The organism is Stieleria maiorica, from assembly GCF_008035925.1.
GTDB classification, from domain to species: Bacteria; Planctomycetota; Planctomycetia; order Pirellulales; family Pirellulaceae; genus Stieleria; species Stieleria maiorica.
The window spans coordinates 9,039,806-9,097,476 of sequence record NZ_CP036264.1 but is presented as its reverse complement, the minus strand read 5'-3'; the positions used below and the strand labels follow the sequence as shown (position 1 = coordinate 9,097,476).

44 protein-coding genes and 1 tRNA gene (2 of these 45 running past the window's edge) are annotated in these 57,671 nt (G+C 58.1%); 16 read left to right on the top strand and 29 right to left on the bottom strand.

Going from position 1 to position 57,671, the window contains the following annotated elements:
* Positions 1 to 170, top strand: partial view of a GTPase gene (locus tag Mal15_RS30860; protein ID WP_147871280.1) — the 3' end only. The gene continues 226 nt to the left of window position 1, outside the view; the window shows 170 of its 396 coding nt (coding positions 227-396); the start codon falls outside the window, past its left edge; the stop codon is at positions 168 to 170.
* A gap of 6 nt (positions 171 to 176) precedes the next feature.
* On the opposite strand, the gene Mal15_RS34810 is transcribed toward Mal15_RS30860, so the two are convergent.
* Positions 177 to 731, bottom strand: a complete 555-nt coding sequence (locus Mal15_RS34810) for an IS5 family transposase (RefSeq protein WP_261344555.1) — start codon at positions 729 to 731, stop codon at positions 177 to 179.
* Entirely contained in the window at positions 641 to 1,018 is a 378-nt protein-coding gene (locus Mal15_RS35205; RefSeq protein WP_147871278.1) for an IS5 family transposase, read from the bottom strand. The genes Mal15_RS34810 and Mal15_RS35205 overlap by 91 nt, the downstream gene beginning before the upstream one ends.
* 86 nt (positions 1,019 to 1,104) lie before the next feature.
* On the opposite strand from Mal15_RS35205, the gene Mal15_RS30845 reads away from it, so the two are divergent.
* Positions 1,105 to 1,803 carry a YcjF family protein gene (locus Mal15_RS30845; protein ID WP_147871277.1) on the top strand — a complete coding sequence of 233 codons (699 nt, stop codon included), beginning with the start codon at positions 1,105 to 1,107 and terminating at the stop codon, positions 1,801 to 1,803.
* A 368-nt stretch (positions 1,804 to 2,171) separates the two neighbouring features.
* On the opposite strand, the gene Mal15_RS30840 is transcribed toward Mal15_RS30845, so the two are convergent.
* The 15 genes from Mal15_RS30840 to Mal15_RS30765 form a co-directional block, all read right to left on the bottom strand.
* Positions 2,172 to 4,361, bottom strand: a complete 2,190-nt coding sequence (locus tag Mal15_RS30840) for a bifunctional DNA primase/polymerase (RefSeq protein ID WP_147871276.1) — start codon at positions 4,359 to 4,361, stop codon at positions 2,172 to 2,174.
* Positions 4,361 to 6,022, bottom strand: coding sequence for a DEAD/DEAH box helicase (locus Mal15_RS30835; RefSeq protein ID WP_167547157.1), 1,662 nt, complete (start codon positions 6,020 to 6,022; stop codon positions 4,361 to 4,363). Before Mal15_RS30835 ends, Mal15_RS30840 begins: the two co-directional genes overlap by 1 nt.
* Positions 6,019 to 6,540, bottom strand: coding sequence for a RusA family crossover junction endodeoxyribonuclease (locus tag Mal15_RS30830; RefSeq protein WP_147871274.1), 522 nt, complete (start codon positions 6,538 to 6,540; stop codon positions 6,019 to 6,021). Before Mal15_RS30830 ends, Mal15_RS30835 begins: the two co-directional genes overlap by 4 nt.
* 104 nt (positions 6,541 to 6,644) lie before the next feature.
* A complete protein-coding gene (locus tag Mal15_RS30825) occupies positions 6,645 to 7,127 on the bottom strand; it encodes a DUF669 domain-containing protein (RefSeq protein ID WP_147871273.1) in 483 nt (160 codons plus the stop codon).
* Positions 7,128 to 7,176: 49 nt separating this feature from the next.
* On the bottom strand, positions 7,177 to 7,935 hold the full coding sequence (locus Mal15_RS30820; protein ID WP_147871272.1) for an ATP-binding protein: 759 nt from the start codon (positions 7,933 to 7,935) through the stop codon (positions 7,177 to 7,179).
* Between the two features lie 359 nt (positions 7,936 to 8,294).
* The gene (locus Mal15_RS30815) at positions 8,295 to 8,909 is read right to left on the bottom strand and encodes a sigma-70 family RNA polymerase sigma factor (RefSeq protein ID WP_167547156.1); all 615 of its coding nucleotides are present in this window, start codon (positions 8,907 to 8,909) and stop codon (positions 8,295 to 8,297) included.
* 178 nt (positions 8,910 to 9,087) lie between these two features.
* Positions 9,088 to 9,414, bottom strand: a complete 327-nt coding sequence (locus Mal15_RS30810) for a hypothetical protein (protein WP_147871270.1) — start codon at positions 9,412 to 9,414, stop codon at positions 9,088 to 9,090.
* 260 nt (positions 9,415 to 9,674) lie between these two features.
* Positions 9,675 to 10,283, bottom strand: a complete 609-nt coding sequence (locus Mal15_RS30805; protein WP_147871269.1) for a hypothetical protein — start codon at positions 10,281 to 10,283, stop codon at positions 9,675 to 9,677.
* Between the two features lie 388 nt (positions 10,284 to 10,671).
* Entirely contained in the window at positions 10,672 to 11,877 is a 1,206-nt protein-coding gene (locus tag Mal15_RS30800) for a hypothetical protein (RefSeq protein ID WP_147871268.1), read from the bottom strand.
* Between the two features lie 645 nt (positions 11,878 to 12,522).
* Complete coding sequence (locus Mal15_RS30790) at positions 12,523 to 12,960, bottom strand: hypothetical protein (protein ID WP_147871266.1); 438 nt, start codon at positions 12,958 to 12,960, stop codon at positions 12,523 to 12,525.
* Positions 12,957 to 14,522, bottom strand: a complete 1,566-nt coding sequence (locus tag Mal15_RS30785; RefSeq protein WP_147871265.1) for a recombinase family protein — start codon at positions 14,520 to 14,522, stop codon at positions 12,957 to 12,959. The genes Mal15_RS30790 and Mal15_RS30785 overlap by 4 nt, the downstream gene beginning before the upstream one ends.
* Positions 14,519 to 15,013, bottom strand: coding sequence for a DUF2924 domain-containing protein (locus tag Mal15_RS30780; protein WP_147871264.1), 495 nt, complete (start codon positions 15,011 to 15,013; stop codon positions 14,519 to 14,521). Before Mal15_RS30780 ends, Mal15_RS30785 begins: the two co-directional genes overlap by 4 nt.
* A gap of 34 nt (positions 15,014 to 15,047) precedes the next feature.
* On the bottom strand, positions 15,048 to 15,347 hold the full coding sequence (locus Mal15_RS30775; RefSeq protein WP_147871263.1) for a hypothetical protein: 300 nt from the start codon (positions 15,345 to 15,347) through the stop codon (positions 15,048 to 15,050).
* Between the two features lie 412 nt (positions 15,348 to 15,759).
* Complete coding sequence (locus tag Mal15_RS30770; RefSeq protein ID WP_147871262.1) at positions 15,760 to 16,323, bottom strand: 3'-5' exonuclease; 564 nt, start codon at positions 16,321 to 16,323, stop codon at positions 15,760 to 15,762.
* Positions 16,324 to 16,347: 24 nt separating this feature from the next.
* Entirely contained in the window at positions 16,348 to 17,157 is an 810-nt protein-coding gene (locus Mal15_RS30765) for a TIGR02452 family protein (protein WP_147871261.1), read from the bottom strand.
* Positions 17,158 to 17,543: 386 nt separating this feature from the next.
* Here Mal15_RS30765 and Mal15_RS30760 point away from each other — a divergent pair, with 386 nt between their 5' ends.
* From Mal15_RS30760 to tuf, 3 genes are all read left to right on the top strand, one after another.
* The gene (locus Mal15_RS30760; protein WP_390623544.1) at positions 17,544 to 18,479 is read left to right on the top strand and encodes a nucleotidyltransferase domain-containing protein; all 936 of its coding nucleotides are present in this window, start codon (positions 17,544 to 17,546) and stop codon (positions 18,477 to 18,479) included.
* Entirely contained in the window at positions 18,476 to 19,240 is a 765-nt protein-coding gene (locus Mal15_RS30755; protein WP_147871260.1) for a nucleotidyltransferase domain-containing protein, read from the top strand. The genes Mal15_RS30760 and Mal15_RS30755 overlap by 4 nt, the downstream gene beginning before the upstream one ends.
* 420 nt (positions 19,241 to 19,660) lie before the next feature.
* On the top strand, positions 19,661 to 20,863 hold the full coding sequence (tuf, locus tag Mal15_RS30750) for an elongation factor Tu (RefSeq protein WP_147871259.1): 1,203 nt from the start codon (positions 19,661 to 19,663) through the stop codon (positions 20,861 to 20,863).
* 91 nt (positions 20,864 to 20,954) lie between these two features.
* On the opposite strand, the gene Mal15_RS30745 is transcribed toward tuf, so the two are convergent.
* From Mal15_RS30745 to Mal15_RS30735, 3 genes are all read right to left on the bottom strand, one after another.
* On the bottom strand, positions 20,955 to 23,225 hold the full coding sequence (locus tag Mal15_RS30745; RefSeq protein ID WP_147871258.1) for a hypothetical protein: 2,271 nt from the start codon (positions 23,223 to 23,225) through the stop codon (positions 20,955 to 20,957).
* Entirely contained in the window at positions 23,215 to 24,099 is an 885-nt protein-coding gene (locus Mal15_RS30740) for a metallophosphoesterase family protein (protein ID WP_147871257.1), read from the bottom strand. The genes Mal15_RS30745 and Mal15_RS30740 overlap by 11 nt, the downstream gene beginning before the upstream one ends.
* 454 nt (positions 24,100 to 24,553) lie before the next feature.
* A tRNA-Asn gene (locus tag Mal15_RS30735) sits at positions 24,554 to 24,626 on the bottom strand.
* A gap of 959 nt (positions 24,627 to 25,585) precedes the next feature.
* On the opposite strand from Mal15_RS30735, the gene Mal15_RS30730 reads away from it, so the two are divergent.
* Together Mal15_RS30730 and Mal15_RS30725 are read left to right on the top strand one after the other, a co-directional pair.
* Positions 25,586 to 26,809, top strand: coding sequence for a lipid-A-disaccharide synthase (locus Mal15_RS30730; RefSeq protein WP_147871256.1), 1,224 nt, complete (start codon positions 25,586 to 25,588; stop codon positions 26,807 to 26,809).
* Positions 26,810 to 27,066: 257 nt separating this feature from the next.
* On the top strand, positions 27,067 to 27,819 hold the full coding sequence (locus Mal15_RS30725) for a hypothetical protein (protein WP_147871255.1): 753 nt from the start codon (positions 27,067 to 27,069) through the stop codon (positions 27,817 to 27,819).
* Between the two features lie 107 nt (positions 27,820 to 27,926).
* Here Mal15_RS30725 and Mal15_RS30720 read toward each other — a convergent pair whose 3' ends face one another.
* The 5 genes from Mal15_RS30720 to Mal15_RS30700 all read right to left on the bottom strand — a co-directional run bounded on the left by Mal15_RS30720 (position 27,927) and on the right by Mal15_RS30700 (position 38,169).
* Positions 27,927 to 31,070, bottom strand: a complete 3,144-nt coding sequence (locus Mal15_RS30720; RefSeq protein WP_147872721.1) for an error-prone DNA polymerase — start codon at positions 31,068 to 31,070, stop codon at positions 27,927 to 27,929.
* 510 nt (positions 31,071 to 31,580) lie between these two features.
* Positions 31,581 to 33,035: a DUF1501 domain-containing protein gene (locus tag Mal15_RS30715; protein ID WP_147871254.1), complete on the bottom strand. Its 1,455-nt coding sequence runs from the start codon at positions 33,033 to 33,035 to the stop codon at positions 31,581 to 31,583.
* 10 nt (positions 33,036 to 33,045) lie between these two features.
* Positions 33,046 to 35,835 (bottom strand): PSD1 and planctomycete cytochrome C domain-containing protein, encoded by a 2,790-nt coding sequence (locus Mal15_RS30710; RefSeq protein ID WP_147871253.1) that lies wholly within the window; start codon positions 35,833 to 35,835, stop codon positions 33,046 to 33,048.
* 393 nt (positions 35,836 to 36,228) lie between these two features.
* Positions 36,229 to 36,846 carry a sigma-70 family RNA polymerase sigma factor gene (locus Mal15_RS30705; protein ID WP_147871252.1) on the bottom strand — a complete coding sequence of 206 codons (618 nt, stop codon included), beginning with the start codon at positions 36,844 to 36,846 and terminating at the stop codon, positions 36,229 to 36,231.
* A 39-nt stretch (positions 36,847 to 36,885) separates the two neighbouring features.
* Positions 36,886 to 38,169: an outer membrane protein assembly factor BamB family protein gene (locus Mal15_RS30700; RefSeq protein WP_147871251.1), complete on the bottom strand. Its 1,284-nt coding sequence runs from the start codon at positions 38,167 to 38,169 to the stop codon at positions 36,886 to 36,888.
* Positions 38,170 to 38,337: 168 nt separating this feature from the next.
* On the opposite strand from Mal15_RS30700, the gene Mal15_RS30695 reads away from it, so the two are divergent.
* The 3 genes from Mal15_RS30695 (at position 38,338) to Mal15_RS30685 (ending at position 41,337) form a co-directional block, all read left to right on the top strand.
* Entirely contained in the window at positions 38,338 to 39,117 is a 780-nt protein-coding gene (locus Mal15_RS30695) for a 3-keto-disaccharide hydrolase (protein WP_167547154.1), read from the top strand.
* A gap of 287 nt (positions 39,118 to 39,404) precedes the next feature.
* On the top strand, positions 39,405 to 40,220 hold the full coding sequence (locus Mal15_RS30690) for an endonuclease/exonuclease/phosphatase family protein (protein ID WP_147871249.1): 816 nt from the start codon (positions 39,405 to 39,407) through the stop codon (positions 40,218 to 40,220).
* 223 nt (positions 40,221 to 40,443) lie between these two features.
* Entirely contained in the window at positions 40,444 to 41,337 is an 894-nt protein-coding gene (locus Mal15_RS30685; protein ID WP_147871248.1) for a metallophosphoesterase family protein, read from the top strand.
* A 513-nt stretch (positions 41,338 to 41,850) separates the two neighbouring features.
* Here Mal15_RS30685 and Mal15_RS30680 read toward each other — a convergent pair.
* A complete protein-coding gene (locus Mal15_RS30680; protein ID WP_147871247.1) occupies positions 41,851 to 44,790 on the bottom strand; it encodes a c-type cytochrome in 2,940 nt (979 codons plus the stop codon).
* 392 nt (positions 44,791 to 45,182) lie between these two features.
* On the opposite strand from Mal15_RS30680, the gene Mal15_RS30675 reads away from it, so the two are divergent.
* Positions 45,183 to 45,965: a GDSL-type esterase/lipase family protein gene (locus Mal15_RS30675; RefSeq protein ID WP_147871246.1), complete on the top strand. Its 783-nt coding sequence runs from the start codon at positions 45,183 to 45,185 to the stop codon at positions 45,963 to 45,965.
* A 28-nt stretch (positions 45,966 to 45,993) separates the two neighbouring features.
* Here Mal15_RS30675 and Mal15_RS30670 read toward each other — a convergent pair whose 3' ends face one another.
* On the bottom strand, positions 45,994 to 46,746 hold the full coding sequence (locus tag Mal15_RS30670; protein ID WP_147871245.1) for an AraC family transcriptional regulator: 753 nt from the start codon (positions 46,744 to 46,746) through the stop codon (positions 45,994 to 45,996).
* A gap of 358 nt (positions 46,747 to 47,104) precedes the next feature.
* On the opposite strand from Mal15_RS30670, the gene Mal15_RS30665 reads away from it, so the two are divergent.
* Both Mal15_RS30665 and Mal15_RS30660 read left to right on the top strand, forming a co-directional pair.
* Positions 47,105 to 50,179, top strand: a complete 3,075-nt coding sequence (locus Mal15_RS30665) for a PSD1 and planctomycete cytochrome C domain-containing protein (protein WP_233903128.1) — start codon at positions 47,105 to 47,107, stop codon at positions 50,177 to 50,179.
* Positions 50,172 to 51,599: a DUF1501 domain-containing protein gene (locus tag Mal15_RS30660; protein WP_147871243.1), complete on the top strand. Its 1,428-nt coding sequence runs from the start codon at positions 50,172 to 50,174 to the stop codon at positions 51,597 to 51,599. Before Mal15_RS30665 ends, Mal15_RS30660 begins: the two co-directional genes overlap by 8 nt.
* A gap of 152 nt (positions 51,600 to 51,751) precedes the next feature.
* Here the strand turns inward: Mal15_RS30660 and Mal15_RS30655 are convergent, their stop codons facing one another.
* A complete protein-coding gene (locus Mal15_RS30655; RefSeq protein ID WP_233903127.1) occupies positions 51,752 to 53,164 on the bottom strand; it encodes a coiled-coil domain-containing protein in 1,413 nt (470 codons plus the stop codon).
* A gap of 18 nt (positions 53,165 to 53,182) precedes the next feature.
* Positions 53,183 to 53,578, bottom strand: a complete 396-nt coding sequence (locus Mal15_RS30650) for a DUF6384 family protein (RefSeq protein WP_147871241.1) — start codon at positions 53,576 to 53,578, stop codon at positions 53,183 to 53,185.
* A gap of 160 nt (positions 53,579 to 53,738) precedes the next feature.
* Between Mal15_RS30650 and Mal15_RS30645 the strand changes: the two genes are divergently transcribed.
* From Mal15_RS30645 to Mal15_RS30635, 3 genes are all read left to right on the top strand, one after another.
* A complete protein-coding gene (locus Mal15_RS30645; protein ID WP_147871240.1) occupies positions 53,739 to 54,956 on the top strand; it encodes a cell surface protein in 1,218 nt (405 codons plus the stop codon).
* Positions 54,957 to 54,960: 4 nt separating this feature from the next.
* Entirely contained in the window at positions 54,961 to 55,227 is a 267-nt protein-coding gene (locus tag Mal15_RS30640; RefSeq protein ID WP_147871239.1) for a hypothetical protein, read from the top strand.
* 295 nt (positions 55,228 to 55,522) lie between these two features.
* Positions 55,523 to 57,671, top strand: partial view of an FtsK/SpoIIIE domain-containing protein gene (locus Mal15_RS30635; RefSeq protein WP_147871238.1) — the 5' portion only. Its footprint extends 1,769 nt past the window's final position; 2,149 of the gene's 3,918 nt are visible here — the first part of the coding sequence; the start codon lies at positions 55,523 to 55,525; its stop codon lies beyond the right edge, outside the window.

The window sequence follows — 57,671 nt, the reverse complement described above, 5'->3', positions numbered from 1 at the left end:
GCGGTTTAGAGTTGGCAGATTTTTCTGAAACTCTAAGTTCACTTCACGAGTTTGTACGGCAGCGCTGCTCGCAGCGAGATCAAAAAGAGCACATTCATGTAGCTTGGGTATGCGTCTCTGAAGATTTGCGCCGGGTTGAAGACGCAGAATCAGATCTAGGCTCTGTTTGAAAACGCCTACTGACATGTAGTTTTCAGGAATCGCTCAATCATCGCCATCTTGATCATACCGCAATAGTTGATGGCTGTTTTCTCGAAACGGGAGAAGACGCGACGGCATTCCTTCAACCAACCGATCGATCGTTCGACAATGTTGCGATTGCGATAGCTCTCGCGATCAAACTCGATTCCGCGTGCGTCCCGGTCTTCATTCGACTTGCAGGGAATGACAGGATGAATGCCAAGCTCCGCAAGATGCTCGTCGATCCACGCCGCCCGATAACCTTTGTCGCCAGCCAAGTTCACAGGCCATGCGATTGGATCGCCTTTGCCGTCACGAAGATTCTCGTCAGCTGCATGGAGAACCGCCTCAAACGCGGTTGCCTCGTGTGCTTGGCCACCAGTGATAACAAAGGCAAGGAGATGGCCCAGCCCGTCGACCAAAAGATGAATCTTCGTCGAAAATCCCCCGCGGGATCGTCCTAACGCATGGTCAGCTGGTTCGTTCGGATCCCCTTTTTTCCACCCCCTCCGGCACAACGATGTGCACGAGTGACGCTTCCGTCGATGCACCAAAGGTCATTGTCGATCACCTCGCCATCGATATGGGCCGTGCGAAGACGGTCGAGAATCGCGTCGAGTGTGCCATCGCCATTCCACTTGTCGAACAACCCGTAGATCGTTCTCCAATGGCCAAACTCTTCAGGCAAATCTCGCCACGGCGAACCCGTGCGGAGAATCCAAAGGATACCATTGAAGGCAACCCGCGCGTCTGTTGGTGGCCGCCCAGTTGCTTTGCGTTCCGGGAACAGGTCCTTAATACATTCCCATTGATCGTTGGATAGACTGTGTCGCGCCATCGATTCCTCCTTGATCGGCGATCAAGGAAACATCGCAGATCAAGGCGAAACAGCCAACACCAGTTTTCAAACAGAGCCTAGTTGAAATGTTGGCGGAATATGTCCCCGTCGTTGGCGTCATCACAAAGTGTAGGGCAGACAATGGCTTTCGCGCAACGGTTCAAGAGTTACTTCCGAAGACCAGTAACGTGGTTCGCGTACGTGCAATGCGTGAAGTGTTTGATGATGGGCACACACTTGAACCAATGGGTCTCGTTGAGTTAGTTCAACATACTCTTGAGGTTTTTCCAGAAGGGCAGCGTCGTGCGTTCGTCGGTGCCCAGAAAGCGGACCTTGAGTTGAAGCGTATACGATCTCGAAAGATCGTGATGGGATTTGCAGCCTCAGCGATGGGCGTGGGTGCATCACCGATTCCACTTGCAGATACTGCAGGGATATCAGCTATCTACATCGCAATGTTTGCGGGAATATCAACAACTTATGGATTGTCATTTTCGGAAGGCTTTCTCGCTACTTTGGTAGGGTCAGTCGTTGGAGCTCCAACTGCTGCACTTACGGCTCCTTTGATTGTCGGCTCGCTGTTGAAGTTCATACCTGGTGTTGGCACAGTAGCAGGCGGCGCGATAACCGGAGCAGTGGCAGGCACACTTGCTACGACGATTGGGATGAGTTACATCGAGGTTCTTCATCGACTACATGTCGCAAACGCTGGAGAGCCACCATCTCCTGAAGAAGTCATCGACGAGGTAAAGCATCATTTTGAGAAGGCAAATCTTGAGGGTTGATCTCCTAAGCATACCGGGCATTTGTGCATTCGGACAAGCAAAACAAACTGTGCCCAATAAGGCGGCTGTTCCCGCGGCCCTGACCAGAGAACCGATTGTCGGGAAGTACCTAATCCGTCAGGGGAGATCCGTCGGGCTGCCCCCTCATGCGTGCGCAGACGAATCGCGGGGGCACAGGGCTGACACACTGACGTATTCATAGAAAGAGAGAGTTTTTCTATCTATTAAGAGACTCTTGTTCGGTTTCAATCCGTCAGAGATCCGTCAGTTGGTCGGCTGACGTTTCTTGACGGATTCGACTGGATTGCTTGCCCAAGTTCACAGCCGCACGCCGAATGCGTCAGAATCGGTTGACGGATACTGACGGATTATTGACGTATTTCCGTTAGCTCGATCAGACGGTATCCCTGAGCCGGTTTCGTTTTGGTTTGGATAGTGACCGGTTCGATTTCTTCTTGTTGCATGAGCGTCAGGATGACTTGGTCGAAGTCATGTGCCTTGAGCGTCATTGACCGCATGATTTCCCGACGTGCCATCGTACGATCGGGACGATCGGCGAGCCGTTTCTTAAGCCGCAGGCATTCTGCGTGGAACGGGTTCTCGGCGACGTGGACCGATGCGAGGTAGAGTTGCCGGCGGGCTTGGTGCAGCGCGAACTCGCTGGCCCAACGAACTGCAGCAAGTGTGATTTTTGGTTCGACGTGGTTCTCGCTGCAGGCGTAGATCAACGCCAGCTTCTTGGCATGCTCGCAGGTGCGGCTCCATGCGGTCCTGGCGACCTCGTCACCAGCGTCGTCCGCTTTGTCGTACTCGACTTCCGTTTGCTCACGAAGTTCGGTGATGGCGGCCTCGGCATCGCCGGTGAACGGTACGCAGCTCGGTTTCGGATGCACACTCATGAAATTGCCGCCGCCGGGCTCGAAGTCGGCCCACCATTTCGCAACGTCAAGAATGGCATCGGGTAGGTTGCGGGCAGATCCGGGTGTCTGACCCTTGCCGCGTTTTCCGACATCGATGATGTTCAGGCGAGCGAAGAATCCGTTGGTCAGCATTCGCTTCGAGAGCGATTCGTAGAAATGCTGCGGCGTCGCGGTACCAAATAATGTCAGGTGCGGTTGATCGACGTGGATGGCGTCCTTCTGATTTGCCTTCACGCGGAGCGGATAGACATCGCCGGCTGATGTGTAGAGCGTGAGCAGAATATTCGGGATGGATTCACGACTATTGTCGCGGTCCAGATTGATCTGGCGCAGCACGCCGTCCATCTCGTCGTTCTGGAACAGCATCTTGCCGGATCGTGCCAAGGCGTCCTGGATGCCTTCCCCGGAAGCAAACTTGTCGCCGATCGACTTGGATTCACCGATCTGAAACAGAACTTGCGAGTTGACCTTTCGAGGAAACTCCTTGCCTGTCCCACTGCCTGCGAGGGCGAGCAGATAGATGTTGGTTCTTAGGTCGCCGGTTGTTGCAACCTTTCGCCCGGCTAGGAAGGACTGCAACGCCATCGCGCCGCAGAACGCCAGGCCGACATTTGGATACGGTGCGTTGGCAAGCGTGAAATCCATGACGCGACGAACGAATCCAGGCACTTCGAACAGTCGCTCGGGAAGATGTCCTGGATCGAGCGTCGTCGTGAGCTTCGATCCAGGCTTCTCATCGAGTGACGCAACCACCATCGGCTTCGTCATAAATGCGCTGAGGTCGACTGGATCAACCGGCGGTTCTATCAATGATTCATCCCGCAGCCATCCGAACGGTCGATCATGCGGTTTGGTTGCCGCTTGATTGACTTTGTGTCGGAGCTCTTTTTCCGACCAGAGCGGATTGCATCGAGGGTTGTATTCGGCGGCGAGGATTGCCAACGCACGATCTGGGGCGATCCCGAAGCCGTGAACGAGTGCCGTCGCCGCGGCGTAGGTTTGCGAGTGACCGCCACTGCCCGAGACTGCCGGCGGCATGGCGGCGAGGTAGGCGATAGCTCGGGTTTCGACATCGGTCGCGTCAGTCGGCGAGACGGGCGGCGCTGTTGGCTTATCCGCGATAACGCTTCCCCCACGTCGCACGATCACGGCATAAGCAAGAGCTTTCACGCAGGCAGCCAGCATTGGAGCGGGAACGTTCGCCGGTTCGTCATCGAGTCGGTCATATTCTTCACCGCTGGGATGGATGCTGGGGCCGACCGCCGTCTGTGCACCAGTTGACCGTAGCTCGACGATCATCGCCCCGGCGCCGTCGGTGTGCTTTTCGGTGCTTGCTCCCACAGCGATGTACCATCGGTGTGATCTTGCCGACGAAGGACGGCCGGTGATCGCTGTGGTCGGCGGTAGGAACTGGTCGGCAAGTTCAATTGCCTCAGGGCAATCCAGGTCGACGTCGACAAGCCAGCCCGAGGGTTCGCCAAGGATGATGCCAATGTTCGAATTCTCGGGAAAGACTCCGGGTTGCAAACGCAGTTTCGTCCAGTCGCGGCGAGCAGGCGATTTCGACCGTGGGCGCAGTGGCACACAGTACCAGCCTCGCTGGCGATAGATGGCGACCTGTTCCCGAACGCTCGACACTAAAACGGTGCCTCCTCAAGAGCAGAGTTCGGGACTTCGGACAAGCGATACTTGATGATGCGATCGTAACGCTCGCCGGCGATCGAGCGGACAGTGATGGCTTCAGTGGCTGCAAGTAGTCCGGCATCGGCCAGTTCGAGAGCCTCGTCTGCGTTCTCCGGACAGGGATCGAGGCATCGTTCTCGCCACCAGGTTTCGGCTTTGCGTCTCGCGAAGCCAGAATGCTCGATACAAATGAACTCACTTTGCCAGTGATCAAGTCCGATCATATAGTCGACGCGCAGGCAGCGAGGTGCATCCTCCTCGGCATCCCGTTTTCGGTGAATGCGATATACCACATCATGGACATCGTATTCAGTGTCGGTGACTTCGCCCGAAAGCACCCCGGCCTCGCTCGCTTGTGCTTCGTGCGATTCGCGTTCAGGCGGTGGAAATGGATGGCCGCATTCCGGACAGTTTGCATAGCCGCACGCGACCAAAGCGTGACACTTCTCGCACTCTTTGGCGGGCGGCAACTGACCCGTTCGCGTCTGCTTTTCCTTTGGCTTGATTTGGTCGATTGGACCGTGGCGTTCTATGTTGCCGCCGAAGTCGAGAACCAGGCAATTCTGTTTGTTGGGGTGCAGCCGAAAGCCTCGCCCCACGCATTGATATAGCAGTCCGGGTGACATGGTCGGACGCAGCATCACCACGCAATCCACACGAGGCGCGTCGAACCCGGTCGTCAGCACGTTGACGTTGCAGAGATATCGCAACGGTTCCCGACCGAATAGAGAGTCACATTCATCACCACGGAAGCGGGCCAGCACTTCATCCCGTTCCGCCGCCGGCGTTTGCCCCGTGACGAATCCACATTCGATCCCGTGATTCGTCCGAAGCGTTTCGACGACTTGCTGACCGTGTGCAACGCTGGTGGCGAAGATCAAAACCGCTCGACGATCGGACGAGAGTTCCACGATTTCGGCGCAGGCAGCCGAGACGAGAGATTGCTCGCCGGCAAGCCGATCGACTTCGTCGGACACGAACTCGCCGGCTCGGACATGTACCCCAGAGAAGTCAGCACTATTGACGCCGGCCTTTGAGATCAACGGACAAAGGAATCCGTCGCGGATCAGTTCTTTGATCCCGATCTCGTAGCAGACATGATTTAGAAAATGGTCTTGCGAACAGATCATGCCCGAGTCGAGGCGAAACGGAGTAGCCGTCAAGCCGATCACACGAACGTGCGGATTGATGACTTTGCAATCCGCGAGAAACTGCCGATACATCCCATCGCCCTTCTTGCTGATCAGATGGGCTTCATCGACAACGATCAGATCGAAGGGATCAAGATCGCAGGCACGTTTGTAGATACTCTGAATGCCGGCAACGAGTATCGGTGTGTTGGTGTCTCGCTTTTTCAGGCCAGCGGAATACAGGCCAACCTTGATCTCGGGGCACAGACAGCGGACCTTGTCGGCGTCCTGCTCGAGTAGCTCTTTCACGTGGGCGAGGATTAAAACACGACCACTCCATCGCGATACCGCGTCGGAAGCAATCTTCGCCAGAACCAGCGATTTGCCCGCGCCGGTCGGCAGTACCGCGACAGGATTATCATTTCGATTTCGCAAGTGATCGTAGACCGCATCCACCGCGGCTTGTTGGTAGCCGCGCAGCTTCATCGGATCACCTTGCCGTTGTGACGCTTGAGCCCGCGGACGACGGGCATACATTCCGGAAGCCCACGGTTGATCATCGTGCAGACATTGCAGATGCGGTTATGGGGACCTTCTGAATCGAAAACGTATCCGCAACGCAGGCACGTCCGCGCATCGATCAATTCCATGTCCGCCGGCAATGCTTGGATGCGAACGGTCGCTTTGCCGTCTTTCGGCAACGGTTCGTGCTTTTCGATTGTCAGCCGCACGATTTGGCTGTCGTCCTCGAACGCACCGGCGAACTGCAGCGAATCAAGCAGTGCTTTCAAGACGTTGTCAACATCACGTCGCCGACGGTCTGGCGGATTGATCGTGATGTCGACGATCAAATCGCCCTCGATCGGCTTGATGCGTTTGGTACGCAGTTGATTGCAAACCTCGGTGCGGTATTGCCGTCCGTGCTTGCTGATAAGCACTCGAGGGCCGACGTGCCGCCAATAGGTGTTGACCGAGGGCGGATAGGGAAGAGTCAGTTGGTGCATTGCTTCGTGGTTTTTCCGCGTCTTCAAAAAGAAAACGCCCAGCCGGCATTCCCTTGCCAGCCGGGCGTCTGATTGCCTTGGAACGATTTCAAGAGAAGCCGCGGCTATCGTTTCCAAGGCGGGGCATCGGCACCGGTAGCATCCGGCGTTGAAGAGGCGACTTGGCTCGCCGCAACCGGCTGAGCAGAGGCGTCGCGCCGCGAATACCCCTTCACTTCGTTCTGCATTTCGCCGGTATCCGATCGGCGTTTGACACGAACGTGAATGAAACAAGGAAGGTTGTGGAGGTCGGTGGAATCATTCGGAGTCAGCACGCCAACGGCGCGACAGATCGAAGACAGTTCTCGCCGAGCAATCTCGACGGCCGTTCCATTGGGATTGTCGAGATTGAGTCGCACCCACAGCAGCCGATTGGCGTATTCGCCTTCGATGATCTGGAAGGTGAGCTGAAGATACGATCCCGTCCCCGATTTGGTCGGCTTCACTTCGCTATCGGTGACGACGGCGACGTACTTGCCTGCGGGGATCGGTTCGAGATCATCGGCGGGTTCGACGGTGTTGGCATCAAAGCCTTGGAGGTTTGCCATGGTTAGGTCCTTGGTTGAGTGGAAGGGAAGATCGAGACTGGGACTTGGTTCAGTTGGCGGTCATGGCAGACATGAACGCGGGCCAGGAAAGGGAGAGTTCCTCGGAGATGCCGTAGCGGTTTTTGGCGACGCAGCTCGGCGAACCATAGGCACGCATCACTCGCTCGCCACCGTCCTTACCGATCGCGTGAGCCACCGTGCGTTTGCGATTGAAACCGGCTTCTTCCGTTTGAGTTCGCATCTTGCGTGTCGCAAACAAGACGGCGTCGCACCATTCCTTGATGAGGGCCGCGGCGTGTTTGTGTAGGCGCGGCGAATAGCGGTCGTAGGGGGGACTTTCCGGATCCTCGAATCGCTCGACCTTGGAGTGGGCGATCAGCACGATCACCATCCCGCGAGAACGAAGTACGTTCAGTAAGTCGAGAACTTCACGCCAAAGCGTCAGCGCGTGGGTGTAGCCTCGTGCGTATCCGCCATCGACCTTCTCGATCGATTCGACGCCATACTGCTGGCAGAGCTTGTCCCAGACGAGTCGTTCGAGCCAATCAAGCGAATCGATCACGACGGTTTCGTAATCGTGCTTTTCGCTGACGAGCGATTTCAACGCTGCGATCACATCGTCGAACCTGGTGGCCAAGGGAAATCGATCGCATTCGATCTCATCCAGCCCGTCTTCGGTTTGAATGAAGATGGGCTTGGGGGCTTGGCTGCCGAAGGTTGATTTGCCGATCCCTTCGACGCCGTAGAGCAAAACACGAGGCGGTTTGGCTTGCCGGCCGGATTGGATGGTTTCGAGTAAGTTGGTCACTGGTTGGAGGACTCCTTGGACAAGTGGGTGAGTGGATGTTTAGAGAGATTAGATGGTTTCGACGTTAAGGTTGCCTGCGCGATCACTGGACACGAGGTAGTGCTTGAAGTCGGCTTGCGTGACGAACCGTTGACTAGGTCCGAGCTGTTTCCGCAGCGAGTCGCATGCTTCAGTGAATTCACGCGAAACCTCATTGAAACGGTTGGCTGACCGAACGTACCGACCGACCGCAATCGAAAGACGGACGCGGCGATCGATGTCGAGTGCCTGTTCCGGCATATAGGCTCCTAGTGAATGTGTGCTGCTTATTGCCGGTCGACACGGACACCGAGCCGCCGCCGGGAATAGACCTACCCGGTTCACGTTCGAGCCGACGAAGTGGCTTGGAAATAATCGGCCAGACCAGCCTCTGCGAAACGCTCCCGAATCTTCTGGAAACGCGCAGAAATCGTCGTTCGTGCGACGCCTATCTGTTCCGCGATCTCGGTAATCGAAAATGATTTGCGTAGTTCGACGATTTGTTGCCAGTCGGTCGGCAATTCATCGATGACCGCCTGGATGTCCAATCGCAACTGCGAGATTTCGGTATCCGAGCGTCGCGATCGACCGGTGTGACGATCATTGGAAGAACCGGAGAGTGTGTGAGTGACGCGGATCGACTCGCCGTCAGCTTCGGACAACGGCGTGCTTAGTAACACGGTGTCTGCGTCACATCGCTTCTCGGCACAGCGATCGCGAACGATGTTCGCCACGTATCGCTCGACCACCGCGGTGATGAACTTGTTTTGGTGACCTTCATTGGGATCGTATGACCGCAGGCTCTGAAGCACTCGCAGGTACATGTTCTGCTGAAGATCGTCGCGGTCGATCTCGGTGTAGCCATACTTGCCGATCAATTGATTGGCTTTGCGTTGGACCAGCCTGCGTGTGAATGTGTCTTCGAACGGATTGAAGTTTGAAATGGATTGAGTCACGGAATATCTCCTTGCCGGAGACAAGCCGAGGCGTGGGCGACCAAACGATGCTGCCAACGAAAAACGGAGGCAATTGCGTCGCACCAATTTGGATTGGTGTCGCCCACAATCGCCTCCGCTTTGCGGCCGGCAGAATGTCAGGTAAGTGTTGTAAGAACGGTTGGAATTGAGGTCTGAGTTAAGCCGCCGGTTCGACGACAATCATGCGAAACGGCAAGCCGTGTTTCACCTCGAGGACATCGATTTCGCCGTCGCCCCGTTGATCGAAGTACTGGAACAGCTCGACAAGCGGACGCTTCAGCGTGAAGTCGGACTTGTCCGATTCTGGTCGTGGACCGTTCTCCGCCAAAAACTTGTGTTCGCGGACGATCTTGGACTCGTCATGCAGTTCTGGTTGGCCGCTGCGAAATCGGATGTGCTCTAGCCGACCAAAATTGATTCGCTGAAGCGTTTCGACCAGAAGTTGGCGTTGGAGCGAAAGGGACGATTTGTGAACGAGTTCCATCGTGGGATCTCCTTAACGGATGGATCCGCGGCGACCAACGACAGGCCAGATGGGTTGGCTCACCCGGATCATGTCCGATGTTGCGTCGATGTTTGAATCAACTGAGCCTGTCGTCCCTTACTGGCGAAATTTCGCAGGCCGCCTGAAATTTCGCTCTGAGTACGATGAACAATCGTTGAGTTGAAAACGAATCGCCGAAGAAAATGAAACTCGATTTTTCTCCGAGTTTTCGAATTCGTATCGGCGAAATTTCACGATCACTAACCGTCTGTATTGATCCCGAAGACGGTGCGGTATCCCTTGATGGATCTGTCGTATTCGATTGGCGTCCCCTCAATGCCCAGCCATGCGATTAGCTTTTTGTTGAGCTCCTGCGTTTGCTTTTTGACATTCTGAGCGGCGCCGCTGTCTCGCCAAGTTAAGACCCCGTGGTTGTCGGCGTAGGTGCGGAGCAATTGCCACTGCTTAACGGGTTTGGCGTTACGACTGTTTGCCATTCCAAGTTGTGTGTAGTGAATGATGCCGGACGAGCCTGGCACGCTAACGCGAATGGTCTCGTAATCGATGAAGCGAATCTGGACTGAGTTCCAGGTTGTTCCAGCCGGAACGTCGAGACCTCTGTTTTGCGGGTTGGGTTCCGGTGGCGGACTGTGTTGTCGGCGGAAGTCCGTTAAACGCTGCAGCGCGGAATCGTTGAGCGCGACGATGCCTCGATCGTCGAGTTCGGTGCATAGCGGCAACGCGAATTCAATCGATTGCATCCGTTGCAGCATCAATTGCGAGTTTGCATCGAGATCCCCACCGCTGCTTCGAAAGATGACGCATGGTTTATTGCTGACAGCTGCGAGATAAGCCAGCGAAGCGTCCAAGCCACTGCTCGCATAGAAGATTGAAAGCTGGACACTTGGCGAGAGTGAATCGATCGCGATCCGAGATAGCCCTTCGGCCGCTCGAACCTCGTGATAGTCCCATTGCCAGTCGGCCGCCCGGCAGATACTGCGAAAGATCAGCGGAATATTGACACGAAAGACGACGGCGTCGCGTCGAGGCAACGTTTGGGTTTCCATCGTCGCTTTGTTCGTTGCGTAGATGGACTGCTGATCGCAGACCTCGACCTCCCACCAAGTCCATCCGCAGGTTGGACTCGGGATATGGCTGCCGAGCTGGTCCGTCGCCAACAAGAGATGCTCGAAGAATGGCAACTCGTCGCCGAGCATTTGACGCCAATGAGCAAGCGTCGTCCCGTTTCGACAACGCCTAGCTGCCCGCCAGAACGGCTCCATCGATCGCATAGGGCTGCCAGTCTTGCTCGGTGATAAAGCCTCGGTCGCGAAGGAATCGTTCAACGATTTCGCTATCGCCATCGCGACTGTAGATTGCCACATTGGGAGGTTTGATCGTCACGACTCGAGATCGCCGACTGGATGCGAACAACAAATTGAACTTCGCTTCTGTCAAACGAATGTCCTCGTAGCCTTGCCTAGCGAGCCATTTCATTCTTTGCTCCAAGACTTCCAATACATCTTGCCGTCGCGAGGTCAGCTCTTCGGGTTTGTGCCCCGGCAGTAACATCTTGACCGAATGACATTCAACACTCGTCAGCTCTTCGATCATCGCGACTGACAGTGAGGCCTCGCCGTATTCCAGAAGCGGACCCAGAGTGAATTTCTCACCTGGAGGAAACATCTCTTCGTTGCCGAATAAATGCTTGCCGATCAAACGCCGATAAATCTCGCGTTGCGGAATTGTTTCTGCATTGATTCGGAGCTCGCCAATCAATTTGTCGAACACAGCAACGTCATGCTTCAGCGGCCGACAAATGAGCGAATCCGGCAATCCCTGTTCGAGCACGTCCAACCGACGCATCGGCGTGCCATGACTCACTAAGACATACAGCGAACCATCGTTCTGGTTGCACTGCGCTGACGCTCCTCGGCCGCAACCGCGTCGATAGAACCATTGGTCGAGGTCTCGGGTCAAGGCACGAGTTCCCATCGCGAGATCGGCCATAAGTTTTGGCGGCGATGACGACTGCGACTGAAACGAAGTGAACGCTCGTCGGGATTGCGCGGAATGGTGGCTGAGCATTCGTTCCGCTCGATCACGATCGCGGAGAAACGCTTCGATGGCCACGTCCCCGGGGAATGGATCGTCTTCGTTTTGAAACGTGTCGATCAGTCCGTCGATTTGATCGAACAACAAATCGACCGTAGCGCGGCCCGTCAAGCCGTTGACGATATGCAGAGCATCCAGAAGGGGCGATGGCGTATCTGCTTCCGGAGAAGCAAACACTTCCGAGAGCTTCTGCACGTAATCCTTGTGGGGAAGAGCGTTCTGGTCTGGATGCAATTGCTTCTCGGAAAGGTAATCACGAAACGGCTCCAGGAATTCCCGAAGCCGTTGTGGTTTGATCGATAGCAAGAATGGCAAGTTGGTAAATCGTTGATAGTTGAGCGTGTGCATCGATTGTCCAAAGCGGATCACGAACAGGTCATAAAGCGTCCATGGGGAAAATGGTCAGTTCCATTCCGAATGGCTGATTGAAAGTGCGACGGGGCTAGGCGATGGCGGATTCCACCACCGTTCCAATTTGGTCTCCGTTCCGCTCGTCCGTGGCCTGCTGTTCGAGCGATCCGTTTGGGCGTCCTACCGATTCACCCAGCCCCGTCGCCGGAGTTGCTAGCATTGCGATAGGGGTGGACACGTTTGGTCACGCGGCGAAAAGAAAAGCGGTGAATTCTTGGATGAAGTTCCGAGTGCAGCGACGAACGCTAGATCCTCAGGCGTTGATCGTTCGGGGAAAAGTTGTCGGAAGCCATCGAAGGCCAAGCGATCCCACGGAGGGGAATCGAGAATGTCGTCCAGCTTCTCAATCAGGTCGTCATCGCCCTCCTCGAACTCACAATGTTCTAACGAGGCCAGGTGCTGCGGCGAAATCCAAAGTTGCTCGGCGAGTTGGGCCAGTTCGAGGTGTTTCTCAAGGCGGCGAATGCGGATTTGGGCACCAAAAGTTTGCGGGGTCATCTGTCACTCCATCCTGGAAGCGGGAAACGATCTTCAGCCGGCAATCGAGATTGCTGGCATTAACGAAAGCAGCGATGCCGGCGATTATTGGGAGTCAGTGGACACGTTTGGTCCCAGTCGAGAGGAAAGTTCCCGCCACATGTCTCGCTGGTGTTTCCAGTTTGCAGTAAGAGCGATCGGTTGCATGTCGCGAACGGAAATTGGATCGCGACCCTTGCGAATTTCCGGGGCGAACAGAATGGCTTCTTGGATGTCTGGAGCGAGCAATCGCAGGTTCATGATCTGCGTCACACGTGCTCGGGAGACGAGGCTGAGCCGCGCGAGCTCGGCGTAGTCCGTAACAACACCGTCGGCGATCAATTCCTCAAACCGAATCGCCAATGCCATCAACTTGGTGACTTTCATCAGACGTCCGACTGGCAGTTCGTCTTCGTCCGGCTTGTCGCCCGTTGCGACTCTTCGCGCTCCGGCTCCACGACGTTCAAAGGTCAGCTCAGCTTCGTAGATGATTGGCGAATTCATTCGGCAGCCCCCGCAAGCAACCGTTGTTCAATCACTCCAATTCCTGAAGGATGAAACGCGATCGAGATCTTTCCGGCCTCGCCGTCGTACTCGATCGATTGGATCAGCATCTGAATCAATTCGGCTTGTTCTCTGGGGACAAGCGATTCCCAGAGATCATCGAAGTGCGCTAACGTCTCGGTTGCCGAATCTGGATCGACCTTGGATCGGGCAAGTTGATCCGATTCAATCCGAATCGCAGTGAGTCGCTTTTCGCCTTCGCGGATTCGGTCCTGTAGATCAGCCAAAATCCCCAGCATCACCGAATCCTCGCCCATCGCTGGCAGCTTGCGGAGAACTTCACCGAGTTGCGTTTGCCAGAGACCGAGATTCTTTAGCAGCAGGTGTTCTTCATTGGCCAACGCGGCAATTTGAGTCCGCGATTCAACTTCGGCTTGTTCCATCACTTTTCGAGCCAGGTCCGAATCGCGGCCGATGCAACGAATCTGGTCGACGACGAAGCGTTCGATCTCGCCGGCCGGCACCGACTTGGTTGGACAATTCGCCCAGCCTCGTTTTTGTGCCATGGCGCAGACGTAGTAGCGATATCGTTTGCCGCTTGGCTTCGTCGAATGCGAAGGAATCATGGTGCAATCGCAGGGTTTGCAGCGAAGCAGTCCGCGTAGCAATGCGCCGAACTTGTTTTTCACCTCGCCGCCGCCGGATCGTCCGTTGCGGTTCATCAAGGCTTGCACCTTCTTCCAGACATCCTCGTCGACGATCGCATCGTGTTCGCCCTCGTGGATCTCGTCCTTGTACCTCAGCTTCCCGAGGTAGGTCACGTTCGTCAGCAGGCGATGCAAACTCGTCTTGCAGAACGGCCGGCCTCCACGCTGAGTGCCCTTCCGCGTTGTCCACTGTTTGGCAACCCAGCAGCGGCGATCCAGTTCTGCGACGACTCCCAGCAATGACTTGCGTTCGAGGTATAGATCGAAGATGGCTCGCACACGCTCGGCCTCCAATGGATCAACCACCAGTTTGGTCGTGCCCTCCGGAACCGTGTAGCCAAGCACTGGCATCCCACCCGACCACTTGCCTCGGCGACGTGCCGCGGCGATCTTGTCCCTCGTTCGCTCCGAGATGATTTCGCGTTCGAACTGGGCAAAGGAGAGAAGGATATTCAGCGTCAGTCGTCCCATGCTGCAGGTCGTGTTGAACTGCTGAGTGACCGAAACGAACGACACCTTCTTTTGCTCGAATTCGTCCATCATGCGAGAGAAGTCGAGCAACGACCGACTGAGACGGTCGACTTTGTAGACGACCACACAGTCGATCTTGCCCTTATCGATATCCGCCATCAACTGCTTGAGCGCCGGCCGGTCCATGTTCCCGCCGGTGAAACCGCCGTCGTCGTATTGAGCCGGCAGTGCGACCCAACCTTCACTTGCTTGACTAGCAATGAAATTCTCGGCCGACGCACGTTGGGCATCGAGCGAGTTGAACTCCTGGTCGAGTCCTTCGTCAGTCGATTTCCGCGTGTAGATCGCGCAGTGGATCGTTTTCTTGGTTTCGGTCTTTTTCACGAGTCCGCCTTTTGAATGTTGAAGAATGCGTAGCCGCTGCAGTGCTGGCCGGTGATCGCTTTCGCCACTGCGGTCAGTGACTTGTAGAATTCGCCGTCGTACTCAAAACCGTCTTGGCGAACTTTGCAGATGTGCAGTTTTCCCTTGTATTTGCGGGTGATGAGGTTTCCGGGTGGCGGAAGACGCTTGTCGATCGACGGTCTGAATTCCTCCGTCAACTTTCGGTCCGGTGGAGGCTTCGGCTTGGGCATCTCCGGCGGAGGCGACATGCGTACGTCAGAATCGCATGCGATCTCCAACGCTCGCTGCCGAGCCCGCTTGGAAATGTCGCCTTCTTTGTTCGATTGCATCCGCCAAGCGATACGCTTAATCAGCCAATCTTTGTTGGACGCATTGGTCGCTTCGCCGAAGACTTCGGCGTACTGTTTGCGAAGGTCGCGGACGGAGCATTTCTCCATCTTCCGAACCTCCCTGGTCACGTTGAGTGCCATTGGTTGGGTCTCCTTCTCGAGAATCTCGGGTGCGTTAACCGTTGTGGACAGTCAGCCCGGAGTCGCGAGAAGACTCAAACCGAGATGCGGAAGAGTCGCCAGATGTTTCCGATGGTTTGGTTCCGTTTGGTTCAGTCGAATTGCTCAACCCGCCGCGACCGTTCAATCGGGCCAGTGCGATCCCGAGAATTTCAACAACGCGGCGTTGATGCTGATCGGCCGTGTTCTGATCGATCGGTTGTTCGGTCTCTTCGCCTGCTCCTTCGAGTTGTTGACGCACTTGATGGACGGAATGTCGGTGGATGGCAGGATCGGGTTCGGTGTCTCGTTGCATCGGTAGTCTCGTTTGCGGAAATCTGAAACGGGTTAACGGTTGGGAACAGTCAGCCCAGAATCCGGAAGAGACTCAAGCCGAGATGCGGCGGAGTCGCCAGAGATTGGCAAAGAAGTGGAACCATCCCGCTCAGTTGCTTTGGACAAACCGGCTCGGCGATTCAGACGCATCAGTCCGATCGCCAGGATTTCGACGACACGTTGTTCACGCTGCTCAGCGGAGAGCTCGCCAGCAGATAGGTCTTCGGTGAGATAAAGCGATGACACAGAATGCTCCTCAAGTGGAAACAATCCGCGCCAAGTGCCTGCGATGCTCGCCCAGCCAAAGCCAACGGAGAAGAAGTTAACAGCCGATGAGACTTACCTACCCGGTTCACGTCTGGGCCGACGAACGAGATTCGTCGAACTTGCGGCTATGGCTTCGTAGCTCTCGCGGCGCCGAGCAATCGGCAAAGAATACCGGCAATGTTCCAGGCGTCGTCGTCTCCCCGGTGGTGGGTGCCTTCCATCGGAAGGTTCAGCATGTCGTACGCTCCGTCGAGACCGACCTCGTGTTTCAGGCCAAGCGATACCGCGAACAGCGATTTGACATTCAGATGCGTGATCCCAAAGGGGTAACCGACGCCTGCCGCCGAACAAACTCGCTCGAACTGGCGACGATCGTAGTCTCCCCAGCTGGCCCACAGTCGGTCTTTCGAATCGAACTCCTGCTTCAATCGTTTGACCGCTTCGCGGAGTGATCCCGCTGCTTCGAACATGTCCGGCGTCAGAGTTGTAAGTTCCGTGCAGAACGGACTGATCGTGGATCGTTCGGGACGGACGAGAAGACTGTGCTTGCTCATTCGCTCGAGTTTGCCAACGTCGACCACGCACAAACCGATCTCGATGATCTCGCTCTCTTCGCCTTCGGGCGGCGGGCCATCCCAACACGTCGACTCAACGTCGACTACCAGAATCTGATCTAGTTTTCTTGCCATCGGTTCTTCTTTGTTGTGTGATTGCTAGACGCCAAAGGTATCGCGGAACGCGTCCAGGTTGGCTTTGCTTTGCCGGCCTTTGCCGGGGATCGCGAAGACGATCTCGTCGATTCCGCCTCCGTCCTTCTCGATCGCCGATTTCGCCGTCCGTGAAGCCATCACTGGATCACCTCCGAAAGCCCCGCATCCCCAGGCACCGAGGAGCAGGCGTTTGAATCCCTGGTCTCGGGTGATGCGTAGTACATTCCGCCAGCGTCGCTCGAACGTTTGCTTGAGCTCTTCGGTAGCGTCTGGGTTGCCTCGCAAGAACGGGCCACTATTCGGCGCGGGGGCGGTGAGCACCGAGGCAAAGAACGGCTCGGCAAGCATGTCGCCGGTACCACGTGTCTTGAAGAAGGGAACCGACGGACTGAAGATCATGTGGTTGGTGTAGAGCAGCGATGACTGGGCACGGTTGGTCTCGTAGTAGTCCATGCACTGGATCAAACACGGATACAAACCGCTGCAGCGACAGAGATCCTCTTCCTGTGCCTTCGCACCATTCAAAAATCCGCCGCCGGGGTTTCGGGCCGATGCGAAGTTCAACAGCGCAACATCGCCTTGTGCGGCCAAGGTCTGGGCTACGATTTGAGTCGTCCCGTCCACCACGCGAATCGTTTGGTTCTCATCGGCTGGGGACGCGGAAAACGCAGTGATTTCATCGGGTCGGTAGAGGCGTGTGCCACGGACGGCGGACTCTTGCTGCTCGGTAAACCTCACGGTCTGACCATCCGCTTGGTATTCGCCCGCCTCGATCAGGTCGAGTGTTTCTTGTGCGAGTTGTTTCAGTGTCATGGTGAATTCCTCCCTGCGGGATTCTCCTTTAAATCATGACAGGACACGTGCCTCGATGTTTCGGTTCGCTCCGGCAGAACCAATCCAGCTAAAATCTGTCTCTATTGTGTCGTTCAGTCAGTTTCCGCTTTTCACGCTCTATAAGGATCCTATCGGTGACCGAAGCTTCCAAGCCGAAGAGTCTGGCGGAGGCAATTGCTGAGGTCGGCACGGAGAAGGGGCGGGAACGACTGACGGCGTATTTGAATTCTCTGCCATTTCCACATTTCCATGCGATTGCTGGAAACCGAGATCTCTTCCTTCGAGTCGAGGCAGACGGATCTGAACGCGTGGGAACATTTGTTGGCAGAAACTTTATCGAAATCGATTTCAACGGAAACACTTCGGTGACGGAAAACTCGCTTATCTACAGTGTCGGCACGCAGGTGGTCGCTCAGAAAGAAGTCATGGCGGCAAACGATCGCATTGCGCACCCGGCGGGCGCTGTCGGTGTGATCGTCCGGTCGCCAGTCGATCGCACCCACGCTTATCGCGTGAAGTTCAGTGACGGTTTCGAGGCTCCGATCCATCACGACCAACTTGTTCGGCTGGCGGAATTCAAATCAAACAGCATCCGTGATAACGACGCGCCGCTGATGAGTTCGGGCTTGTACGATCGCGTGATCTATCGCTGCGTGATCGGATCGCGGGCTTACGGACTGGAAGACGAAGCGTCGGATACCGATCGCCGCGGAATCTACCTACCGGCGGCTGACCTACACTGGTCGTTATTCGGGGTTCCTGAGCAATTGGAAAATGATGAGACACAGGAGGTTTACTGGGAGCTGCAGAAGTTCATTGTGCTCGCGTTGAAGGCGAACCCGAATGTGCTCGAGTGCCTCTATTCCCCAATCGTTGAGTCGGCGACTCCGCTGGGCGAAGAACTGCTCGAGATGCGACCTGCATTCCTCTCAAAGCTCATCTTCCAGACTTTCTCCGGATACGTGGCATCACAGTTCAAAAAGATGCAAACCGACATCCGCAATCAGGGGCGTGTGAAGTGGAAGCACGTGATGCACTTGATTCGGTTGCTGCTGTCTGGAACCCACGTCTTGCGTTCAGGTGAGATGATGGTGGACGTTGGCCAGTATCGAGATCGATTGTTGACGATCAAACGAGGTGAAATGCCGTTCGCCGAAGCAGACTCGTGGCGGAAGGAACTGCAAAGCGATTTTGAGTATGCGTTCCAAACAACGAAGCTACCGGACCGTCCCGACTACGAGCGTGCCAACGCATTCCTGGTCGACGCACGCCGGCGAGCGATGGAGGAGTCATTGCCATGAGCGACGCCAGCACGATCGACCACGCGAAGATGATGCAGCACGTCGAGTCGCATCCATACCCGCTGCTTTTCGCGACCATCAGCGGAGCCCATCTCTATGGTTTCCCTTCACCCGATTCCGACTTCGATCTCCGTGGCGTTCATACGCTGCCACTAGAGACCGTTGTCGGACTCGATGAAGGTGATCAAACCGTGGAGAAAGAGGGCATCTACGACGGTCTGGAAATTGACCTCGTCACCCACGACGCTGAAAAGTTTTTCCGGTTAATGCTGAAGCGGAACGGGTACGTGCTGGAGCAAATCTTCTCGCCGCTGGTGGTGTACAGCACTCCCGAGCACGAGGAACTCAAGTCGATCGCCAAGAACTGCATTACGCGTCATCACGCACATCACTATCTCGGATTTGCCGCGACCCAGTGGAAGCTCTTCGCCAAGGAGTCACCGCCGCGCGTCAAGCCGCTGCTGTACGTGTATCGCGTGCTGCTGACGGGCATCCACCTGATGCGCACCGGCAAAGTCGAAGCCAACCTGATCACACTGAACGAGTCGGCAAAGCTCTCGTACATCGACGAGCTCGTGGACCGCAAGCGTTGCGGACCCGAGAAAGGAACGCTTCAAGCTGCCGATCTGGATTTCCACACCCGAGAGTACGAGCGACTCACCGCGCAACTTGAGGGCGCCTACGAAGCCAGCAAGCTTCCCGAGATGCCGTCGGGCCGCGATGAATTGAACGATCTTCTCGTTCAACTGCGTTTGCGATGAAATCGTAGTGGATGAGGCGACGAATCTCTTACGCTGGGACTCTTCGCCTCGTCCAATACGAAAAAAGGCGAACCAATCCTTCGAAAGGGTGTCTCTGCTTCGGTCCGTCAATTCTGGAAACCCAATGACTACTTTCACCACAACATCAACATCATCAACGACCGACTCGTCATTCGACGGCGAGGCGGGGATGGTGCGTCGTGGTTGAAGTCTAAGTTCAAAACGATTCACAAAGCCCGCCCGGTGATTCACTTGGCGGGCTTTTTTTGTGGATTGTTGGTTCGTGGTTGACGGCGTTTTCCTGTTTCTTCGTTTCCGTTCATCTGGCGCTCACGCAGGGCAAAAAGGTTGCCGAGGCTGCTCACCTCGGCCGCTGGCGATCGGTGCGAAACGTTTCCTTTACCAAGGAGTTTGCGAGCTATGGTTCAGAACGAAATGACGCGAAATGGCAAGGTGTCGGTCAACGTCGGCACGATCGGTCACATCGACCACGGCAAAACGACACTGACTTCTGCCCTGTTGCGAGTTCAATCCGAGAAGGGACTGGCCAAGTACAAGTCGTACGAATCGATCGCGAAAGGCGGCATTGTTCGTGACAAGAACAAGACCGTGACGGTGATCGCTTCGCATGTGAAGTACGAAACCGCTGCCCGAAGCTACGCCCACATCGACTGTCCCGGTCACGCCGATTACATCAAGAACATGATCACTGGTGCGGCTCAAATGGACGGCGCGGTGTTGTTGGTGTCTGCAGCTGATGGTCCGATGCCACAGACTCGCGAGCACTTGTTGCTGGCCCGACAGGTTGGCGTGCCGCACTTGGTCGTGTTCATGAATAAGTGCGACCTGGTCGAAGACGCCGAATTGCTCGAGCTCGTCGAATTGGATTTGCGCGAGTTGCTCAGCGAGTACGGTTACGACGGTGAAAGGACTCCGGTCATTCGCGGTTCGGCCAAACAAGCGCATGACAACCCCACGAATCAAGAGGCAATCGAGTGCATTGAGCGGCTGTTAGATGCACTGGACCGCTGGGTTCCTGATCCTGTTCGTTTGACCGACAAGCCGTTCTTGATGCCGATTGAGAACGTTTATTCGATCGCCGGCCGCGGCACCGTCGTGACTGGGAAGATTGAGCAGGGAATGGTTCGCGCCGGAGACAGTGTCGAGATCCTCGGACTGAGATCCGCGACCACGACGGATGTGATCACTCAAGTGGAATCGTTCGGCGAAGTCTTGGAGGCCGGACGCGCTGGTGACAACGTTGGTGTGTTGCTTCGCAAGACGGCTCACAGTGACATCACCAAAGGTCAAGTTTTGGCGACGGCGGGAACGTTGACTCCGCATCGCGAATTCGAGGCCGAAGTGTACGTGCTGAAAAAGGAGGAAGGAGGCCGGCACACGCCGTTCTTTGATGGCTATGCTCCTCAGTTCTTCTTCCGAACCACGAACGTGACAGGTAGCGCGAACGTGCTGGGCGGAGTCGACATGGCGATGCCCGGCGATGGCGTGCAGTTGAAAGTCACGTTGAAGCAACCGATTGCAGTCGCTGACGGCGACCGCTTCGCCATCCGAGAAGGCGGCCGGACCGTCGGATCGGGCGTGGTGACACGCGTCGTCGGCTAGATCGGCGACAATTGGATAGCATTGCACAACGCTCGCGGCGGAGAGATCCGTCGCGGGCGTTTTTGTCAGCCTTCCCACCATCCTATGCGTCTTAGTAGTTGCGATCTGTATTATTCGAGATCATTCCCACTGAATGGACTTTGTACGGCTTCGACAAAAGCGTTGCTACAGCAACCCATGAGCCTGCGTTTGTGCGCCGCTGTTTCTCCTTCAGGTAGAATCCGACCGTGTGCTTGATCTTCTCTGTTTCACAGTCTGGAAACACAAAATACGTTATTCCGTAACTCGAGTTGTCGAGCCCCATACCGACGGAGCTATGAGTGTTTCGATCGCTGCAGCGCTCAATGCAGGCTGAGATTCCTTTTGAAAATTCATCATGCGCATCTCCCGACATCGATAAGATCCGCATGCTGGCTTCTGAGTAACACGGTTTTGGATCAGCTTCAAGTGACTCGAGTAGTTTTTCAATTGGGACCGGAAAGCTGAGGTGTGGCTTGTCTGTTTCCTTCGTGCGCACGCCTTGCTCGAAATAGTAGTAATTGTCAATTTCGTCCGAATGTGAAACGAGTGTGATGACAGCGCCCTCCTGCTTCACAACATTGTCGAAATACAGACGCTGGTTACTGATGTAGTTTCCAAGAAGATCGATCTCATCGGTCACAATCATTGGGTATTTCTTGAACAGGTGATTCCGTCGACTGATGTAGTGCAGTAGTTCAGTCGGGCACTGAATCAAGTCAGCGAAAACGATTAGGTCTCGTAGACCTACGCTCCAATAGTTTTCAACGCTTGGCATGAGACCTGCTTCGATAGCGATGCCGGTGTTAACTAGCACTGCATCCATATGGTCCAGCGTTACAGCAATGCGATAAATATGCTTCACTGGCGGAAGTTCAATCGAAAGTTCTGATCCGTCCTTTCTTGTGAAAACAACTCGATCGTCGTGCTGTAATATGAAGTTCGCCGCTCTCTCCGCTTGTTCAGTTGCCTTGTCGATCGTCTTCTTCGCGTCGGCCTGGAGTTTCAAATCCGATCCTCGCCGAGTAGGCTCAGAAATGGTGGCGGCCTTAGCTTCGATCAGCAGAAAGTTGTTGTCATGGACCACTAGACCATCGAGTTCCGTCGTGCCATCTTTCGGGTCATCAGAGTTGGGGTATTTGAGCGAATGTTCCGCCAAGGCCGATGGCATCATTCGTTTGAACAATTCAATCGTCTTTGTCTCGAGGTAGGCATCTCGCTTCGTGTGATACCGCTTCCACTGCTTCGGCGAACTTGCGTCGTTTTTGTCCGCGTTCATCAATCCATCGATTCGCGGCAAGAGATAACTGTACGCATCACTGTTCACACGTGTGAATTTGTCGCCAGAGCCAAGATACGGCCTGTTGAGAAACGGTGTGGTTGGTGATGGTTGCGCGAAGTCTGAATTGACTTCCCCAAACTCGACAGTAAAGCATCTAAGAAACGCCTTGATCCGATCTGAGTCGATGTCAGTGTGCTCGTCAATATCTTCGGCCGAAAACGTGCTGATGGCTCCGCAGTTGTACACATTGTTGTGGACGACGAACTGCTCGATCGTTTCTTCCCAAGATTCATCGTTTAGATGGTCAAGAATGGGCGCATCAGCCGAATACATCTCGCCGAATTGCTCACGCGAAATTTGTCCCTGGGCGAATGCCGTTAGCTTGCTTCGGAGTCCATCCAATCCGTCAATGTGAGCCTCCGATCGGACGATCTCAAGTTGAAAGATTGCGTCGTCGATCTCGATCGCATCCGTTAGGCTAAAACCTAACACCTCAAAAACGACGGCATCAACTGTGTTAGCGAGACCCTTCAGGATATCGAAAAGGTGGTGTGGGTATGCGTGCCCACGGACCAAGAGACTGTTTGTCGCCATGGCTGCGCTGATCCAGGCGAGATTCCTGTCGGATGATGCACGGGCGGCTTTGAGTTGATATTTGTGTTGCGTCAGTGCTAACGAGTAATGAGAAAGACCGCGTAGCCCGCCTAATTCGCTCGGATCAAAAAAACGCTTGGGACGCTCGACATAGGATTGTTTGGCGGCTAAGGACGCCACGTATTCCACAGCAGCGGCTTGCCCCGCATGCGTCGATTCAGAATAGTTGTCCGGGTCAACTGCAACTTCCATAGTACGAAAGGCCGCAATCAGCTCAAATGGATCGTATCGACTGATGATCTCCTCTATCGCCTGGGCATTCGAGGCAATGAATGCGTCAACTTCTGATTCGGTCATTTCAAATATCGACGGCGACTCGTCTTGAGTCGTCGCCTCAGTGTCAATGCTGGAGCGATTGGATTTTCGCCTTTTCCGCTTCGGCTGGTGTTGACGTTTCTTATGTTTCATGAATCCGTCCGTCTAAGGACCCTGATGATTGATCCATTGTCAGGATGACGACTCTTGCGTCGACGTTGAGTACCTGAGTCCCGTTTGAGAGTTCTGCGAAAGGTTGGTTCCAGTGCGCGTGCCCACGAACAACGAGCGTTGATTCGGAACGCTCCAATACGTGCCTTATTTTAGGCGACCCCCGGAAACCGAGCTCGGGTAAATCTGGTCCCTCGTGCATGACCACAATCGCCGGCGAGTCGCAGAGCAGCTGTTCAAGTGCTTCGACGAAGTCATCTTCTGTGCGACGCCACGGGCGTCTTGGATTGCCCGGAATGCCGCTCAGCCCTGCGATCGGCAGTTCATCGATGTTGACTGTGTCGTTATCGAGAAAATGAACTGGGCCAGTGAATCGGGGACGAGTTGCTGCGTCGCCGAACAGGTCGTGGTTGCCGGCGACGCCAACGATGCAATCGAACTCGTCGGCAAACGCATTCCAAACGGAAGTTACGTCACCGGATCCGCCACGCTTATCGAGTGCGGGGTCCGTATAGAAGTCGCCGGCCAGAAACACGCCAATCCGCCCGTCGGCGAGGCCGAGATTTGGAATTATCTCATGGGCAAGGATCGTCGGCAGGACTTCACCGAGAAGACGAAGTGGTTTGCCGCCAGCCGATTCGAAAGTCTCGCGTCCTTGCAGATCAGCAGTGGCGACGATCGCTGACATTCCCTCTGGCAGCTCATCCACGAATCCATGGTGGACCGGCAGCGAGTCTCTGTAGAAACCGCCCGGCCCTCGGCCAGCATTCAGGAAGGGAATCTCCCGAACCAGTTCGCGTTGAATTGATGTAATTCTCATACCGCCTAAGACACCGTGACGAACGAAGTGGTTCAACCATGGGGATTCACTATGGAGGTCAGTATCGGCTCTCTCAGAGATCTCTCACTTGCCAAGGTTTATCTCAGAGATGTCCCCACATCGGAGCGATGAACGCGATACCTCGCGCGGTCTCTCTCGAATCTCTTGGCTGTATTTGGGAGAGGTTTGCGAGGGGCACCGGCGAGCAGGTTGGCCCGGTGCATCAAAGAGAGATCTGGCGTTAACCCTATTGGGCTTGTGATACAGAGAGAATGAGATGTTTTGGCGGTCTCGGCGGGGATTCGAGTGCGATCTTGGGTTTCACGCTTGTCTCAGAGATGACAGCTCGCGGACGCGCGAGAGGTAGCCGGCCGGCGAGAAGTCACGTGACACCGCGAAAATCGGGGCCGAAACGAGAAACGCCCGCGGGCCGGATTGGGCCTTGCGGGCGTTAACTGGACGGTACTTAGTTCCGTAGTTTTTCCAAAAGCTCCCCCGGCAGGACTCGAACCTGCGACAAGGCGGTTAACAGCCGCCTGCTCTACCAACTGAGCTACAGGGGATTGGGGGCCGCCGGGCGTTTTCTCCCGGTGGGTCGCGAAGTTTAGTTTCTCGACTTTTCACTGACAAGATCTGTTGCCCCAGACCGCGAAAATCGTTTCCAGGTTCGCTTTTCGACCGGTTTTGACGGTTCTTCCGGCTGAAACACCCCGCCGAAATTGGCACCCCTGCGGCGGTGGATCGGGGTTGTTGCATCGATGTTCGGCACCGACGGGGCTGGGCTTCGACGCCTTCCGGGCCGGGCTGGCACTTGGTGCCTTGGCTCTTCAACGTGATCGGTGCTTCTGCTCGGTGGTTCTGCTCGGTGGGTGGTTGCGACGGGGGCGAGGAGTGGGCGACCGGTTTCGGCCGCTTTTCCAGGCCGCTGGCCCCTTCATCCCCAGCCCTTCTCCCCCGCAAAGCCGGGGGAAGGGAGCCGGGCTGAGTTGGGTGGATGCCGATGTCCGGGGACGAGCCGCTGGGGAACTCGCTGTGGCATGAAATCAGTCAAACATCACGAACCGACGCTCCATGACAGATGGTCGTGCGGTTTTTAACCTCAGAGATACCAGGCGTTTAGGCGTTTCACTCCCCTTGGCAGCAAGCTTGCATTGAGGTGGTCCGTTCAGGTAGGAGGACTGGAGGAACCGAAAAAGCCCACGGATAGCAGCGCGAACCCACGGATGGGATGCGGCCTGGGATCCGTGGCTTCGCGCTGCTATCGGTGGGCTATCAACCTCCATATGGTTCGGGGCCGCTAGAGATATTTGCAAAAACCCCGAACAGTCAGAGACTTCTAAAACGCAAGGCCTCTGCCAGGGTGAGTTTCGTCTTTGCTTGGTATGTTTTCCCCTCGCTTCGCTCGAACCGAATGGCGACCGCCCGGAAGGGCCGTCGTACAGGGAAACGGAAGGCCGTCGTACCGGGAGAGGTGGGGCGAGTTCTGTTGACTTGGTGGGGCGATTTGGACTATTTGGGGTGAATGAATAAGACACTCTTCTTTTCGGTCGGTGAGCCCAGTGGCGATCAGCATGCGGCTCGGTTGATTCGTGCTCTCAAGGACCGACTGCCGGAATTGACGATCCGCGGGTTCGGCGGCCAGGAAATGCGGCGGGCCGGCTGCGACGTCGACTTGGATTTGACCGAGCATGCCGTCGTCGGGATTCTGGAAGTGCTGCCGAAACTGCGGGAGTTCTTCGGTTTCGCGGACCAGGCCGAGGCGATTTTCGCTGCCGGCGGAGTCGATGCGGTCGTGCTGGTCGATTTTCCGGGGTTTAACTGGCACATCGCCAAGCGGGCCAAGAAGTACGGCATCCCGGTGATCTATTTCTGCCCGCCGCAACTGTGGGCTTGGGCCGGCTGGCGGATCAAGAAAATGAAGGCGACGGTGGACCACGTCCTGGCCGTGCTGCCGATCGAGGAGCAGTATTTCAGCGGCCACGGGATCCCCACCACCTTCGTCGGCCACCCGTTTTTTGACGCCGTCAGCGAGTCTTCGCTGGACCAAGCGCTGATGCAATCTTTGCAGGCGGCCGCGCCAACGCCGCAAACGGTGGCCGTGCTGCCCGGCTCTCGGACTCATGAAGTCCATCGAAACTGGCCGGTGATGCTCGACGCGATCGCGGAACTGGCTGCCGCCAACCCCGACGCCCGGTTCGCGGTGGCCGCGTACCGTGAGAAGCATTTTGAGTTCTGCAAGGCGACGGCGGCGGCCAAAACGGAGGCGTCAGGCCAGACCCTACCGATCGACTTTTACCTGGGCGCGACCAGCGAGGTCGTCGAACATGCGACCTGCGCGATGATGGTCAGTGGGTCGGTCAGCTTGGAATTGATGGCGCGGCAAACTCCGGCGGCCGTCATCTACCGCGTCGGCCGGTTTTTGTACGCCTTCGGAAAATGCGTCGTCAAAGTCGACAGCATGACGCTGCCCAATCTGATGCCCGAAGCGGCCGATAGCGAAAACACCGGCGAGCGGGTGTTTCCTGAAATCGTCTCGGTGGGCAACCCGGCCAAGGCGAAGGGTTTTTTAGCGGCCACGGTCGGGCGGATGCTGTGCGATGCAGACTACTTGGGGCAAAAGCGACGGCAGTTGGCGGGATTGCAGGAACGATACGCCAAGCCGGGGGCGACCGATCGAGCGGCGGAGAAGATTCTGGAGTTGTTGTCGCCGGCGGCCGGGCTGGAATCGCGGCAGCGGGCGGCGTAGCGGTTTTCTGTTGCGGGGGGGAAGGTTTGGAGGATGGCAGAATGATTCGGGGCAGAATGATGGGGCAGGAGAGTTTTTTGTGAATTCTTGGGGGTGGCGGGCAAACCGGATGCCGATCGGAGGCGTAATGTTTCGACCACGATTTCCCTCCCGGCCGGGCCTCTCGGGCCAGTTATTGGCTGGTATTCCTATCGCATTGCACTTTTTCTTTGCCGATGACGACCGAAACGACTCCACCGCGTACCCTCGGTGCTGTGATGAGCAGCGAGGCCGGCTATGAAGCCGAAGTCGACGATTCTCCGCTGCGGATTTCTGGTTTCATCGCGCTGCTGTTGTCGCTACTAAGCGGATTCACGATCGTTGCCATCCCGATGGTCGGCTTCGCGATCGCGGCCGTGCTGTTCGGGATGTTTGCGCTGCGAAAAAGTGATTCGCAGTCGTTGCCGGTCGGCACCACGGCCGCGCGAATCGGAATCTTGGTGGCGGTGTTGTTCGGCACCTGGGGTGTCGGGCGATACGCGTTCAAGCGAGACACGTTGGGCAGCCAAGCGGAATACTTCGCGCGTCAGTTTCTGAGGGTGGCCAGCAGCGGGAACGAGATCTATGCGAAGGAGCTTCAAAAGAGCTATGTCAACCGCTACTTGGTGACGATGCCGCTGGAAGAAACCTACGAGCTGGAGCGGTTGAAGATGGAGCGTCAAATGCGGGAAGCCCAGGAGCGCGGCGAGGAATTTTCGCCTCCAGGAGAGGAGGATGACGTGTCGACGGTCAAGGAACTCGTCAAGTATCCGTTGGACCAGGAGTGGGTGTTGCTGCGGCCGGTGCGAATCTTCAGTCATTATGGACGCCAAAAGGCCGAAGTGGTTTTGGCAACCGACCACACTGACAGCGCGTACAAATTGCGGATCGTTTTGGAGTACCTGGTGCACAAGGACCGCGGCACTTCGGAATGGTACGTGGAGACGTGCCTGCCGTTCCGCAAGCGGATCGTGGCGGAGTCGGTGCTGTAGCGGGAGTTGATTCGGTATTTGGCGCGTTCCGAAGTCGATGCGATCATGCGAGGCCCGTCGGATCAGCGAGGGGCCACGGAACGTCCCTCGCTGACACGTCGGGCTGGCTAGTGGAAGTCTCGGCTGCGGAGTTGCAAGCCGCTGACTTGAGAGGACAGGTCGGTGATGCGGCCGGTGATCACGTGAACGACGCCGCTGCGGTTTTCCAGTTTTCCGTCGACCAGCCAGGCGTTGCTGGTCTTGGCAACCTTGAAAAACCGCTCCCAGACCTTGGGGAAAATCACCAGGTTGACGGTTCCCGTTTCGTCTTCCAAAGTCGCGAACGTGATCCCTTTGGCGGTTCCTGGGCGTTGTCGCAACAGGACCAGTCCGGCGATGCGGACGTGACGGCCGTCGCGCAGGTCCGGCAATTGCGCGGACGTCACGCAGCGCATCTGATTGAGTTCTTCGCGGACGAACGACATCGGATGGGCTTTGAGACTCAATCCCGTCGTGTTGTAATCGGCGTAGACCTCTTCCAGCGGCGACATCGGGATCAAGTCCTCGGGCAGAGTTTCATCGTCATCGACGTCGTCCAGCAGCGGCGCCTCGCCGGGCTTGCCGGATTGCCCGAGCGATTGCCAGATGGCCGCGCGGCGGTCGCCCGCGATACTGGACAGTGCGTCGGCATCAGCTAGCAGCGAGATCACGGGCTGGCCGATTCCGGCGCGTCGCCCGAGTTCGGTGATTTCGCGAAACGGGCCACCCTGCCGCCGCGCCGCGACGATCTGGTCGGCCGCTTCGGCGCGCATCCCACGCACCGTGCCCAGCCCCAAGCGAATCGCCGGCCCGCTGCGATTGGGGTCGGGCTCGAGCGTCGATTCCCAATCGCTGTGATTGACGTCCACGGCCAGGATTCGCACGCCGTGGTTCTTGGCGTCGGTGATCAGTTGCGCCGGTGCGTAAAACCCCATCGGTTGGCTGTTCAGCAGTGCGCAGCAAAACGCGGCCGGGTAATGGCACTTCAGGTAACACGACGCGTAAACCAGCAGCGCGAAGCTAGCGGCGTGGGATTCGGGAAAGCCGTATTCGCCGAAGCCGCGAATCTGGTTGAAGACCTGTTCGGCGAACTTTCCGGTCAGCCCGTTTTTCTGCATCCCTTCGAGCAGCTTGATCCGAAATTTGTCGATCACGCCGGGGCGTCGCCAAGCGGCCATCGCGCGGCGGAGCTGGTCGGCTTCGCCAGGCGTGAATCCCGCGGCGACGACGGCCAGCCGCATCGCTTGCTCTTGAAAGATCGGGACGCCGAGCGTTCTTTTCAAGACCTCGCGTATGGCGTCGTTGGGGTAGACGACTGCATCGGGGTTTTCGCGGGCCTTGAGAAACGGGTGAACCATGTCGCCTTGAATCGGACCGGGGCGGACGATCGCGACTTCGATCACCAAGTCATAAAAGCAGCGCGGTCGCAGACGCGGCAGCATGCTCATTTGGGCGCGGCTTTCGATCTGAAAGACGCCCATCGTGTCGGCGCGACAGATCATGTCATAGGTCGGCGTGTCACCGTGAGGCAGCGTGGACAGCGACCAAGTGTCGCCGTAGTGATCGGCGACCAAGTCAAAGCAGCGATGGATCGCCGACAACATGCCCAGTGCGAGCACATCGACTTTCAGAATCCCCAATTCATCCAAGTCGTCTTTGTCCCACTGGATCACCGTCCGCCCCGGCATGGCGGCGTTTTCGATCGGGCACAATTCACAAAGAAGTCCCGCAGACATGACCATGCCGCCGACGTGCTGGGACAGGTGACGCGGAAATCCCATCAAGGTGCGGACGAGGTAGCTGAAACGCTGGCCGAGCGGGGATTCGGGATCCAAACCACATTCGGCCATCCCGGTCGGCAGCGCGTCGTCGGCACGATAACTGCCTGCAATTTTGGACAGCGAATCGATCAGGTCGGCGGACAAACCGAGCGCCTTTCCGACTTCACGGATCGCACTCTTGCCGCGATAGGTCGTGACGGTGGCCGTCATCCCGGCTCGGTCGCGACCGTATTTGTCATACAAGTACTGCAACACCTCTTCGCGTCGTTGGTGTTCAAAGTCGACGTCGATGTCGGGGGCTTCGTTGCGTTCGCGGCTGATGAAGCGTTCGAACAGCAAGTCCGTTTGGCTGGGATCGACATTGGTGATTCCCAGGCAATAGCAGACGGTCGAGTTGGCGGCGCTGCCGCGGCCCTGGCACAAGATGTTTCGGCTGCGGGCAAAACGCACCATGTCCCAGACGGTCAGGAAATACGCTTCGTAGTGCAATTCCTGGATCAGTTCGATTTCGTGCTTCAACAGTTCGATGACTCGCTGCGGAACGCCGCCGGGCCATCGTTGCTTGGCACCTTCCCATGTCAGACGCTTGAGATGTTCCACCAGCGTCATCCCCGGCGGAGCGATCTCTTGGGGATACTCATAACGCAGCTCGGACAAACTGAATGTGCACTGCCGGGCGATCTGCACCGTTCGCTCGATGGCTTCGGGAACGTCGCGAAACAACGCGGCGATTTCCGCAAGCGGTCGCAGATGGTGCTGGCTGTTGGCGAAGCGTTGTTCGTGCACTTGGTCGATGGTTCCGCCGTTGCGGATGGCGGTCACGCAGTCGTGCATCAACATGCGATCGGGCGTGTGATAGTAAACGTTCCCCGACGCCACCAAGGGGACGCCGGATTGCAGCGACAGCGTGTGCATTTGACAAAGCAGGTCGCGATCATCCACGCCGTGATGCAGCGAACACAGCAGGTAGCCGGAATCGCCGAACTGTTTGCGAAAGTCATCGCGGAGGAATTCGAGATTCAGGTCCGGGCGTTCGGGGGCGTCGTCCGGTGCAGATTCTGACGCCCTGGTAGGGGGCGGTGAAAACACGCCGGCGATCATGCCTTCGCTGAATTCAACGATGTCAGACCAGTGCAGTTGGCAGTGGCCTTTCTCGCAGCGCAATCGCCCCCGCGAGAGCAGTTGGCAGAGACGTCCATAGGCGGCCCGATCGGTCGGCCACAAAACCATCGATGGTGCGTCGAGCGGGTGAACTTCGGCACCGACGATGTATTTGAAATCCAGGTCGCGGGCGGCACCGAATCCACGCACCACACCGGCGAGCGTTTCCGAATCGGTCAACGCGATTCCGTCATAGCCGAGATCCGCTGCCCGGGTGACAAGCTCGTCCGGATGGGAGGCTCCGCACAGGAACGAGAAGTTGCTTTTGCAGTGGAGTTCGACGTAGCGCATGGGGCAACTGTAGACGCCGGCCGGCGATCGGGCAACGAAGGGCTTGCTTGGCTTGCTTGCTTCGATCCGTGGCACGGCCATCAGTCGGTTCGCGCAAGCGGTTGTGCGATTGGGAGATTCTGGTAAGAAGATTTTCGGGGTAAGAAAATGGTGAAATCCCCGTCCATTCGATGGAGCAAATGATTCCGCCTCCAAAATCTTCCTACCTCTCCACCAGACGAAGGTGTCCTGTCACGTCGGTGGGAGATCAGCAGAGGGATGGCAGAATGATACGGGGCAGAATGATGTGGGGCGTGGAGGCTGGCGCCAGGCGGCTGAACCTACGATCAACATCGGGAACAGAAACCGTCTAGAGACCCGACCTGAAATTCGAGACGCAGTGGATTGATTGGTTTTGTGCAACCAGGGGCGGAGGCAGGGCACGAGGCAGTCGACCCTCCCCTCGCTGCGCTCGATGCTCGCTTCCAGGGAAGGTTTTGTCTCAGCTTGGTGGGGAGTCTCCTCGCTGCCTCACGCCAAAATCGGGCGGATGACGTCGCCGTGGACATCGGTCAGACGGCGCTCGAATCCATTGTGATAGAACGTCAGCCGACGGTGGTCGAGCCCCAGCAGGTGCAGGATCGTGGCGTGGAAATCGTAGACGGTGGTGACGTTTTCCACGGCCTTGTACCCGAATTCATCGCTGGCACCGTAACTGAACGGCGCTTTGACTCCGGCCCCCATCATCCAGGCGGTGAACCCGTCGGGGTTGTGGTCGCGTCCGCTGGCTCCTTTTTGAAACGTCGGCATCCGGCCGAATTCGGTGGTCCACACCACCAACGTGTCTTCCAAGAGTCCGCGTCGTTTTAAATCGCGAAGCAGTGCGGCACAGGGCTGGTCGAGCACCGGGCCGTGTTTGCTGTATTGCTCGTGAATCTTTTTGTGACCGTCCCAATTGCTGACGCCTTCGCCGCCGGTTTGATAGGCGCCGTTGAACAATTGGACGAACCGCACGCCTTTTTCGATCAGACGCCGGGCGAGGATGCAGTTCTTGGCGAATTGCGCTTTCAACGTGTTCTCCGGGTCGTCGGCACCGTATTCGCGGAGTGTCGCCTTGGACTCGCTGGACAGGTCGGTGACCTCGGGGACGGACAGCTGCATTTTCGCGGCGAGTTCATAGCTGGAGATTCGCGCGGCGAGTTCGGCATCGCCCGGGAACTGTTGCAAATGTCGCTCGTTCATCCGTTTCAAAAACCGACGGGTCGCGCGATCCGTTTTCTTGCTCGTGCCCGCGGGAATCGTCAAGTTGCCCAGCGGCTTGTTCGCACTCCACTCAGTCCCTTGGAAGGCTGCGGGCAGGAATCCCGGCCCCCAATTGTTGACGCTTGATTGCGGCGTCCCGCGGGGATCGGCGATGGCGACGTAGGCGGGCAGGTTTTCGTTTTCGGTTCCCAACGCCCACGTGGTCCAGGCGCCCATGCTGGGAAAACCGTCCAGCGTGTAGCCGGTGGACATGAAGTTTTCGCCCGGGCCGTGCGTGTTGGTTTTGCCGGTCAGCGAGTGGATGAAGCACATGTCGTCGGCCAACGCGCCCAGTTGCGGCACGAGGTCGGAAACCATTTTCCCGGACTCACCACGTGGTTTGAATTCCCACGGGCTGCGGGTCAGCATGCCCTGTTGGCCTTGGAAGGTGACCAGTTGCTCGGCGCCGGGCATCGGCTGGCCGTGGCGTTTGATGAGTTCGGGCTTGTAGTCGAACGTATCGACTTGGCTGCATGCCCCGGAGCAAAAGATGACGAGGACGTTTTTCGCCGCCGGCGGATGATGCGTCGGCCGCGCGGCGAAGGGACGCGAAGGGTCGATTTGGGGGCGGATCGGAGCGACGTCGGCGGCAAGGTGCTGTTGCAGTAGACTCGCCAGCGCGATGCTTCCCAAACCGCTGGCGGTCTGCGAGAGAAACTGTCGTCGGTCTGGAACGGGTTTCATGGGAACTCGATTAGGGAATCAACACAAACTCGTTGGAGTTCAGCAGCGCGCGGGCGAATTGCGTCAGCCCTTCTTGGCCGATGAACGCGATGCTTTCGGATAACTCTTCGTCGCTCGGTGGCCGTCCGAAGCACCATTGCCAAGCGAGCATGACTTGTTGCGACGTCGACTCGGTTTCGCGTTCGAGCCGTTTTGCAAAGAGGCTCGCTTGCTGCATGACGAATCGGCTGTTGAGCAGGTTCAGTGCTTGCAGCGGCGTCGTCGACCGACTCCGCCGGGGAACGACCATGCTGGCGTCGGGGCAATCAAAGACGCCGAACACCTGATCTTTCTCCTGCCTCACTTTGGTCATGTAGATCATCCGTCGCCAGTCGTCGGGACCGAAGTTTTGTTTGGGATGGTAATGGCGCACGTTTTCCAGTTGGACTGCAAAGGCGCTGAATCCGGGGCCGCCCACGGCATCACGACGAAGCGATCCGCTGACGGTCAGGATAGAGTCGCGGATCGTTTCGGCATCGCAGCGGCGTGGCGGGAATCGCCACAGCAGTCGACAATCGGCATCGACGGTCATCGCTAAAGCGACCGGCCGATTGCTCTGCCGCCAGGTATGGGAGTTTAAGATCAGGCGATGGATGTGCTTGAGTGACCAATCATGTTCAATCAGCTCGCTGGCCAGCCAATCCAGCAATTCGGGATGGCTGGGGCGGGTGCCGTTGTGGCCGAAGTCGCTGGGTGTGTCGACGATACCGGTACCGAAATGGAATTGCCAAATCCGATTGACGATCACACGGGGCGTGAGCGGATTGTCGGCGTCGGTGATCCAGTCGGCCAAGGCCAGGCGACGAGACTGTTCGGGGGCATCTTCGTTCAGGTTCAGCGATCCGAACACCTGGATCGTATCGGGGCCGACGGCTTCTCGAGGCGCGTCGGGTTCGCCACGGTACAAACGATAGGTTTTGCCAGGATTGGAAAACGTTCCGGCGTAGACCTGTGCAGCCGTTTCGAGCGACGACTTTTCCGACCGCGTCTGACGGAGACGGTCCAGCCAGGCGCGGCCCTGCGCCGCATCGCCCTCGGGCAGGTGCTCGAATTGATAAGTCGGCGTGTCAGGCCCGCCCCCTTTGAAGGGCTGTCGATCGTCGGAGGACGCCAGTCGCATCCAGTTGTTTTCCTCGTCGGCAGCTTCGATGTGATAGACGGTCGCCAAACGATCGGAGTATTTCTTCTGGCGGTCGCGTCCCCAGACGATGCGGTCAATCATCGTCGGTTTCGCGAGCTCAATCTGCACCCAGCCTCCGGAAACCGAATCGACGATCCAACTGCGTGCGTTGCCGTATTGTCCGTCGTTGATGTGACGCAGCTTGTGCAGCGGATGCTTGAAGTCGCCCGATGAAGTCGCTTTGGCGCCGGAGCTTGCCAGGGCGACGTTTTGATCGCCGGAGTAGATCTCCAGTTCATCGATACAGGCTTGTGAGCCCGATGTCTTTTGAATGGTGAATCGTACCCGGTACACCAAGCGCGGTTCGAATCGTTCTTCGTTCCGGACGGAATTGACGGCCGGTCGAGGAGTTGACGGGGAACTTGATTCGCCGGGAAGAAAGCGTTTCAGTTTCGCGGTCAGGTCGTCAATCTCGGCATCAAGTGCTGCTAGTTCCTGTTTCGTTTCCCGTGAGGGTGGCAACGACCGGTTGCCGTGGTGCACGCCGGCGAAGACGGCTTGCATGGCGTAATAATCGCGTTGGCTGATCGGATCGAACTTGTGGTTGTGGCAACGGGCACAGCCGGTCGTCAGCCCGAGAAAGGCGGTGCCGGTCGTGTTGATCATGTCGTCGAGTTCGTTCATGCGTTGAACAAGACCAAGTTTGGGATCCTGGCCTTTGACGATGTCGTGCGGTCCGGCGACCAGGAATCCCGTGCCGACGTCGACGCCCAAGGTGTCGCCGGCGATCTGCTGGCGGACGAACTGGTCGTAGGGTATGTCTTCGTTCAATGAATCGATGACCCAGTCGCGATAGTGCCATGCGTCGGGGCGTTCGCGATTGGTTTCGAACCCATTGGTCTCGCCGAAACGCACCAGGTCCAACCAGTGACTGGCCCATCGCTGACCGTATTGTTCGCTGCTGAGGGTCCGGTCAACGAGTCGTTGCCAGGCGTCGGGGCGGTCGTCGTGAAGGAACTCGGCGACGTCATCGGGTGTCGGCGGCAGCCCTGTCATCACCAGCGAAAGCCGGCGAATCAAGACGCGACGATCGGCGATCGGTGACGGTTGCAAGCCGCTGTCGGCAAGCTTGCGGCGGATCAGCCGATCGATCGCGGCGCTGTTGCCGGCCGGGACGTGGGGGCGACGAAGGGGGCGGAATGACCAATGGTCCAGCTGAATCGTTTCCTTTGCCGGACCGTAACTGGGCGGCGTCCTCGCGCCGTCGGCGATCCAACGCCGGATCAATTCGATTTCGTCGGAAGACAACTGGCCGTCGGGCGGCATTTCCCGGTCGGGTTCTTCGTGTTTGATCAGACGCAACAGGTAACTGGCGTCTGCATTGCCCGGCACGACGGCCGGTTCGCCAGAGTTGCCGCCGGAAAGCAGGTTGGCCAGTCGGTCGAGTCGGAACTGATTGGCCTGCTCGTCCGGGCCATGGCAGTCGATGCAATGGTTCTGGAAGATCGGCTCGATGTCGCGTTGGAAATCAATCGCCGCGACGTCGGCGCTGGTGACTTGCAGGGCGAGGCAGAGAGAAGCGGACAGCGCGATCACAGCTAAACAAGATCGCTGCAGAACTTCTTTCCGGATTGCACTCATGAAGACTTCGCCGTTCGCTTCGAGATCGCGTGGATCGGGGGGAGTTGTGGAGCCTTTCGATAGGATAGTTGTTTCGGCGTGAGTTGGGGGGGCTTTCGGCGGTTGGGGGAGGCGGTCAGAAGAAACGGTGGCCAAGTGATAGGGAGGTCGGAAGATGCTGGTCAAAAAATGGGTTGGTCAAAAAATGGGTTGGTCAAAAAATGGGGGCAAACGCGGGCCGATAAAGACTGAGTTCACCTGGGATGGCTCGTTGTGGTGCGGGTTCACTCAGACAATTCGAATCGACCCTCCCTGCCAGGAGGGTTTCGTAAGTTATGTGGACGCCCATGCTGCATTTTTTGACCATTTCTTCTTCTTTTCCAACACTCCCTGACGCACGATGGCGGGTCGGTCTCAGTGTGCCGATTCATCCTCGTCCATCAACTGCTGCTGGCAGGTTTCGCGGATCAGGTGCAGTCGGCGTTCGATCGTCCGCTCGGAACAGTTCAATCGCGTGGCGAGTTCGGCGTTGGAGAAGCCTTCCATTTTTCCGACCGCAATCTCCCGCATCTGACCTTCACCGAGATGTGAAAGCAGACGTTGGAGGGATTCGGCCATCATTGCGACCATTTCCGGGGTCGGTTCGTCGCCGATCACGTCGATGATGGCGTCTTCGTCGCCGCGATTTGCCGCCAGCGAACGGGGCTGATTGCCATCGCCCCTGCGTTGCCGCTGTTCGCGTCTTCGTTTATCGATCACTTTTCGCGCCGACATCTTCAGCAACAGCCGCCAGAGGTCGTCACGATCGGACATTTCGGGAAACCGGCCTTGGCCTGCCGCCCGGTAGAAGCTTTCGAACACGCTGACGACGATGTCTTCTTCATCCGACGCGCCGCGGTTTTGTCCGCGCAGGCGGTTACGAACGGCCCGGATCAGGCGGTCGTAGTAGTGATGCCACAATTCGACCGCCGCGACGGAGTTGCCGTCTTTGACTTGGTCGATCCAGCGGGTGACGTCGGTGGGATCAGGCATCGGCGCCGGCCCGGCAGCGAATAGGAAATGTCACCTCGATCACTCGACGCACCACAGTTTTTGATTCGTCCGCAAGTAGATGCTGCCGGCGGCCAGCGCCGGAGTCGCGTTGCTGGAATCGTCCAGCGGGTTCTGTGCGATCGGAACAAACTCGTCCGGTGATAGCCGAAACACGATCGTGTTGCCGGATTGGTCGGTGGCGTAGGCGGTCTGATCAGCGACTGCGATGGAGCCCCAGAACGCGGCTTTGTTGCGTTGTTGCCACTGCGTCTTTCCCGATTTCAGGTCCAGGCATTCGATCAGGTTGGGTCCGGCGCCCAAGCGATAAACAAATCCGTTGCGAATGACGCCGGTGCCGATGGATTGGGGATTGTTTTCGATCCGCCAAACTTGCTGGCCGGTGATGTCGCCTTGGCCTTTCATTTCAAACGCCATCGTCGGGCCTTTGAATCCGGCATTGAACACGCAGAGGTTGCCTTCGATGATCGGCGAACTGTAGGCCAAGTCGCCGCGATCGCTTTTAACGCGAAAGAACCACTCGACATCGCCGGTTTGGACATCGAGGGCCAAGATGCGTTCGTGCATCGCGACGACGACCAACGGACGTCCGTCGCGCTGGATCGGCACGGGCGTTGACCAGGTGCCCATGTATTTCCCTTCGGCGTTCCGCTCGCCGTCCCCGGCGACCGGTTCATCGTGTCGCCACAGCGTTTCCCCCGACTCGACGTCGAATGCCGCGACGAAAACTTGCTTGCCCGGCCCCGAGTTCAAGATCACGCGATCGCCGACGATGATCGGGCTGGAACCATAACCCCACATGTGTCGAAACTCGCCCAAGTCGCGCGACCAAAGTGGGTCGCCGTTCATGTTGTACGCGTGCAAGCCAGCGGTGGCGTGCCAGACGACGACGCGTTTCCCATCACTGGCCGGTGTTCCGCCGGCGTAGGGGTTGGTCTTGTGGGTCGGCATTTCTTCGGCCAGCGTCACGGTCCGAGACCAACGTTGACGGCCGTTGTCGGCGTCGAAACAAAGCAGACTGCGGGCGAGGCCTTTGGGGTCTTCGACGCTGCAGACGAACACGTTCCCGTCGACCACGATCGGGCTGCCGTTGCCGGGTTGGGGCAAGGCGACGGACCAACGCACGTTTTCGGTAGCCGACCACTCGGTCGGATAGTCGCCCGTTGACGCCACACCGTCGACGTTGGTTCCGCGGAACTGCGACCAGTCGCCCGCCGTCGCCTCGCCTCCGCAAATCAAGACCTGGCATAAACAGACGAAGCCGAAAAACGCTGCACTGAAAAATACGACTCTGAAGCGACTCATTGGACGTGGCCCGGTTGGATGCTGGATCAGAAGACGGACGCCGAACGCAGGGCAAAGTTTAGTGGCTGGCCGATCGGAACGCAAAATCGGTGCCCGGTGCTCGCGGAACGTAGTAGAATGACGCCCCTTCACGATTTCCCTCCTGCCATTCCACCCTCGCACTTCATCATGAAATCCTTTCACGCGATGCTGTTTTTCTCCCTGTTGTTACCCGCCTCGGTCGGTTGGTCCGCCGACCCTGCCGAACACGTCGGTGTTGGCGCAAAGCCGATTGACGGTGCGGAGGTCATCATCGATGGCACTCGCCAAATGCTGGACGAAAAGTGGACGTACTGGGAAGGTCCGCGGTTCAGTTCCTCGTTGCCGATCAAATGGAAAATCGTCGATGACCCGGTCGACGAGGGGACCAGTGTGATGACCGATGACCGGGCGGCTGACGGTGGTAAATATGGCACGGCCGACATCGTGACCAAAAAGCCGTACCGGGATTTCCGATTGCACATCGAATTCCTGATCATGAAACCCGGCGGCAACAGCGGCGTGTATCTGCAGAACCGATTCGAGATTCAGGTGCTCGACGGTGACAAATCGAAACACGGCATGGGGGCGGTGATCAATGAAACCGAGTCGCCCTACCACGCCTACAACGGGATCGGAAAATGGAACGCGTACGACATCGTCTTTCGCGCCGCGCGTTTCAAGGACGGCAAGTTGGTGGAGAAACCGATGGTGACGATGTACTTCAACGGCCAGAAGGTGCACGTCAATCAAACGATCAATAAAGTCTGGGGCGGTCCGAATTCTGGGGTCGACGGCGGGAATGACAACGGATTCGGCATCACCGATTCACCGCAAGGATTGAAGCTTCAATGCGAAGGCCATGATGTGCGCTATCGCAATGCTTGGATCAAAGAATTGGTGCTTGATGAAGCGGAGACGGACTTTTGATGGGGTTTTGGAGTGGGGCAGAATGATGGGGGCAGAATGATGGGGGCGTGGCCGGTCCGTCGAATCGCTTTAGTGACTGCCGTTGCTTTGTTGCCCCGACTATCATCTCCCATTGTTTTTCCCCCATCGTTTTGCCAACTCCCTCGACATGCCTTCCATACCCGGGCCGCTCGCTAACGCGTCCCGCTGGCAATTCTGCTCCATCATTCTGCCATCTTCCTCGATACACCGTCCTTACACGGGCCGCTCGCTGACGCGTCCCGCTGGCATTGTTTTTAAATCCCGAGATGTTCCGAATTCGACTCCTTCTGATTGCCGTTTGCGCGGTAGGGCTGGTTGCGACGGATGCAACAGCTGCCGATCCCGTTCGATTGCGCGTGCTCAGCTACAACATTCACCATGGCGAGGGTGTGGACGGAAAGCTGGACGTGGAGCGGATCGCGCGGGTGATCTCGTCCGTCAATCCGGACATCGTCGCGTTGCAAGAAGTCGATCAAAACGTCAGCCGCAGCGGCTCGGTCGACCAACCGCGTGAGCTGGCTCGATTGACGAAGATGGACGTCGTCTTTGGTGCGAACATCGATTTACAGGGTGGACACTACGGGAACGCGGTCCTGTCACGGTTCCCGATTCTTCGCCACCAGAATCGCCTGCTGCCGAACATCGACGATGGCGAGCAACGTGGCGTGATCGAAGCGGAAATTCAGGTGCCGTCGGCGACGACGCCGATTGTGGTGTGGGCGACACACTTTGATCATCGCCGCGACGACCGGGAACGGTTCGCGTCGGCGGCGGCGATCGAGCAGTGGATCGCGGATCGAGGAAAAACGTCCGACGAACAGCCCATGCTGTTGATGGGTGATTTGAACGATGTTGCAGGCAGCCGTACACTGACGCGGTTGGAAACGCACTGGACGCGAGTGAACGACGTCGCACTGCCGACGATTCCCGTCGCAAATCCGACGCGACAAATTGATTTCATCCTCTATCGTCCGCAGAGCCGTTGGCAAGTCATCGAGACGCGGGTTCTGGACGAATCCGTGGCCTCGGATCACCGGGCACTTTTGTCGGTCGTGGAATTGTCCGCTGAGACGGACCGATGAGGCGGAATCGGGGCGGCTTAGAATCGCCGGGTTCGCGCAAATTCGAACGGTCACACTTAAAAAACTTGTTGGGAATCAGGTAAGAAGATTTTGGAGGTAAGAAGATTTTGAAACGCACTCTCCATTCGATGGAACCCATTTTCCTACCTCCAAAATCTTCCTACCGCTCCACTCGACCACGGTGCCCTGTCAAATTGGTGAGAATCGCAGGAGGAATGGCAGAATGACGATCGAACGAATCGGCCGCCGGGCGTGGCTTCGCAACGGCACGCTTGTGTTGGCTGCCGGGACACTTTCCAGCGCGGCGTTGTTTTCCGACGCGCTGTTTGCCGACGATGATCACGCGGAATTGCGAGTCGGATTGGTTACTGACTTGCATTACGCGGACAAGCCGCCCGCAGGCACGCGGCACTATCGCGAAACGCTGGCCAAGCTTGCCGAGGCGGCGGCCGAATTCCGACGCTGCCGGATTGACATGCTGGTCGAACTCGGTGATTTGATCGATGCCGCTGACACGGTGGAAACCGAGCAACGGTATCTGACGACCGTCAACCGAGAGTTCTCGGCGATTTGTGACGACCGGCATTACGTGCTGGGCAACCATTGTGTCGACACGCTCAAGAAAGACGAGTTCCTCGGTGCGGTCGGGCAATCCGAGTCGTATTACTCGTTCGATCGCAACGGATTCCACTTCGTCGTCCTGGACTCCTGCTTTCGTGCCGACGGGCAGCCGTATGGCCGAAAGAACTTTCAGTGGACCGACGCGAACGTGCCCCAAGAGGAATTGGATTGGTTGGCATCGGATCTGGCAGCGACAGACAACCGGACCATCGTGCTGGCGCACCAGCGTTTGGACGTCAGCAACAATCACGGGGTGAAGAACAATGCTGACGTGCGAAGGATTCTGGAAGCGTCGGGAAACGTGCTGGCGGTGTTCCAGGGGCACAGCCACCAGAACGATTTGAATGAGATCGGCGGCATCCACTACTGCACGCTCGTGGCGATGGTCGAAGGGGCTGGAGAAGAAAACAACGGGTACTCCACCATGGAAATTCGACAAGACGGCACGATCCGCGTGAGAGGATTTCGCAACCAGTCCAGCCGAGAGTTTGTGTGACGGTTGTGTCGCGGGCGCAGGTTTTTCGTTGCGCTGGGGATTAATGCCGGCCCAAACCATTGTTTATGGCCGTTGGCCAATGGGTCTCGGTCTTTCCGAGGGACCTTGGGCGTTGCCCAAGGCTAGGGGTGTGAACGGCCCTTGGCCGAATTCACACGAAATCAGTCCGCGATGGATGGTCGACTCACAGCCGCCATTGGGTGGCGAAACACGAGTGACATCAGCCGATTCGCGCAAGCGTTCGGGCCCCAGCAGCGTTCGGACCCCAGCGTCGATGGAGGCCGGCGTCGATGGATGCCCGTAGGCTGGCGCCAAACGGCTGATCCCAAGCGGGTTCCGCGGAATCGAAAACGCCAGAATCTTATGAACCAATACCGGAACGAATCGAACGATTTTTCGCAGCCCAGGCTCCGCCTCTGGTTGCTTGGTGTGTGGCAGGAGCCACAGATGCAGTGCGTTCCCAGGCGGAGCCTGGGAACGAGGCGGTAAACCGCACGACCTGTCCAAGGAGGATTAATGCTGTTGGGTCAGGAAGGCGAGAAGATCGGCGATGTCGGCGGCCGTGAGCGTGTCGAGCAGCCCCTCGGGCATCGGCGATACGTCCGACGGACGGTGCAGTTGGATGTCTTGCTTTGGAATTTCGACGACCTTTGCCGGGTCAAGCGGGTCGGTCGCCAGTCGCAGCGTTGACGATCGGTAGTCTCCTCCGGTGATGATTTGCCCGCTGACGATTTTTCCGTCGGTCGTCACGACTTGAACACTGAGGTACTTTTCGGCGATCACGTCCGATGGTGTGACGATGGACGCAAGGATGTCGCGGGTGCTAAAGCGGGCGGCGACGGAAGACAGGTCGGGGCCGAGTACACCGCCGCGGCCGGCCACACGATGGCACGATGCACACAAGACGTCACGGAACAATGCTTCGCCACGACGTGCATCACCCGGTGTTGCGACGTCGTCGAGCGCGGTGACGAGATCGCTGAGCGTCCATGTTCTCACCTGCGGGCGCAACACCTTCTTCGGAGGCGTTTGGTCCAGCGTCGTTGGCTGAATCAATGCTCCGAGTGTCTCGCGTTCTTCCGCCGACAGGTGCCCGACGGCATGGTCGCGGATTTGTTTCAGCCGGCCGGGCATTCCGGCTCCGGAAAACGCCGTCCGCTCCAATTCGCCCAACGCTTCGAAGAACAACGTTCTGTCGTCCATCGTCCATCCGTGGGGTTGATGGCAGAGCATGTAAAGGGCATTCATCCGTTCCCGCTGGCCGTGAGCCGTGCGCAGCATTTCGGTCAACGGGGTGACGGCACCGGGGACCTCTCGGTCGGCGATCAATCTTGCCAGTTCCTCTCGCACCACGGCTCCGCTGCCCAGCGGAGCGACCGCCGCACCGGTTTCCGACGAGAGCCACCGAAGTAACCGCAGATGCGTCGCATCAATGACTTTTGGATCGAGCGACGCATTTCGAAGCGTCAGGCGATACGCATGCAGCACGGACAGTTTCCCGTATGCGGTGAGTGTCTTGACGTCCATTGCGTCTAACCGCTGCAAAATCACGCGATAATCCGCAAGTCGCCCGGAGCGTGCAAGTGCCAACAATGCTGTCGCGGCGCGCTCGGGCGAAACCTCGGCGATCGCCATATCCCTCCACTGCTCGACCGGTTGGTGTTCGATCGCGACTCGCGCCGTGTTGCGAATCAGGGGGTCAGTGTCATCGAGGTAGATCCACGTCTGTGAGAGAGTTTCGACGGGGCGTTGCTGATGAAGCGAAGCAAGGACTCGGCGTCGTTCACGTGAGGTTTGCGAATAGAGTTGTCGCTCGATTTGCTGCGTCGTCGGCTCCGGGATTTCTGTTTCCCGACCGATATAGCGAATCCGATAAAGCGCTGATCGGGTCTTGCGCCCTCCGGTGATCACGAACATGTCTCCGTCGGCGTCGAATTCCAAGTCGGTCACATTCAGGGGGCGTCCGGCGAGAAAGGTTTGGACGCGACAGGCGTACCCTGCACCACGTGGTGCGAGGTGGCAGGCCAGAATGCGACCATAGGCCCAATCGAGAGCAAAGATCGCCTTTTGGTAGTGCCGTGGGAAAGAACTGTGCCGACCGGACTTGACCGCCGTTGGCGAACCTTTTCCGACGTCGACGGTCGGCAGCGCGTTGTCGCTGTGATCGGGAAAATAGGGCGGCCATTGTCCATTGGTTTTCCGTCGCCATCCGTAATCGCCCCCGGAAAACAGTTGCACGATTCGGGTCGGGCGATACCAGGGCGAACCCATGTCGTATTCGTTGTCCGCATCGTAAGTGAACACTTCCCCGTCATCGTTGAAATCGATTCCGAACGGATTTCTCAATCCCGAAGCGACCAGTTCCCAGCGCGATCCGTCGCGATCGGTGCGGATCAAATGGCCTTCTTCGGAATGCTGTCCTTGGCGGGCGGCACGCAATGGGGAAGTGCGGTCATGGATGTTGTCGATTGCCAGTTCGACCGAATCGCCGTGGATCGAATAGATCAGGCCGTCGGGGCCGAGCGCCAAATCGTTTCGTCCGTGGCCCACCTGACCCGGAAACTCACGCAGCAGTTCCACTTCGTCGAATTGGTCGTCGTTGTCGGTGTCACGCAAGCGATACAGGCCTTTGGAATTGTTCGCGTTGGCGTACAAGCTGTCATAGGCATAGAGCAACCCGCGGCACTCCAGCAGATCATCATTGATCGTTTCGACCTGTCGGACGCGTTTACCGTCCGGCGAAAGCGTCATCCGCAACAGGCCTTTGTTTTCGCGTGCGATCGTGATGCGTCCCTGGGAATCCAGTGCCATGCTGACCCAAGAGCCTTCGTCGGCGGTCGCCGAGCGGATCAAGTCGACTTGAAAACCGGGCTCCGTCACGAAAGTCGCGGGATCGGTTCCCACGTCCGCACCGCTGGCACGTCGCCACTGTTCGTAGTCCTCCAGCGGCGAGATCTTGGCCAAATCCGAAACGTCCCAGTACTCCTGGGCGACGGTGCCCAAGGAGACTGCCGTGCCGTGGTCCGTTTTCCAATCATCCCCGCTGGCAACGGTCACGACCGATCCGTCCGCGTAAATGATCTCAATGCTGAGCGCGACCGCGGCGGGCCCCTCGCCGCTGGTGCAGTGGAGCGAGATGTGGTTGGATCCCGCGACAAGACGGTCGGTCACGTCCCACTGCATCCACGGAGCGAATTCATCCAGTTGAGCCAACGGTCGCTGATTCAAGCGTACCGTACATCGCGTGAAGTCCGCGGCCAGATGCATCGTTGCACGAGCGACGGCGGAGCGAACGTGAAAGGGGTGGGATAAGGTGACGACCTGGCCGGGCGCGCGGTCCCGGGTGCCCCAAATCCAGGCGGGCGAAGACGTTTGGGCTGCGACCGCTAGCCCCGCGTGGCAACAGAATGTCACGACCAGGAAAACAGTTGCGATTCGGATCAGATTCATCATCGGAACGCCTCGGTAAATTGGGACGGCTCCACAGCATACGCGAAACGACCGTAGTGCGAGGGCCCGATGGGCGTGCGAAGTCGGCTCGCGAAGACACGAGATGGGTTGTCGGAGTTTGAGTATGATGGGCGTCGCGCTGGTGTACCGACTTAAGCCGCTCGGGCTGTTTTGGGTACGACGGCCCTTCCGGGCGGTCGCGTGTCGCTGCGAAGCAGCGAGAGGAGTCGCCTAAAGGCTAAACACCAACGTGCGCTGGTGTAGGTCCGACGGCCCTTCCGGGCGGTCGCGTGTCGCTGCGGAGCAGCGAGGGGGAGTCGCCTAAAGGCTAAACACCAACGTGCGATGTACCCAAAACTTGTGACTTTTACCTTTCCACGATTGAAACCGAATTGATGATGCGATTGTTTTTGTTGATCACCTCTTGCTTGCTTGTTGGACCATCGATTGCTCCAAAGCTTGGCGCGCAAGAGTCGGCGCCGCAGGGAGCCGAGAGCTCCGAAGACTTGCTGGCACCTTACCGTGAAGCGGCGGAGAAACGTTGGGCCAAAGACATCGCCGCGTTTGACGAGTTGAACAACACCCAGGCGGACACGGCTGACGCGGTCCTGTTCATCGGCAGCAGCAGCATCCGGCGATGGGCGACGATGGCGGTCGACATGGCGCCGTACCAAACCATCCGTCGCGGCTATGGCGGGGCCAAGTTCACCGACATGGCGGTTTTCGTCGATCGCTTGGTGACGCCTCATCGGTATCGCGCGATCGTGATGTTCGTCGGCAACGGTGTGGTCGGAAAAGAAGACGATCACACGCCCGACCAGATCGAGGCACTCGCGCGGCACATCGTCGCGGTGTCGCAGCAACATCAGCCCGACGCGCCGTTTTTCTTGATCGAAATCACTCCGTGTGAAAGTCGTTTCGACGCCTGGTCCAAAATCCGAGCGGTCAATGCCCGGCTTCGTGAAATCGCGCTCTCGACACCCAACACCTACTTCATTCCCACCGCCAGCCATTACTTGAAAGCCGACGGCACGCCGCGGGCAGAGTTCTTCGTCGAAGACCGACTGCACCTTAACGAAGCCGGCTACGATCTGTGGTCGACATTGATTCGGCGACGATTGGATGATGTGTTGCGTGCGGTCGCTGCGGAGCAGCGGGGGGAGTCGCCTAAAGGCTAGACACCAACGTGCGCTGGGAATCGCTTGATTAGCGGACGAAGCGTTTGCGCCAGGCGGCGGGGGTCATGCCGGTGACTTCGCGGAATCGGCGGGTGAGGTGGCTTTGGTCGGTGAACCCGACGTCGACGGCGATCTCGCCGAGTGTTCGCGCGGTGGTCGACAGCAAGTGTTGGGCGGCCTGGACGCGGACCGAACGTAGGTACTCGGTGGGCGTGACGCGCAGCAGTTGGCGAAACCGGCGGTTGAAGTGCGTCGAGGAGAGTCCCGCCAGTTCAGCCATCTCGCTCATCGAGATCGGTTCGGCATAGTGTCGCTCGATGTAGCGTGCGACCGGAAGCAACTCCTGCAGGTACCGGGTCAATTCGTCTTGTTGCTCGATGCGGTACATCGCTCCGGCGATGCCGATCACATCGCCGGAGGAATTGAACAGCGGTGCCTTGGTGGAAACGTACCAACGCGGCACGCTGCGGCGGTGCAGGACCAGCCACACCTGTCCCGGCACCGGTTTGCGGCCGGCCATCACCCGGCGGTCCTCGCTGATGTACGCCTCGGCCATCAGCGGCGGGTGAAAGTCGTGGTCGGTTTTGCCGAGCGCCTCGCGTTCATGATTCAGGCCGTGGTTTTCCAGGAATTGCCGGTTCACGCGGACGAATCGGCTGGCCGTGTCCTTGGCATAAAAATACGTCTGCGGCAACGAATCGAACAACGCCATGACCGACTCCGCCATCGGGTAGCGGGCAAAAAAGTCGGCTTGAAAGTCATGCGCAGATTCGTCGCTCATGGTCAAAACATACCAAAACGCGACTGAGCCGTCCAAGACGATGATGGTGGCGGAGGGTAAAATCCGGGGCTTGGCGTGAGCGGTCGCGGCAAGCTGCAAGAGAATTCCGACAGAAGATTGAAAGCACAACGGAAGGATGCGTTCGAGCAAAATCGAAATGAAGCAAGTTAGCGGTCCAGGATGGAAGGCGCCCCGTTGCACACCAAAGATCGTGGATCGGCGGTCAAACGTAGCCACCTTCGCCAGATGGTGGGGCTCGCGTACTGCCCGCGCTCTGGTGAACGTCGCCACTTCGAATCGGCATCGTCCTGCTCGCACGGCCCTGATTGGCGTTTGGGTACTGGCGTCGATACCGGTGTTGACCCAGGCAAGCGTGACCCACGCCGATGACGTCTCGTTCTCGCGCGACGTCTTGCCGGTCCTGTCCGACCGATGTTTTCACTGTCACGGCCCCGACGAAAGTAATCGCGAAGCGGACCTTCGTTTGGATGTCGAAGAACACGCCAAGGAGGATCGCGGTGGCTATGCCGCAATCGTTCCGGGGAATCTGGAGGACAGCGAACTCTGGCGGCGGATCATGACGGATGATGAGTATGAAGTGATGCCGCCGACGGATTCACACCGCAAGCCGCTGACCGAATCGGAGCGAGCGGCGATTCGCGAGTGGGTTCTGTCCGGTGCGACGTGGGGCAAGCATTGGTCTCTGGAGGTACCGACACGGCCCGAACCGCCAGCGGCCGACCGGCATCCGATCGATGCATTTATCGAGTCACGTCTTGCCGGCGAAGGTTTCTCACTGAGTGGTCGAGCCGCACCGCACACCCAACTAAAACGGCTGACGTTGGATCTGACGGGCCTGTCACCGACTCCGCAAGACGTCGCGGATTTCGACGGTTCGGACCAGGCATGGAATGATGCCATCGACCGCTTGCTGCAATCACCCCGCTATGCCGAGCGGATGGCGATGTGGTGGTTGGACGCGGCACGCTACTCGGACTCCGACGGGTTTCAGCAGGACGCGACGCGTCAAAACTGGCCGTGGCGTGATTGGGTGATCCGCCAGTTTCGCGACAACAAGTCCTTTCGAGACTTTACGATCGAACAGTTTGCCGGAGACCTGCTTCCCGATGCGACCGAGGAACAGATCCTGGCGACTTGCTTTCACCGCAATCACATGACCAACGGGGAAGGCGGTCGCGACCCGGAAGAATCCCGGATCGACTATGTGATTGATCGCGTGAACACCACCGGCACCGTTTGGTTGGGACTGACACTCGGTTGCGTGCAATGTCATTCACACAAGTTTGACCCGATCTCGCACCAAGACTACTACTCGCTGTCCGCATTCTTCAACAGCATCGACGAAGACGGCAACGCGGGGATGAAAGCCAAGCCGTACCTCGATTACACCTCGCCGCACGTCAGTGACCGCATCGATGAAATGGCATCTTTCGTCCAGCAATGCGAGGCGGAACACGAACGGGCGCATCAATCGGCCGAGCAGCGGTTCGACGACTGGTTACGAGACAAAGTCGAATCGAAATCGGCCGATCATCGAGTTTGGTGGACCCCCACGCCCAGCGCGAGCAGCAGCGAGGGAACGATGTTTCGCGTCGAAGCCGATCAAACCGTCCAGACGCATGGTCCGAATCCGACGCAGGATGACTATCGAGTCGCTTTGGAGGTCCCGGCGCCGATGGAACAAGTGTCCGGGTTCCGCATCGAAGTGTTGCCGGATGATTCTCATGTCGAGAAACGATTCACGCGTGACGGCAACGGAGAATTCGCACTCACCAGCGTCCTGGCGATGGTCCGCCGACAGGGAAGCCCTTCGGAGATTCCGTTGGAGCTGCGTTCGGTTGTCGCTGACGTGGAGGCTGACGAGAAGCGCGACACGAATTGGGATCAGCGTTACGCCAAGGTCGGCAAGACGTTGAACGACGACGCCCGCGACGGTTGGACGACCGAGGGTGTCGAGAAGATCGAGCCGCATGTCGCGGTTTATCAATTGGACAAACCGTGGCAGGTACGCCCCGGCGATCAGTTTGTGATCCTGTTGCGTCAACGTTCGACGCACGGCCGAGCGAACATCGGACGATTCAAGATCGCGTTGGCCGCCGAGCGTGGCGAAACGGTCCGGCGAGTCGATGGCGATTCGCCCATCGCAGAGTTGGTTCGTACTTTGAACGATGGCGGTGAAGTCGGCGAAGCACTCCGCAAACGATTGCTCGCACAGTACCTGTTAGGCGATGCGGACTACCAAGCGGTGGCAAAGAAACGCGACTCGGCCAAGAAGCAGCTCGCGGACTTGAAGAACCAAGCCAAGCCGCGCAAGGTGATGGTGTTGGCCGAAAGGGAGAAACCTCGCGAAACACACATCCTGGTTCGAGGAGTCTGGGACGCCAAAGGGGAAACGGTACAGCGAGCGGTGCTGCCGAGTGTATTGGACTGGCCGGCAAACCAAGCAACGTCACGCCTGGATCTGGCCCACTGGATCGTCGATCCGGAAAACCCGCTCACCGCTCGCGTCGCGGTAAATCATCTTTGGCAGATCATGTTCGGCCAGGGGCTGGTGCGAACGCCCGGCGATTTCGGGTTGCAGGGGGAGCTGCCGACGCATCCGCGGTTGCTGGACTGGTTGGCGGTCGAGTTGATCGAAAGTGACTGGGATTTGCAACACATCCTCCGGCTGATCGCGACCAGTGAATCGTATCGCCAAAGCAGCGTGGCGTCAGCGGAGTTGTTGGCCAGCGATCCGGACAATCGCCTGCTGGCACGCGCACCGCGATTCCGATTGCCGGCATGGATGATCCGTGACAACGCATTGCACGTTTCCGGGCTTTTGTCCACCGCCGTCGGCGGGCCGCCGGTACGGCCTTACCAACCCGAAGGCGTCTGGGCCGAGATCACGATGGGACGCTTTGATTATCAACCCAGCGTCGGTCCGGCACAGTATCGAAGAACGGTGTATGCGTTTTGGCGTCGCAGCAGCGCCCCGACGTTCTTGTTCGACAGCGCCCAACGCCGCGTTTGCGAGGTCGGCGTGCGTCGCACCAACACGCCGCTTCACGCGCTGACCTTGTTGAACGACATCAGCATGCTGGAAGCGTCGCGGGCACTTGCCGATGCGGTCGCCGGAGGCAAGGGCCAGGCCGGGGACACTGACCAGACAGGAGAAGCGGTCGATGACCGAATGAAGGATCTGGCCATGCGAGTGCTGTCGCGCGAGCTGAGCGAAGAGGAACTGGGGGAATTGAAAGCGGTGTTGGATTCGGTGACAGAGATTTACGACGGAGATCCGGAGATGGCGGTCGAGTATTGCACCGTCGGCCAACAGCCGCCGCCGCGAACGGAATTCGCTCCGCAGACTGCCGCCTGGATGACCGTTGCCAGTTTACTTTTGAATCTTGACGAGGCGATGACCCGTGAGTGAGATCGATTCCAAACTTGGACGCCGCGCGTTCTTGAATCAGGCCGGATTGAACTTCGGCGCCCTGGCCGCCGCGGCGATGTTGGGCGATGAGTTGGCCGCGTCGCAAATCGAGCGCGCGTTGCCGCACTTCGCGCCGAAGGCCAAGCGAGTGATTTTTCTGACGCAATCCGGCGGGCCGTCGCAAATCGAATTGTTCGATTACAAGCCCGAATTGCACAAACTGGCCGGGACCGAGCTTCCCGACAGCGTCCGCCAGGGGCAGCGGCTGACCGGCATGACGAAGCATCAGAAACAATTGATCCTGCCGCCGATCACTCGTTTTGACGCCCACGGCCAGTGCGGGGCTTTGATCGGCGAGTGGCTGCCACACCTCGGTTCGATCGCCGACGACGTGTGCTTCGTCAAGTCGATGGTCACCGACCAGATCAATCATGCCCCGGCGATGACGAAGTTTCTGACCGGCCATCAGTTGCCGGGGCGGCCGAGTTTCGGATGCTGGGCCAGTTATGGGCTGGGCAGCATGAACAAGAATCTGCCCGATTACGTCGTGCTGATTTCGCGAATGAAACGGGGCAGTGACCAACCGCTGTACGACCACTACTGGGGCAGCGGATTCTTGCCGTCCAAACACCAGGGTGTCAAGCTGCGCAGTGCCAAAGACCCGGTCCTGTATTTGAATGATCCCGACGGATTTCCGCGAGAGCTTCGCCGCGACATGCTCGATTCACTCGCATCGCTGAATCGCCGGCACCACGAACAAACGTTGGACCCCGAGATCGAAACGCGGATCGATCAATACGAAATGGCGTTCCGGATGCAATCGAGTATTCCGGAATTGACCGATCTGAGCGACGAGTCCGAGTCGACGTTCCAGATGTACGGCCCCGATTCGCGACGCCCGGGAAGCTATGCCGCGAACTGCATTTTGGCGCGACGGTTGGCCGAGCGTGGCGTGCGGTTCATTCAATTGTTTCATCCCGACTGGGACCATCATTCGCGACTCAGTTCGTGGTGCGTTTCGCGGTGCATCGACACGGACCAGCCCAGCGCGGCGCTGGTCACGGATTTGAAACGTCGTGGGATGCTCGATGACACGCTGGTGATCTGGGGCGGCGAATTCGGCCGCGGCGTCGCCGGGCAGGGCAAATGGGACTCACCGCTGGCCGGCCGCGATCACCACCCGCGTTGTTTTACGGTTTGGATGGCCGGTGCGGGCGTCAAGCCGGGGTTCAGTTATGGAGCGACCGACGACTTCAGTTACAACGTGGTGGAAAACCCCGTTCATGTCCGCGACTTGCACGCCACCGCGCTTCATTTGCTCGGCATCGACCACAACCGCTTCACCCACCGCCACCAGGGTCTTGATTTCAAGTTGACCGGCGTGGAAGAGTCGGATGTCGTCGATGGGATTCTCGCGTAGCTTGTGAGAAGGTCGCCTCAACGGACGCTGCTGCATAGGACGATCGCATTTCTGAGTACGACGGCCCTCCGGGCGGTTCGGGGGGCGCTGCGAAGCAGCGAGGGGGAGTCGCCTAAAGGCTAAACACCAACGTGCGCCGCGGGGGTTTGGGTTCATCGTTCGCGGCGGCGGGCGGCTCGGTCGGCGTGGTCTTTCATCGCCGCTCCGGCGGCGAGTGCCATCGCGCCGATCAGGACTTGGGACATCGGGTGCGAGGCGACGTTGCCGAGTTGTTTGCCGATCGTCGGTCCCCAACGCTGGGCGCCGCGGAGTCGATCCCAGGCGTCGTCGATGTCGCGTTCGTTCTTGGCCCGATGCAACAGGTCCAGGATGTCGACGTCGGGTTCGAAGTGGCTGCGTGCGGCGTCGAATTTGGCCGCGCGGAACCGCTGCATCAATCGTCCGAGCGCTTCGATGCAGCGCTGCATGTCGCGGATGTCGTCGTGATGGCGTCGGGTATCGCCGTCCAACTCATCGAGTTGCTGGTCGACCCCCTGGATCCGGGCGACGATTTGGTCGTCGGTCAGCGAAGGGGTTCGGCGGGCGTTGGATTCCAGGTCCCGTGTGTCGATCTCGGCAAGCCGCTGGCGAATCGCGGACACGGCCTCGCGGTAGTATTCGCCGCGGGTGTCTTCCAAATCCGTCAGCTCGCGCTCCAGCGTATCGGTTTCATTGCGGATCTCGTCCAGTTCGACGAGCTGGCTTTCACGTCGCTTTCCCAACTGTTCGGCTTTCGCCACCGCGGCGGCCAGCCCGAGTCGCTTGACGACCAGATCGCGTCGCTTTTCCAGTTCATCCATCACCGTGTTCAGTGCCGCACGGTCGTCGGCGATGATCTTGCGCATCTGGTCGGGCGTTTCGGCCAGGAACTGATAGCTTTGGCTGGCCTTGTGGTAATCGATGTACTTGGCCAGCCAGCGATCTATGCGGCGTGTGAAGCCGCGTTTGCCGTACCGATCGGTGCCGTAGTTCCGGTCACGCAGGTAGGTGAACAGCGCGCTGTTTTCATAGCCCGGCAGTTTCCGCGCGGCGTCCTGTTCGATTTCGTTCAGATTGGCTTCGGCCCGCTCCAACGCCGCTTCGGCCATGGCGGCGCGTTGGGACAGCGACACAAACGTTTCGTCGGCGGCCAATTCGGATGCGACCTTCGCTGCAAGTTCGTCCTGTCTCGATTTCGCTTCGTCGAAGTCGGCGTTGATTTCCAGTAGGCGATCTTCTTGGAGCGTGCGGCGTTGGTTCGCGTCGGCCAGGGCGCCGGAGACGCGGCGGCGGTGGTCTTCTTTTCGCATCAAGACTTGTCGGACGCGATCGCGGACTTCGCCCCAAGAGGATTCGATCGCGTCGCGCGTCAGTTCGGGCAGGTAATACTCCGCCAGACTGACCAGGGCATCGCTGCGATCGTCGCCCAACTGGTCGCGTTGTGAATCGATCGACGAGATTCTCGACCGCATCTCGTCCAGACGCTGTTGGACATCTTTGTAGCCGTCCATCAGCAAACGGTGCATCGCCGGACCGGAAATCGTCATGGTGGACACCATCCTGGGCTAACCGAAGAAATACCAAAGTCCGCCGGTGATTCCCGCGACACCGGCCAACGACCAAATGATTCTGTTTCGCCAAACCCAGCAATGTGCGAGAAAGCGCTTCAGTCCCGGTTCCGGATCCTGGTACGTGTGCAGGGTTTCCATGTACTGGCCGATCGCGGCATCGATTTCTGCCTCGGTCACGTTGTCGCCGGACAGCCGCGCCGTCCGCATCAGTTTTTCGCGCAGGGCGACGCGGAGATCGTCGCGGCGAAACATCTCTTCGGCCTGCTCGCGTTGATCCCGCATCTCTCGGGCGACGTCCATCACCCGCAGCGTTTCCTGCAGCGAAAGAGAATGGCCGGGCGACGGGACGGGTGATAGGGCGGGCGGTTGTTTTGCTTGTGCTTGGCTCATCGCGGTGGAGATGGGAAAATGGGGCGCGGGCACGTTGCCCGAGGATACAACATACCGTCTCGATTGCGTCGGGGGCATCGGTGCGCTAACTTGGTAGGCGCGTCGACGCTCGTCGTCCCTGTTTCGTCCGCAAAACCCATCCGCCGAAGACACAAGAAACATGTCCCAGCAAGCTCAAGCGAGTGCATCGCAATCCCAGTCTCAGCCGCGTGACACGAGCAAGATGCGGAAGTACCTCAATGACGCGGTCCAGGTGCTGAAGGATTTCGGGGTCGACAGCAAGAGCGGTGCCCCGCAAGAGTTGATCTCGCTGCTGGAGGGGGTCAAGCATCTCGACGAAGGGAAGGTGCTGGCGATCGCCGACGTGATTCAGCACATGGGGGCGTTCAACGCGTTGGTGCGTGAGAATGTCGAGAGCATCGCGGTCGGCAACCGCTACCTGGCGATCTCGCAGGAATTCGACTCGATCCGCGACGACAGCAAACGCTTGATCGCCCAGTTGGATGACGGACGCATCAGCGGCACGGAAAAACTGTCCAACTGGTGGATGAAAATCCGCCGGGGAACACCGAACGATCGATTCGAAAAAATCGTCGAAATCTACGCCGACGTCGCCAAGGACACCAAGGAGGCACTCAAGAGCGAAGACCGGATCATGGAGGCGTACATCGATTTTCGATTCGCGCTCAAGGAAGCCGAGGTGCTGGCCCGAGAGCTGCTGGATGCCCACGCACCCAGATTGGAAGCGGCCCAAAAGGCACTGTCCGAAGCCCAGGCGGCGTTGGACGGCTACACCGGCACCGACGAAAGTGGGAAAAGCCAACTGGAGCTGGCACGCGATGAGTCACGCCAGCATTATGAAGACGAGGACGAGACGTACCAGTTGCTCAAGGACATCGCCGAAAACCTGGAGATCGGGTACGACGTCGGGGAGACGTTGATCACCAAGCTGAAGCAGACGCACGACGTCAAAGAACGTGTGTACCGTCGCGCGGTGACATTTTTCACCACTAACGAGCACGTCTTCACCATCCTGGGAACGGTCTACCAAAGCCAGCACGGCTTGCATGAAGTCACCCAGGCGACCGAGGCGATGAAGGACGGCGTCAACAAAGGCCTGGAAGACGTCGCCAGTTTGGGCCGGGAACTCGAACGAGCGGCGCTGAAGGCCGGCTACGGAAGCACGATCAATCCCGAGTCGGTGCAGAAACTGGTCGACGCGATCAGCGATTTCCAAATCGAGTCGCTGGAGATGATCGCCGAACTGAGAAAGGAGAGTGAAGAGAGCACGCGGGCGATTCGCAAGAGCGTCGAAGCGGGGAAGAAAAAGTACCAGGAAACACTGGCCCGCCACGCACGCGAACAGATCAACCGCTAAAGCGATGCCACTTGATCCGCTGAACCTGGCCCCCCTGACGGATGCCCAAAGCCGTTTCAGGCGAGAGTTCAACGATTTCGCCCGCTTGTGGCAGGAGACGAAAGAGGATTGGCGCGACGACCGTGCCGCGGAATTCGAGCGTGAGTACCTGGCGCCGCTGGGGCCCAGTCTGTCGCGATTTGCGTCCTGTTTGGCCGAATTTACCGAGACGCTACGGAAATCGCAGGCCGCGATCAACGAGACCGATCAGCGTTCCGGCGAGCTATACTAGGGTGAAAACGGGATCAGGAACAAATGGCACGGGCATCAATGTTGTGCAGGCTTTAGCCCAATACCGCTGAGTTAAGGCCGCTCGCGCTGGCGCGAACCGGCTGATACCAGACGACTATCAGCCGTTTGGCGCGAGCCTACGGGCCCTTCCCGGAGGAAACAACGCTTAAATTAGCGGTATCTTGCTTTAGCCGCACACTGTCGCTGCGATCGCAGCGACGGGAATCGCCTAAAGGCTAGACACCAGCGATTGCTGAATCCCTATTCCGACTAACTCCTCGATCTCGATCCGCACCATGAAAGACCATTCGGTCGCACCGGCCGGGCTGTTCGCGCCCGAGCGACAACGCCGTCTGATTGATGCGCTTGTCGCACGGTTTGAAACCTGTCAAAAGCAGCGTCAGGAGCTCATCAACCGGCACGCCGCCCAGAGGGACGAAGAAGAGCAGCAACTGCTTTCCGATCGCAGTGGGGTGACGGCCGAATGTCGGCGGCAGCGGCGGATCACATTGGGCCAGTGGGATGCGGCCGAAGAAAAGGTGTTCACCGCGTACGAAGAAGACACGGTGCGGCTGCGCACCGAGCTGAACCGTCTGGCGTCGCTGTATCGCAGGAAGTCGGCCGAGGGGAAGCTTGCGATCGAGCGGAAGGTCGAAGCGCGGCGCGAAGCCGTTTTGCACCAGTTCGAAGTGCGACGGCATCAACCGGGGGAACAGAGCAAGAAGGAGATCGAACAGATCAATGCTTCGTTGGTGCCGCTGAGCGAAGACGTTGCCTGGGCGCGCGATCTGACGATCCGTCGCTTGGATCGCCTGCCCAACGTGCCTCCGCCGGAAACCCCCGAAGAGGACATGAGCGAACCGACGCCGGAGTCGATCAAGCAGGCGATCGACACCGTGTACGTCCTTTCGCGAAAGTGTCGCGGCTTTGTCACCGAGTTGCAGACGAGTGCGGCGGCCAAGTTCGACGATTCGTTCTATTTGCCCGGTGGTGTCGCGGTCGCCGTCGTCTTGTGGTGCATCGGGGTCCAGGTCGCCCAGCCGGACCAATACTGGGTGTACATGATTTCCGGCGTCGTGGCGGCGGCGTTGATCGGATTTGCGATTTACGCGGCGTTGCTGATCCCCCTGCGACGACAAACCCGACGGACGTATCCGCTGATCATGCGAACGGCGGCGGCGGCGGAAGAGGCGGCCGCAGCGGGGCGAAAGATTTCCAAGGACACCGCGCGCGACGCGCTGGCGGAACTTGAGGACCGCCGCGACCGGCACCTGGAAGCCGCCAAACATTGGCGCGAAGAACAGTTGGAATACTTGGCACAGCAGCTGGCCGCCGAGCAGCAGGCGGCCGAGGCCAAATTGAAAGAACGATTGGGGCAACTGGGCGATGATTTCCTGGCCGGTTATGGCAAGGTCAATTCCGAAATGCATCATCGCGCCGAACAAGTCGCCGCAACCATCACGGAGCAGTTGGCCGATACCGATCAAGCCTTGCATCGGCAACGCGAAGCCAATGCGCGTCGACGACACGAAGAATTGCAACGCGTGACCGATCGGATGCGCGACGGCGTGCGGGGAGGCCTGGAGCGGATCAAGTCGACCGGGAAAGCATGTTCGCTGCGATTTCCGTCCTGGGACAAGGTCGCCGCCGAGCCACACACCGAATGCGACGAGCTGGATTTTGTGCCGCTGGGGCATTTGAAAGTGTCCGAGTTTCTGGCCCGCACGTTGACATCGGAAAGCGTCAGCGAAGCCTCCGACGGATCGGGAAACCATTCCGGACAGGTCAAGCCGATCTTTCGCAGCGGTGACCTGCCCGACGAAATGCCCGTCGCTCTGCACCGGCGGCTGCACAGCGGATTGATCATCCATGCGGCGGCCGACCAGATGCCCCGGGCGGTCGACTTGGTCCATCAGGTGTTGTGGCGGATGCTTTCGGGGACCTCCGGCGGCCGAACCAAGTTGACGCTGATCGACCCGATCGGTCGCGGTCAGAGTTTCACCTCATTCATGTCGCTGGCCGATCACGACCCCAGCTTGGTCAGCCATCGCGTCTGGACGACCGAGAACCAGATCGAAACACGTTTGGGGGAAATCGCCCAGCACGCCGAGGACGTCTTGCAGTCGAGTCTGCGTGACCAGTTTCAACGGGTCGAAGATTACAACCAGATCGCCGGATCGATGGCCGAACCGTATCAGGCCGTCGCGGCAGTGGGTTTCCCCGAAGGCCTGACGCGTGGCGGATACAAACATCTCAAGGCGCTGATCGAAAGCGGCATTCGCTGTGGCGTGTTCGTGTTGATGGTTTGCAAGGACAACCACGCCTGGCCGAGCGATCTGCCGTTGCCCCATGACAGTCGGGTGTTGGAATTGGCGGTGGGCAAGGACGGGCGTTGGAGCGTCCGGCACGAGGGGCTGGAGCGATTGGAGTTTTTGCCGGCGGAGA

Excerpts from the sequence above, each read along its gene's own strand:
- Mal15_RS30790 (WP_147871266.1), bottom strand. The coding sequence starts at position 12,960 with ATGAATTCGCCAATCATCTACGAAGCTGAGCTGACCTTTGAACGTCGT.
- Mal15_RS30675 (WP_147871246.1), top strand. The coding sequence starts at position 45,183 with ATGATGCGATTGTTTTTGTTGATCACCTCTTGCTTGCTTGTTGGACCA.
- Mal15_RS30670 (WP_147871245.1), bottom strand. The coding sequence starts at position 46,746 with ATGAGCGACGAATCTGCGCATGACTTTCAAGCCGACTTTTTTGCCCGC.
- Mal15_RS30685 (WP_147871248.1), top strand. The coding sequence starts at position 40,444 with ATGACGATCGAACGAATCGGCCGCCGGGCGTGGCTTCGCAACGGCACG.
- Mal15_RS35205 (WP_147871278.1), bottom strand. The coding sequence starts at position 1,018 with ATGGCGCGACACAGTCTATCCAACGATCAATGGGAATGTATTAAGGAC.
- Mal15_RS30715 (WP_147871254.1), bottom strand. The coding sequence starts at position 33,035 with ATGAAACCCGTTCCAGACCGACGACAGTTTCTCTCGCAGACCGCCAGC.
- Mal15_RS30810 (WP_147871270.1), bottom strand. The coding sequence starts at position 9,414 with ATGGAACTCGTTCACAAATCGTCCCTTTCGCTCCAACGCCAACTTCTG.
- Mal15_RS30680 (WP_147871247.1), bottom strand. The coding sequence starts at position 44,790 with ATGATGAATCTGATCCGAATCGCAACTGTTTTCCTGGTCGTGACATTC.
- Mal15_RS30770 (WP_147871262.1), bottom strand. The coding sequence starts at position 16,323 with ATGGCAAGAAAACTAGATCAGATTCTGGTAGTCGACGTTGAGTCGACG.
- Mal15_RS30720 (WP_147872721.1), bottom strand. The coding sequence starts at position 31,070 with ATGCGCTACGTCGAACTCCACTGCAAAAGCAACTTCTCGTTCCTGTGC.
- Mal15_RS30705 (WP_147871252.1), bottom strand. The coding sequence starts at position 36,846 with ATGCCTGATCCCACCGACGTCACCCGCTGGATCGACCAAGTCAAAGAC.
- Mal15_RS30745 (WP_147871258.1), bottom strand. The coding sequence starts at position 23,225 with ATGAAACATAAGAAACGTCAACACCAGCCGAAGCGGAAAAGGCGAAAA.
- Mal15_RS30655 (WP_233903127.1), bottom strand. The coding sequence starts at position 53,164 with ATGACGATTTCCGGTCCGGCGATGCACCGTTTGCTGATGGACGGCTAC.
- Mal15_RS30725 (WP_147871255.1), top strand. The coding sequence starts at position 27,067 with ATGAGCAGCGAGGCCGGCTATGAAGCCGAAGTCGACGATTCTCCGCTG.
- Mal15_RS30755 (WP_147871260.1), top strand. The coding sequence starts at position 18,476 with ATGAGCGACGCCAGCACGATCGACCACGCGAAGATGATGCAGCACGTC.
- Mal15_RS30730 (WP_147871256.1), top strand. The coding sequence starts at position 25,586 with ATGAATAAGACACTCTTCTTTTCGGTCGGTGAGCCCAGTGGCGATCAG.
- Mal15_RS30645 (WP_147871240.1), top strand. The coding sequence starts at position 53,739 with ATGTCCCAGCAAGCTCAAGCGAGTGCATCGCAATCCCAGTCTCAGCCG.
- Mal15_RS30835 (WP_167547157.1), bottom strand. The coding sequence starts at position 6,022 with ATGAAGCTGCGCGGCTACCAACAAGCCGCGGTGGATGCGGTCTACGAT.
- Mal15_RS30775 (WP_147871263.1), bottom strand. The coding sequence starts at position 15,347 with ATGCAACGAGACACCGAACCCGATCCTGCCATCCACCGACATTCCGTC.
- Mal15_RS30825 (WP_147871273.1), bottom strand. The coding sequence starts at position 7,127 with ATGGCAAACCTCCAAGGCTTTGATGCCAACACCGTCGAACCCGCCGAT.
- Mal15_RS30765 (WP_147871261.1), bottom strand. The coding sequence starts at position 17,157 with ATGACACTGAAACAACTCGCACAAGAAACACTCGACCTGATCGAGGCG.
- Mal15_RS30690 (WP_147871249.1), top strand. The coding sequence starts at position 39,405 with ATGTTCCGAATTCGACTCCTTCTGATTGCCGTTTGCGCGGTAGGGCTG.
- Mal15_RS30845 (WP_147871277.1), top strand. The coding sequence starts at position 1,105 with ATGTTGGCGGAATATGTCCCCGTCGTTGGCGTCATCACAAAGTGTAGG.
- Mal15_RS30650 (WP_147871241.1), bottom strand. The coding sequence starts at position 53,578 with ATGAGCCAAGCACAAGCAAAACAACCGCCCGCCCTATCACCCGTCCCG.
- Mal15_RS30695 (WP_167547154.1), top strand. The coding sequence starts at position 38,338 with ATGAAATCCTTTCACGCGATGCTGTTTTTCTCCCTGTTGTTACCCGCC.
- Mal15_RS30710 (WP_147871253.1), bottom strand. The coding sequence starts at position 35,835 with ATGAGTGCAATCCGGAAAGAAGTTCTGCAGCGATCTTGTTTAGCTGTG.
- Mal15_RS30640 (WP_147871239.1), top strand. The coding sequence starts at position 54,961 with ATGCCACTTGATCCGCTGAACCTGGCCCCCCTGACGGATGCCCAAAGC.
- Mal15_RS30830 (WP_147871274.1), bottom strand. The coding sequence starts at position 6,540 with ATGCACCAACTGACTCTTCCCTATCCGCCCTCGGTCAACACCTATTGG.
- Mal15_RS30780 (WP_147871264.1), bottom strand. The coding sequence starts at position 15,013 with ATGGCACTCAACGTGACCAGGGAGGTTCGGAAGATGGAGAAATGCTCC.
- Mal15_RS30800 (WP_147871268.1), bottom strand. The coding sequence starts at position 11,877 with ATGCACACGCTCAACTATCAACGATTTACCAACTTGCCATTCTTGCTA.
- Mal15_RS30700 (WP_147871251.1), bottom strand. The coding sequence starts at position 38,169 with ATGAGTCGCTTCAGAGTCGTATTTTTCAGTGCAGCGTTTTTCGGCTTC.
- tuf (WP_147871259.1), top strand. The coding sequence starts at position 19,661 with ATGGTTCAGAACGAAATGACGCGAAATGGCAAGGTGTCGGTCAACGTC.